The following is a 43816-nucleotide window of genomic DNA, read 5'->3' as shown; positions in this document are numbered from 1 at the left end:
AGCCTTGCTAGCGCTTGTAGGGGCCGTTTGGAGGTACAGGAGCGCTTTAGGTTTTTATCAGTTGGCCAACACCTGTCGGCACTACGTGCCGACGATGTTTATATCGGTTTTTACACACTCTGGGCCCTGCGCGGCTATCCCGGCATCCATGCCGGGATGCCCACTGCGCAATGCCTGCGTTCGGCCAGCGTGGTTAACGGGGCTCTAAGATCAGGATCAAGAGCAAGGTCCAAAGCAAGATCAAGATCCAAAGCAAGAGCAAGAGCGGGGCATCAGCCAGGATTTATTTGGCTGAACCACCGCTTTCGCGAGCAAGCTCGCTCCCACATTGGATTTTCGCCAGCCCTCCAATGTACATACGCCGCAAAACCCTGTGGGAGCGAGCCTGCTCGCGAAGAGGCCGGTACACCCAACATCACCGCAAACTGACACACCGCCTTCGCGAGCAGGCTCGCTCCCACAGGAAAAACGCGATCCACCAGAATCCAGGTCGGCCCTAAGGCCGGAGTGAAGGCATGCCGAGCCTAGGCGAGGCACCGAGTGGTGGGGCAAAAGCGTTTTGGTTACTTTTGACTGGGCCGGCTTCCGGGCTGTCAAAAGTGACCCGCTGTAAGAGCGGAACCATAAGCCGCCGTGACCGAAGAAACGGATGTTCACACAGAACACATATCCAGGTCAGATAACCGACCCCCCATCCGTAGCCTTAAGATTCTGCCGCCCATCAACCGCCCCAGCCACGGTCAGGGCATCGACCTCCGCTTCAGTCAGATAAACCCGCCCGCCATTGAGCTCCACGGCCGACATGGCCTTGTCCGGGTCGGTGATGATGGTCAGCTCGCTGGCCGGGCGCTGTTCCGAACCGTTGGGCGTGTCGAAATGACAGGTCCGGTTGTCGTCGATACGTACAGTCATGGTACTGCTCCTTCCTGTATGCCTGAACGTTAGTCGCCACTCGATCCGCAGGGTTCTTCGTGGCTGATCAGCGGTCGCACGTCTCGCATCGCTTGCGGTCCATCGTTTATCGAGCGAAGAGAGGAAGGTCCATGGAATCGTGGTGGGATGAAGTCTGGGTAACCCTGCAAGCGGAGTTCGCCGACATCACCGATGCCCAGCAAATGACCCGGGTGACGGTGCGCCTGGTGATGGCTGCACTGTTGGGGGGCATCCTGGGGTTCGAGCGTGAGCACAAGGGCAAGGCCGCCGGTGTGCGCACCCATATGCTGGTGGCGCTGGGCGCCGCGCTGTTCGTGCTGGTACCGCAGATGTCCGGGTCCCAGGCTGACGCCATGAGCCGGGTGATACAGGGCGTGGTGGCCGGGATCGGTTTCCTTGGCGCCGGCACCATCTTGAAAAATACCGATGGCGATATGAGCCATGTGAAGGGACTGACTACCGCCGCCGGCCTGTGGATGACCGCCGCCATCGGCGTCGCCGCCGGGCTCGGTCGGGAGGCGACGGCGGTGCTCAGTACGGTGCTGGCGCTGGCGATTTTCAGTGTGATGCCGGTGATTGTCCGGGCGTTGGAGAGGGATGAGAAGCGGTAGCCCGTCCACCGGGCAGGGCACGAATCCTGTGGGAGCGGGCTTGCTCGCGAAGGCGGTATGCCTGTGAAGCAAGTATCGCCTGGCATGGCGCCTTCGCGAGCAAGCTCGCTCCCACAAGTCCAGTGTTGTTCCTGGTCATTGGCGGCTAGGCTCTTTCAAACCCGCTCCGGCGGCGCCTCGCTCGGTGGATCGCCATGGGGCGGCTGAGGATCCAGTGGCGGGTCTTTTTCCGGAATCGGCTCTGGATCGGGGCTGGGTGGCGGCAGGTTGGGGTCGTCGATGTTCGGATCGGGTGTTTCGGCCGGGATAGGGATGTTCATCGGGTCGGGCCTCCTGGACGCAAGTGGCTTGAGTCGTGCTTGTCTGGTTGACCACCGCTTGACGGGTTTGATTCCCCGGCGCCGGCCAGCAAATCGTGCTGAACTTTTGGTCGCCGGTCCGGTTCGGAGCTTAAGTGAGTTTAATCAGGGACCCGTTGGGCCTTTACCGCCACAAGCGCGTCCATGGGGCGTAAAAGGAGCGATGCTCGATGACTGCCGAACACCCGACCGACTTGGAATACAACCCGCATCTGCCGTTGTCCCAGGCTTTGTTGTTGCCGCGTATTGCGATTGAAAACACCATGCCGGTGATCGACGGTGGGCAGTTCGCCGCAAAGGCCCTGGCCGGGCGGGACGTGACGGTGACCAGCAAAGTGTTCGCCGATGGCCACGACAAGTTGGCCGTGCGAATCCGCTGGCGTGCGCTGGAAGACGACATCTGGAACAGCGAGGTCATGACCGAGCTGGGCAACAACGGCTGGCGCGGCCAGTTCACTGTGCCGGCCGTGGGACGCTATGTGTTCTGCATCGAGGCGTGGTTCGACCAGTTCGCCAGCTTCCGCTATGAGCTGGAAAAGAAATACGCTGCCGGGGTGCCCATCAGCCTGGAACTGCAGGAAGGCCGCAATCATGTGCAACAGGCCGCCGAGCGCAGCGACGGCGAATTGAGTGAACAGCTGGCTGCGTTGCACCATGAGCTTTCAAGCCTGCTGCCGCAGGAACAGGTGACCTTGTTCCTCGCGCCGCGCAGCGCCGACCTGATGTCCCTGGCCGATCATCGGCCCTACCTGAGCATCAGCCCGGAATATCCGTTGGACGTGGAGCGCGAACGTGCCGAGTTCGCCAGTTGGTACGAGCTGTTTCCCCGTTCGATCACCGATGATCCCAAGCGCCATGGCACCTTCAACGACGTGCACTCGCGTTTGTCGGTGATCCAGGACATGGGCTTCGACGTGCTGTATTTCCCGCCGATCCATCCGATCGGCCGCAGTTTCCGCAAAGGTCCGAACAATTCCCTGACCGCCGGTCCGGACGATCCGGGCAGCCCTTATGCCATTGGTAGCGAGGAGGGCGGACACGAGGCGATCCATCCACAGTTGGGCACTCGCGAAGATTTTCGTCGCCTGGTAGCTGCAGCCGCCGACCACGGCCTGGAGATCGCCCTCGACTTCGCCATCCAGTGTTCCCAGGACCACCCTTGGCTCAAGCAGCATCCGGGCTGGTTTAGCTGGCGGCCGGACGGCACGATCAAATACGCGGAGAACCCGCCGAAAAAATACCAGGACATCGTCAACGTCGATTTCTACGCCGCCGATGCCATCCCCAGTCTGTGGATGGAGCTGCGGGACATCGTCGTCGGTTGGGTCAACGAAGGGGTGAAGATATTCCGTGTCGATAATCCTCACACCAAGCCGTTGCCGTTCTGGCAGTGGCTGATCGCCGACGTTCGCGCGCAACACCCGGACGTCATCTTCCTCGCGGAGGCGTTCACCACGCCGGCGATGATGGCGCGGCTGGGCAAGGTCGGTTATTCCCAGAGCTACACCTATTTCACCTGGCGCAACACCAAGGCCGAGCTGGCGACGTACTTCACCGAGCTCAACGAATCGCCCTGGCGTGAATGCTATCGGCCGAATTTCTTCGTCAATACGCCGGACATCAACCCGGCGTTCCTCCATGCGTCGGGGCGCGCGGGTTTCCTGATCCGTGCGGCGCTCGCGACCATGGGCTCGGGGCTGTGGGGCATGTATTCCGGTTTTGAACTATGCGAATCGGCGCCGGTGCCGGGCAAGGAGGAGTACCTCGATTCGGAGAAATACGAAATCCGCCCGCGGGATTTCACCGCGCCGGGCAACATCATCGCCGAGATCGCCCAGCTCAATCGCATTCGCCGGCAGAACCCGGCGCTGCATACGCACCTGGGCCTGAAGATCTACAACGCCTGGAACGACAACATCCTGTATTTCGGCAAGCGCACGCCGGACGGCAGCAACTTCATCCTGGTGGCCGTGAGCCTCGATCCGCATAACGTCCAGGAAGCCAATTTCGAATTGCCGCTGTGGGAGATGGGCCTGCCGGACGACGCCCAGACCCAGGGCGAGGATTTGATGAACGGTCACCGCTGGACCTGGTATGGCAAGTATCAGTTCATGCGCATCGACCCGGCGTACCAGCCGTTCGGGATCTGGCGGATCAGCGTCGCGTAAAACAAAAGCGAGTGGATGAAATGCTTTTGTGGCGAGGGAGCTTGCTCCCGCTGGGTCGCGCAGCGGCCCTCTAAAAGCGATGAGCGCTTCGCACTCAAGCGGGAGCAAGCTCCCTCGCCACGTACGTCTCGCCAGCCAGCTCAACGGCTTTATAGAATCAGCAGGAGTTGCAAATGGCCAAGAAACCCCGGTCTGCCACGTTCATCAAGGACCCGCTCTGGTACAAGGACGCGGTGATCTATCAGGTCCACGTCAAATCCTATTTCGACTCCAACAACGACGGAATCGGCGATTTCCCTGGCTTGATCGAGAAGCTCGACTACATCGCCGACCTAGGCGTCAACACCATCTGGCTGCTGCCGTTCTATCCTTCACCGCGGCGCGATGACGGCTACGACATCGCCGAATACCGGGGCGTCAGCCCCGACTACGGCACCATGGCCGACGCGCGGCGTTTCATCGCCGAAGCCCACAAGCGCAACCTGCGGGTGATCACTGAGCTGGTCATCAACCACACCTCCGACCAGCACCCCTGGTTCCAGCGCGCGCGCAAGGCCAAGAAAGGCTCCAGTGCGCGGGATTTCTACGTCTGGTCCGATGACGACCACAAATATGACGGCACCCGGATCATCTTCCTCGACACCGAGAAATCCAACTGGACCTGGGACCCAGTGGCCGGCCAGTACTTCTGGCACCGTTTCTATTCCCACCAGCCGGACCTTAATTTTGACAATCCGCAGGTGATCAAGGCCGTGCTCTCGGTGATGCGCTACTGGCTCGACATGGGCATCGATGGCCTGCGCCTGGATGCGATCCCGTACTTGATCGAGCGCGACGGCACCAACAACGAGAACCTGCCCGAGACCCACGACGTCCTCAAGCTGATCCGCGCCGAGATCGACGCCAATTACCCCGACCGCATGCTGCTGGCCGAGGCCAACCAGTGGCCGGAGGATACCCAGCTCTATTTTGGCGACGTCGATGCGCAGGGCCTCAATGGCGACGAGTGCCACATGGCGTTCCACTTCCCGTTGATGCCGCGCATGTACATGGCGCTGGCCCAGGAAGACCGTTTTCCCATCACCGATATCCTGCGCCAGACCCCGGAGATCCCGGCCAATTGCCAATGGGCGATTTTCCTGCGCAACCACGATGAGTTGACCCTGGAAATGGTCACCGACAAAGAGCGCGACTACCTGTGGAATTACTACGCCGCCGACCGTCGGGCGCGGATCAACCTCGGCATTCGTCGACGCCTGGCGCCGCTGATGGAGCGCGACCGCCGCCGTGTGGAGTTGCTCAACAGCCTGTTGCTGTCGATGCCCGGCACGCCGACCTTGTATTACGGCGATGAGATCGGCATGGGCGACAACATCTATCTGGGCGATCGCGATGGCGTGCGCACGCCGATGCAGTGGTCCATCGACCGCAACGGCGGGTTCTCCCGCGCCGACCCGGCCAGCCTGGTGTTGCCACCGATCATGGACCCGCTGTACGGCTACCTGTCGGTCAACGTCGAGACCCAATCCGGCGATCCTCATTCGCTGCTCAACTGGACCCGCCGCATGCTCGCCGTGCGCAAGCAATCCAAGGCTTTTGGCCGGGGCACGTTGAAGATGCTGTCGCCGAGCAACCGGCGGATCCTGGCCTACACCCGCGAATACACCGGCCCGGACGGCAAGCATGAAATCATCCTGTGCGTGGCCAACGTGTCGCGCAGTGCCCAGGCTGCCGAGCTGGACTTGTCGGCCTACGCCGGCATGGTCCCGGTGGAAATGCTTGGCGGCAATGCGTTCCCGCCCATCGGCCAGTTGAATTTCCTCCTGACGCTGGCGCCGTACGGTTTCTACTGGTTCGCCCTGGCGGCGGAAAACCAGATGCCGAGCTGGCATGTGGAGCCGGCGCAGAGCCTGCCGGATTTCACCACGCTGGTCTTGAAAAAGCGCTTGGAAGAACTCCTCGAGGCGCCATCGCGCACCACATTGGAACAGGGCATCCTGCCGAACTGGCTGCAGAACCGCCGCTGGTTTGCCGGCAAGGACAGCGCCATCGAGAAAGTCGACATCGTCTACGGCGTGCGCTTCGGCGATCCGCAACACCCCGTGTTGCTGAGCGAGATAGACGTGACCAGCGCTGGCCAGACCCTGCGCTATCAACTGCCGTTCGGCCTGCTTGCCGAGGATCAGGTCGGCGCCGCGCTGCCCCAGCAATTGGCCTTGTCGCGGGTCCGCCGGGGTCGCCAGGTCGGCTTGATCACCGATGCGTTCACCCTGGAAAATTTCATTCGGGCCGTGCTCCAAGGCATCCAGGCCAACACGGTGCTGCCGTGCGCCGATGGCGAGTTGCGCTTCGAACCCACCGAGGGCCTGGCGGCGCTGAACCTGGGGGCCGAGCCCGAGGTGCGCTACCTGTCCGCCGAGCAGTCCAACAGTTCGGTGGTGGTGGGCGGCAGCCTGGTGCTCAAGTTGATCCGCAAGGTTGCGTCTGGCGTGCACCCGGAACTGGAGATGAGCGCTTACCTGACCGCGGCAGGCTTCAGCAATATCTCGCCGCTGCTGGGTTCGGTGATCCGCCGCGACGCCCAGGGCGAAGATGCCTTGCTGATGATCGCCCAGGGTTACCTGAGCAATCAGGGCGACGCCTGGGAGTGGACCCAGAACAACCTCGAACGGGCCTTGCGCGACGAGCTGGCGGACGCCATGTCCGAGCAGGAGCAGCACTACAACGCCCTGGGCGAACTGAAGGATTTTGCCGGCATGCTCGGCCAGCGCCTCGGGGAAATGCACCAAGTGCTTGCCCAGCCCACCGACAATCCGGACTTCGCGCCGCAGCTCACCAGTGCCAAGGAAGCCCAGGCCATCGGCAAGGATGTCGCCGCCCAGGTGGAAAATGCCTTGCGCCTGCTCAAGCAGAACCAGGACCAATTGAACCCTGCGGACCAGGCGATGGTCGCACGCTTGTTGGAACACAGGAAAACCGTGCTGGCCCACGTCCAGGAACTGGCCGGCAAGGCAGTGGGTGGCTTGCGTATCCGGGTTCATGGCGACTTGCACTTGGGGCAGGTGTTGGTGATCAAGGGCGACGCCTACCTGATCGATTTTGAAGGCGAGCCCGCGCGGCCGCTGCATGAGCGACGTGGCAAGCACAGCCCGTACAAGGACGTCAGCGGTGTGCTGCGCTCCTTCGACTACGCGGCGGCGATGGCCGTCCAGTTGCACACCGTCGACAGCACGGCGGATGCCGATGCGGCGCGCAAACGGGTCGCCGACCGCTATCTGATGGAGGCGCGCCAGGCATTTGTCCAGGCGTATCGGCTGGCGGCAGCTAGTCTTGCCCATGAGTGGAAGGATGCTGAAGGCGAAGACGCCGCGCTGGCGTTGTTCGGCCTGGAGAAGGCGGCCTATGAAGTGGCTTATGAAGCCGAGAATCGCCCTGCCTGGCTGCCCGTGCCGTTGCACGGGCTGTACGGGCTATTGAGTGGGCTGCAACCCTTTTCCGATTTAGCCGGACCGATTTAGTGGAGAGAATCATGAGCGTCTCGAACAAGGAATCACAGGGGCAGGCCAAAGAGTCGTTGCTGCCAGCCCCCCACGACATCGACGCGCTGGTGCGCGCCGAACACCACGATCCGTTTTCGATCCTCGGCCCCCATGGAGACGGGGCGGGCGGACAATTCATCCGGGCCTACCTGCCCGGCGCGTTGAGCGTGCATGTGCTCGCCCGTGACAGCGGCGAAGAGCTTGGCGAGTTGCAGATCACCGAAACTCCGGGACTGTTTGTCGGCCATTTCGACCGCGCCCAGCCCTACCTGTTGCGCACGCGGTGGGCCGGCGGCGAACAAGTTGCCGAAGATCCCTACAGCTTCGGTCCGCTGCTCGGGGAAATGGATCTCTACCTGTTTGCGGAAGGTAACCATCGCGACCTCAGCGCCTGCCTCGGTGCGCAATTGAAGACGGTGGATGGCGTCGAGGGCGTGCGTTTTGCGGTCTGGGCGCCGAATGCGCGCCGGGTTTCGGTGGTCGGGGATTTCAACGTCTGGGACGGGCGCCGGCATCCGATGCGCATCCGTTATCCGTCCGGCGTGTGGGAAATATTCATTCCGAGGCTCGGGCCGGGCGAGGGGTATAAATATGAAATCCTCGGCGCCCACGGCATCTTGCCGCTGAAGGCCGACCCGGTGGCCCTGGCCACGCAGATGCCGCCGGATACGGCGTCCAAGGTCGCCTCGCCACTGAAGATCGAATGGCACGATGACGAGTGGATGCAAAGCCGTCGCGAACGCCAGCTACCGGGCGCGCCGCTGTCGATCTACGAACTGCACGCCGGTTCCTGGCAATGCGAGATCGACGAGGCGGGCGAGGTCTCCCGGCAATACAACTGGCATGAACTGGCTGATCGGCTGATCCCCTACGTCAAGGACCTGGGCTTCACGCACATCGAGCTGATGCCCATCATGGAGCACCCGTTCGGTGGCTCATGGGGCTATCAACCGCTGTCGCAATTCGCTCCGACTGCGCGTTTCGGTTCACCCGATGATTTCGCCGCGTTCGTCAACGCCTGTCATAAGGCTGACATTGGCGTGATCCTGGACTGGGTGCCCGCGCACTTTCCGACTGATACCCATGGCCTGGCCCAGTTCGACGGCACCGCGTTGTACGAATACGGTAACCCGCTGGAAGGTTTCCACCAGGATTGGGACACGCTGATCTATAACCTGGGGCGCACCGAAGTCCACGGTTTCATGCTGGCGTCGGCGTTGCACTGGCTCAAGCATTTCCACGTTGACGGCCTGCGGGTGGATGCCGTGGCCTCGATGCTGTATCGCGACTATTCGCGCAAGGCCGGCGAATGGGTGCCTAACCGCCACGGCGGACGGGAGAACCTGGAGGCGATCGATTTCCTGCGGCATCTCAACGATGTGGTCGCGCTGGAAACCCCGGGCGCGCTGGTCATCGCCGAGGAATCCACCGCCTGGCCCGGCGTCAGCCAGAGCACGCAGCAGGGCGGCCTGGGTTTCGCCTACAAGTGGAACATGGGCTGGATGCACGATTCGCTGCATTACATCCAGCAGGATCCGGTGTACCGCGCCCATCACCATAACGAGTTGAGCTTTGGCCTGGTGTACGCCTGGTCCGAGCGGTTTGTCCTACCGATTTCCCATGACGAAGTGGTCCATGGCAAGCGCTCGCTGATCGATAAGATGCCCGGTGACCGCTGGCAGAAATTTGCCAACCTGCGGGCCTATCTGAGTTTCATGTGGGGCCATCCGGGCAAGAAGCTGCTGTTCATGGGCTGTGAGTTCGGCCAATGGCGCGAGTGGAACCATGACCAGCAACTGGATTGGTACCTGCTGCAATATCCCGAGCACCGGGGTGTGCAGAAACTGGTGAGCGATCTCAATCGTTTGTATCGCGAAGAGCCGGCGCTGCACGATCAGGATGACGCGCCCCAAGGCTTCCAATGGCTGATTGGCGACGATGCGCTTAACAGCGTCTATGCATGGCTGCGTTGGAGCAAGGACGGTCGACCAGTGCTGGTGGTCGCCAACTTCACGCCGGTGCCGCGCGAGGCGTATCGGGTCGGCGTGCCGTTTGGCGGGCGTTGGGTGGAATTGCTCAACAGCGATGCCGACACTTACGCCGGCTCGAATTATGGCAATGGCGGTGGCGCTTCCACTGAGGCGATCCCGAGCCATGGCCAGGCGTTGTCGCTGGAACTGAACCTGCCGCCGTTGGCGGTGCTGATCCTGCGGCCGGAAGGGTAGGCCCAGACTCAGATCCAATGTGGGAGCGAGCTTGCTCGCGATGGCGGTCAGTCGGTCACAAAAGTGCTGACAGACACTCCGCTATCGCGAGCAAGCTCACTCCCACAGGGTCAAAGTTTTGGTGGTCAGCGAACCAGGCACGGCTGCTTGTTATTGAACTTCCAGCCCGGGATCAGGTACTGCATCGCCACCGAGTCGTCCCGCGCCCCGAGCCCCATGCCTTTGTACAATTCATGAGCCTTGGCCAACTGGTCCATGTCCAGCTCGATCCCCAGCCCAGGTTTCTTCGGCACTTGCACGCAACCGCCCTTGATCTGCAATGGCGCCTTGGTCAACCGTTGGCCGTCCTGCCAGATCCAGTGGGTGTCGATGGCGGTGATGTCGCCCGGTGCGGCGGCCGCGACGTGGGTGAACATCGCCAGGGAGATGTCGAAGTGGTTGTTGGAGTGCGAGCCCCAGGTCAGGCCCCATTCGTTGCACATCTGCGCCACGCGCACCGAACCCTGCATCGTCCAGAAGTGCGGGTCGGCCAGGGGAATGTCCACGGATTGCAGCGTGATCGCATGACCCATTTCGCGCCAATCGGTGGCAATCATGTTGGTAGCGGTCTTGAGGCCCGTGGCGCGCCGGAACTCGGCCATGACCTCGCGGCCCGAATAGCCATTCTCAGCCCCGCAAGGGTCCTCGGCATACGCCAGCACCTTGTGTTGGTCGCGGCACAAGCGAATCGCTTCCTTGAGTGACCAGGCTCCGTTCGGGTCCAGGGTGATACGCGCCTGGGGAAAGCGTTCGGCCAATGCCGTCACGGCTTCGATTTCCTCGTCGCCCTTGAGCACGCCGCCCTTGAGCTTGAAATCCTGAAAACCGTAGTGCGCGTGGGCCGCTTCGGCCAGGCGCACCACTGCGTCGGCATCCAGGGCTTTTTCGTGGCGCACGCGGAACCAGTCGTTATCGGCGTCCGGTTCGCTGCGGTAGGGCAGGTCGGTCTGCTGGCGATCACCGACATAAAACAGATAGCCGAGCATCTTCACTTCGTCGCGTTGCTGGCCTTCGCCGAGCAGGGCGGCGACCGGGACATCCAGGTGCTGGCCGAGCAGGTCCAGCAGCGCCGCTTCCAGGCCGGTGACAGCGTGAATAGTGATGCGCAGATCGAAGGTCTGCAATCCACGGCCACCGGCATCGCGGTCGGCGAAGGCCTGGCGCACGCTGTTGAGAATCTTCTGATAGGTGCCGATGGGGCTGCCGACCACCAGCGAACGGGCGTCTTCCAGCGTCTGGCGAATGCGCTCGCCGCCGGGCACCTCGCCCACGCCGGTGTGCCCGGCGTTGTCCTTGAGGATGACGATGTTGCGGGTGAAGAACGGGCCATGGGCGCCGCTGAGGTTCAGCAGCATGCCATCGTGGCCGGCCACGGGCACGACCTGCATGCTGGTGATGATCGGGGCTTTGTGGGTGTCTGGCGTAGTCATCGTGTATGGGAATCCTTGAGTTATTGTTTTTATACGGGGCATCGCGCAGGCGCTGATGTTGATAGACATCATACAAGTTGATTTTTTTGTCTGACAAGCAGTTTTTGAGCACGATTGGATTGGGTATTGAGGCTTTTTATGCCGTATTAATGGGGGCTTGAGCCGTCACTGAGAAGGTTTTACAAGGTTTCGCCGTTTGACGAAAATGTCTTATTTGCCCCGCTTCAGTCGGTGGATTGCGATCTTTGTTGCGTGTTGTCATACAAGATGGTGGGGTATCGAGGAGCACTTTCAGCGCCGCCAGTGATAGGATCGACGAGCCTGTTTTCAAGGAACCCCGGCACATGCAGCAAGACATTGAAGCGCCCCTGCGCAAGCGCACCCACAACCTGGCCCATGACCTGGTGGCGAAGTTGAGCCAGAGCATTCTGCTCGGGCAGTTGAAGCCGGGGGAAAAGCTGCCGTCCGAAGGCGCCATCGTGCGCGAGCATGGGGTCAGCCGCACGGTGGTGCGCGAGGCGATTTCCAAGTTGCAGGCGTCGGGGCTGGTGGAGACTCGCCACGGCATCGGCACCTTTGTGCTGGAGCCGAATGGCGAGCAGGGGTTGCGGCTCAATGTCGATACCGCGGCGGGCGTCCGGGGCATTCTGGAACTGCGCCTGGGCCTGGAGACCCAGGCGGCCGCATTGGCGGCCCAGCGCCGCAGCGAACAGCAACTGCAGCAGATGCGCCAGGCGCTGGATGACTACCAGCGCCTGCTCAGCAACAACGACAGCTGCGTCGAGGCTGACCGGCGTTTCCACCTGCTGATTGCCGAAGCCACGTCCAACAGCTGTTTTGTCGAGATCATGCAGCACCTGGGCAACGCCATGATTCCTCGCACGAGGGTGAACATGGCCGAGCGCGGCCAGGCGGACCTGGGCAGGCTGGCGCAGTTTGCCAACCTGGAACACGAAGCGATCTTCAACGCCATCAAGCGCCAGGACCCCGACGCCGCCCGCGCAGCCATGTGGCTGCACCTGACCAACAGCCGCGATCGGTTTGGCGCGGGGGTCTGAAGAATTACACAACGCCATGCCATTACAAAAACTTGTGGCGAGGGGATTTATCCCCGCTGGGCTGCGAAGCGGCCCCCAAACTGGCAACTCGGTATGCCAGGACGATCGAACGCATTACTTTAGGACTGCTACGCAGCCCAGCGGGGATAAATCCCCTCGCCACGGGGCCTGGCTGTTCAAGGCTGACGCTGTCGCGAGCAAACTCAAGGCATAAAAAAACCGGCGCAACCAAGGTCGCGCCGGTGGTGGTGCCAGTGGTCGCGCGGATGTCGTGGGTCCACGCGACCACCGTTGTGCCTGTTGTCGGTTACGCGCGTTCCAGCGCGAGGGCCACGCCCTGGCCGCCACCGATGCAGAGTGTCGCGAGGCCTTTCTTGGCGTCGCGCTTGATCATTTCATGCAGCAGCGTCACCAGCACCCGGCAGCCCGAAGCCCCGATCGGGTGGCCCAAGGCGATGGCGCCACCATTGACGTTGACCTTGTCCATGTCCCATTCCAGCTCCTTGGCGACGGCCAGGGACTGGGCGGCAAAAGCCTCGTTGGCTTCGATCAGGTCCAGTTGATCCAATGACCAACCGGCCTTGTCCAGGCAGCGGCGAGTGGCCGATACCGGGCCGATGCCCATGATCGCCGGGTCGACACCCGCATTGGCGTAGGCACTGATTTTTGCCAGCACTGGCAAACCCAATGCCTTGGCTTTTTCCGCACTCATCAGGATCACGGCGGCGGCGCCATCATTGAGCGACGAGGCATTGCCCGCGGTGACGCTGCCGTCTTTCTTGAACGCCGGCTTCAGCTTGCCCAGGGATTCGGCGGTGGTACCGGCGCGCGGTTGTTCGTCGGTGGCGAAGGCCACGGGGTCGCCCTTGCGCTGGGGAATCAGGATCGGCGTGATCTCATCGGCAAACCGACCGCCCTCGATCGCGGCAACGGCTTTTTGCTGGGACGCGGCGGCAAAGGCATCCTGCGCCTCGCGGCTGATGCCGTACTTGTCCACCAGGTTTTCGGCGGTGATGCCCATGTGGTAATCGTTGAACGCATCCCACAAGCCGTCGGTGATCATGCTGTCGATGATCTTCGCGTGGCCCATGCGCAGGCCGGTACGAGCGGCTGGCAACACATACGGGGCGAGGCTCATGTTCTCCATGCCGCCGGCGATGATCACGTCGGCGTCGCCACAGCGAATCGCCTGGGCGCCCAGGTGCAACGCCTTGAGGCCCGAGCCGCAGACCTTGTTCAAGGTCAGTGCCGGCACCGCGTGGGGCAGGCCGGCGAGGATCGACGCCTGGCGCGCCGGGTTCTGCCCGGAGCCTGCGGTCAGCACTTGGCCAAGGATCACTTCATCGACTTGCTCGCCGGCCAGGCCGGTCTGTTCCAGCAGGCGACGAATCACTGCGGCACCGAGTTCCGGCGCGGGAATGGACGCCAGCGAACCCTGGAAACTGCCGATGGCGGTGCGGGTGGCGGCGACAATCACGACTTCTTGCATCGAATCTCTCCTCACTGGGCAGCGAACTGCATTTCAGGGACGTGGTCCGGCACGATCAGTTTGCCGGCGGTCTTGGCGACGATTTCCTCGACGCTGACGCCCGGGGCGCGTTCCTTGAGAATAAAGGCGCCGTCCTGGATTTCCAGGTAGGCCAGGTCGGTCAGCACGCGCTTGATGCAACCGGCGCCGGTCAGCGGCAGGCTGCAACGGGGCAGCAGTTTCGACTCGCCGTCCTTGGACGCGTGGGTCATGGTGACGATGATGTTCTCGGCGCCGGCCACCAGGTCCATCGCGCCGCCCATGCCCTTGACGAGCTTGCCGGGAATCATCCACGAGGCAATGTTGCCTTCGACGTCCACCTCGAACGCACCGAGCACGGTCAGGTCGATATGGCCGCCGCGGATCATCGCGAACGATTCGGCCGAGGAAAAAATCGACGCGCCGATGCGCGCGGTGACGGTCTGCTTGCCGGCGTTGATCATGTCGGCGTCGACTTCGGCTTCGGTGGGAAACGCGCCCATGCCGAGCAGGCCGTTTTCCGATTGCAGCATGACTTCCATGCCTTCGGGAATGTAGTTGGCGACCAGGGTCGGGATGCCGATGCCGAGGTTCACGTAGTAGCCGTCTTGCATTTCGCGGGCGACGCGCTGAGCCATTTGTTCGCGGGAAAGTGCCATGGTGTCATTCCTTCATTCGGGCCGGGGGCAGGGGATCACTTACGGACGGTGCGCTGTTCGATGCGCTTTTCGAACGTGCCGCAAATGACCCGGTCGACGTAGATGCCGGGGGTGTGGATCTGCGTCGGGTCCAACTCGCCGGGCTCGACGATTTCTTCGACTTCCACCACGGTGATCTTGCCCGCCGTGGCGGCCAGGGGATTGAAGTTCTGGGCGGTGTGACGATAGACGACGTTGCCGAAATGGTCGGCTTTCCAGCCTTTGACGATGGCGAAGTCGCCGGTGATGGATTCTTCCATCAGGTACTGGCGGCCATGGAACTCACGCACTTCCTTGCCTTCGGCCACGGGCGTGCCGACGCCGGTGGCGGTGAAGAACGCCGGAATGCCCGCGCCGCCTGCACGCATTTTTTCCGCGAGGGTGCCTTGGGGGGTGAGTACGACTTCGATTTCGCCGCTCAGCAATTGCTTCTCGAAGAGGGCGTTTTCGCCGACGTAGGAGGCGACCACTTTGCGAATCTGCCGGTCCTCCAACAGTACGCCGAGGCCGAAACCGTCAACGCCACAGTTGTTGGAGACCACGGTGAGATCGCGGATGCCCTTGCGCTTGATCTCGGCGATCAGGTTTTCCGGGATACCGCACAAGCCAAAGCCGCCGGCGATGACGGTCATGCCGTCCTTCAAGCCTTCCAGCGCTTCTTCGTAGGAACTCACGCGTTTGTCGAAACCTGCCATAGACACCTCTTTTATTCTTGAGTGGAGTCGCAATGAGATGCAGTGTTGCGCCAAGCCATATATTTGTTAAGTTGATTTTTGCATTGGATTGATTGATAAAACTCAACAATGTCTTACCTGTAGGAGCCACGACATGACCCTCAAGCAAATCCGCGCGTTTCTGGCCGTGGCCCAAAGCCTGAGCTTCGCCGTGGCCTGCGAGCGGCTGCACCTGTCCCAGTCGGCCCTGAGCTTGACGATCAAGGCGCTGGAGGAGGGGCTGGGAGGCCGCCTGTTCAGCCGTAACACACGCAATGTCGCGCTGACACCGGAAGGCGAGTCCCTGCTGCCGCTGGCCCGTCGACTGGTCGCCGATTGGGAAAACGCCGAAGACGAAATGCGCCAGCGCTTCACCTTGCAGCGCGGTCGCGTGACGTTGGCGGCGATGCCGTCGTTCGCCGGCAACCTGCTGCCACCGATCCTCAAGACCTTCCGCGCACGGTTTCCGAATGTCAATGTCACCGTCAACGACGTGATCAACGAGCAGGTGCTGGAAATGGTCCGCGATCGTCATGTGGAGCTGGGCGTGGCGTTCGAGCCGATGCAGGGCTCGTCGCTGGCATTCACGCCGTTGTACCGCGATCGTTTCGTTGCGGTGGTGCCTTTGGATTCACCGCTGGCCCAGCGCGACGCCATTCAGTGGGAGACCTTGCTGGAGCAACCGTTCATCACCTTGCAACGGCCCTCTACCGTGCGGGTCATGCTGGAAGAACATCTGCAGGCCCGAGGCTGGAAGCTGCCGGTGGAGTTCGAGAGCCACCAGTTGGCGACCGTCGGGCGGATGGTTGCCAGCGGCCTCGGCGTGAGCGCGGTGCCGGCCCTGTGCGTTGGCCAGATGCATGAGCTGGGCGCTCGCTGCATCACCCTCAGCGATCCAGTGATAGAACGGGCCATCGGCGTGCTGACCAAGCCGGGCTACGAACTGTCGGCGGCGGCCCAGGCGTTGTTCGATACGTTGAAGGATCAGGACCTTGGTGTGCGGTCGCCATGAGTTCAGGTGCCATGAGTTGTCCCCTGTGGGAGCGAGCTTGTTCGATAGCGGTGTATCAGTCAGCGTCTATGTAACTGACCCATTGCTATCGCGAGCAAGCTCGCTCCCACAGTGGAGTGGGGTGCGCTTCAGATCATCAGCGGCAACAGTTCTTCGCACGGTATTCCGATCTTCAGATCCAACAATTCATCAGCCCGGGTCTTGCCCTGGTTGATCGCCAGCAGCGGCTTGCCCTGGTGCTTGATCGCGCGGCACAGGCGAAACGCCGAATAGGCCATCAATGACGAGCCCACCACCAGCAAACCATCCGCTTGCTCGACGGCGTGCATGGCGCACGCCGCGGTGGGTGCCGCGACGTTTTCACCGAAAAAAACCACATCCGGCTTCAGGCGTTCGCCCGCGCAATGCGGGCAACGCGGCACCTTGAAGCGCGCCTCGAACGCCGGATCCAGCAGCGTGTCGCCATCGGGCGCCTGCACGGCATCGACACCGCTCAGGTAGGGGTTGTCGGTTTCCATCAATGACTGGATCTGCTGCCGCTCGCTGCGCTGGCCGCAATCGAGGCACAGCACGCGGTGCAGGCTGCCGTGCAGTTCGACGACATGCCGGCTGCCGGCCTGGTCATGCAAGGCGTCGACGTTCTGCGTGATCAGGCCACTGATGCGGTCCTGGTCCTGCAACGCGGCCAGGGCCTGGTGGGCCTGGTTCGGGCGGGCCTGGCGCATGCGTGGCCAGCCCAGCATCGCCCGCGCCCAATAGCGCCGTCGGGCTTCGGGCTGGGCGAGGAACTCCTGGTACATCATCGGCTGCCGGCCCCGTCGCACGCCGTCGTTGTCCCGGTAGTCGGGAATGCCCGATGGGGTGCTGATGCCCGCACCCGTCAGCACCAGGAAGCGGCGCCCGGTCATATAGGCCTGCAATTGGTCGATCGGATCACGGTGTAGATCGTCGGGCATTGGGGTTCTCCGCTGGCCTTGAGTCGTTGAGGGTAGCACCGGGGCCGTCCCACGCCTTTCGTCGCCCTCGCGTGGTGTTTGTTCAAACTTTCCCAGCGCCGGTGAAATCCACCTTATGTGCGGTACTTCAGCGCTCTTGCGCCGCGCTGCGCTAATGAACACGGATAAGGAGAACGCAATGGCAACCCCTAAAGAGAACCTGCTGGATTGGCTCAACGACGCTCACGCCATGGAACAGCAAGCGGAGAAAATGCTCAAGGCCCAGGCCGAGCGCCTCGAGCATTATCCGGTGCTCAAGGCTCGGATCGAACAGCACATCGAAGAGACGCTCGGGCAGCAGAAGCTGGTCGAAGGGTGCATCCAGCGGCTGGGCGGCAGCCCGTCGATGCTCAAGGACATGGCCGGCAAGCTGATGGCGTTCGGTCAGGCCATGGGCGGCATGGCGATGAGTGACGAAGTGGTCAAGGGCGCCATGAGTGGCTACGTCTTCGAGAACCTGGAGATCGCTTCCTACACCGTGCTGATCGCGGCGGCGAAAGCGGCCGGCGATGTCGATACCCAGAAGGCCTGCGAGCAGATCCTGCCCCAGGAAATCGCCATGGCCGATTGGCTGCGCGATCATCTGCCGGAAATTACCCAGGCGTTTCTCGAGCGTTCGGCCAACCCGCATACCGAAGCCAAGCGCTGATGCAAAAGCGCGGCCGCGGGCATCGCGGCCGCGCCAAACCTGCCGTCAAACGCAAAGAGGACAGGCATGAAGCAGAGCACCGGTGAGGTAAGAGCCATCAATCGACAGAGTGCGAGAGTGGGTGTCTACGTGGCCGAAGAAGACGGCCACACAGTACTCGAGCTGGGCCCCGCCAACGACGTGGACATCGGCGATGTCATGGAGTGGGACAGCGGCGCGGCCCTCGGCACCCAGACGTATCGCAACCTGACCAAAGGTTGGACCGACGAGGTGTATGTGGCGAAGCATGGCGTTGCGGCAGCGAACCTTGAGGTCCAACTGCTGGTGGGATCCTGATAGTTGCAATGCAGGAGAAGGATCATGAGCGAATTGAAGTGTGGCTGCCCCGGCTGCCACTGCGATGTCGATCCCGATAGGGTGTTCAACCATGACGGCGAGGCTTATTGCAGTCAGGCCTGCGCCGAGCAACACCCCAATGGAGAACCGTGCCCGGCGCCGGATTGCCATTGCGAGCACAGTGGCAAGGTCGGCGAAAGGGACATCACTAACAACCAGCTGGATGAAGCGCTGGAGGAAACGTTCCCGGCCAGCGACCCGATTTCACCGTGAACATCGCTTTATCCGGGCATCGGCGACAGGGTGTCCGGACACCGCAAGCCGGTCAGTGCGGTGGTGCAAGACAACACCGGCAGCCCGCGAGTTTTGGCTTCCTGGAACGGCGCGAGGCCGGGGTGACGAGACCGGTGCAGTGGGGTGCCGGCGCCACTCGGCCCTTGGCGGACAGCGTGGAAAGACACGCACTGTTTTTCACTGTATGTAAGAGACAAGTGTGGGAGCGAGCCTGCTCGCGAAAGCAGTTGGAAGTTATCAATATCCTACTGACTGGTAACTTGCCTTCGCGAGCAGGCTCGCTCCCACATATTAACCGCCGCTTGGGTGATAGTTAATTTCAATTCATCGCGAGCGCAGCGGTATATAAATAGAGGTCGCTACCGTTCGTCGCCGTTTGAAGAACTTTCTTCAAACCTTGAATGCGTCATGTTTTCCGAATAAATACGAGCCAACAGGGTTCGCAAATAGCAACTAACGAGGTGAATGAAATGGCAAATACAGGTAATAACAACCCTGGCAATTTCGCTAACGATCGTGAGAAAGCATCTGAAGCCGGCAAGAAAGGCGGCCAGGCATCGGGCGGCAACTTCGCCAATGATCCGGAACGCGCAGCCGAGGCTGGCCGTAAGGGTGGCCACATGTCCGGTGGCAATTTTGCCAACGATCCGGAACGTGCCGCAGAGGCCGGGCGCAAGGGCGGGCAAGCCTCGGGTGGCAATTTTGCCAATGACCCTGAACGGGCCTCGGAAGCGGGCCGCAAAGGTGGCCAGGCCTCCGGTGGCAACTTTGCCAATGACCGGGAAAAGGCTTCCGAAGCCGGTAAGAAAGGCGGGGAAAACAGCCACGGCGGCGGTCGTAATTCGTAATGTCCCGTGGTCCGCAGGCCCCATGTCATTGACATGGGGCCTGTAACGTCGAATGCATGTAAGTGTATATAAAGTCGGGCATGTCATGCCCGGCTTCGCTTGACTATTCACAACTAAGGCGTGTGTTGGTTATGCAGCGATGCAACGACCATTCGTCTTGCGCCGTGAATAAAAAATAAATTTTATTTCATTAACTTCTTCTGACTGTCATGGGCCTGTCGTCGGCAGGGTTCCCATGAACTGTGTCCTGACCGAGGAGTTCAATCATGTTTATTCACAATAAGCGATTGCAATATACCGTGCGTGTCGCCGAGCCCAATCCAGGCCTTGCAAACCTGTTGCTGGAACAGTTTGGTGGCGCCCAGGGTGAATTGGCGGCCGCATCGCGTTATTTCACCCAGGCCCTGTCCGAAGATGATCCGGGCCGCAAGGATCTGCTGATGGACATCGCCACCGAGGAGCTCAGTCACTTGGAGGTGATCGGCTCGATCATCGTCATGCTGAACAAGGGCGCCAAGGGCAAGATGGCCGAAGGCGTCGAGCAGGAAGGCCAGCTGTATCGCGAGATCAATGGTGCGGGCAACGACTCCCATATCACCAGCGTGCTGTATGGGGCCGGTTCGCCGCTGACCAACTCGGCGGGCGTGCCGTGGACCGCGGCCTACATCGACACGATTGGCGAACCGACCGCAGACATGCGTTCGAACATCGCTGCGGAGGCCCGGGCGAAAATCGTCTATGAGCGGTTGATGAACGTCACCGACGACCCCGGTGTGAAAGAAGCCCTGGGCTTCTTGATGACGCGCGAAATCGCGCACCAGTTGTCGTTCGAGAAAGCCCTGCACGCTATCCAGCCCAACTTCCCCCAAGGCAAATTGCCTGGCATGCCGGAGTTCACCAACGTGTACTTCAACATGTCCCAGGGCGAGCCTTCGGTGCGCGGTCCCTGGAACCAGGGCGATGATTGGGAGTTTGTCGAGAACCCGACGCCGGCGGTCGATGGCGGCGATGGCCTGGCCAGTGTGCAGTTGAGCGAAAAGGACGAAGCGTTGCTGATGGACATGAAGGCGCGGACGATGTCCAACCCGGAAAGCAACCCCACGACGGGCGCGGACCTGGGCGCGGGGATGCAGAACGAGAAGCTGTGAGGCACTGGCGAGGGGGCCTGGCTCCCTCGCCCGAACATATTGCTTGATCGTTCCTTTGGTTGCGGGTGACGATCAGGCACCGTGCGGTTAAATCAACAAGGACATTCGATGGACCAGCCCACCTCCCGGATCCGATCGCCCTGGCGTACCTGGCTCGATCCCGTGCAAAACAACCTGCTGCTGGGGCTGACCTTCTGGCTCGGATTGGCGCTGGTCGCCGCGCTGCTGCTCTACAGCGGCTACAACGCGCTGGTGGGGGCCAACCGCCAGAACCTGGGTTATGCGGTGCTCGGCGGTACCTCCGGTTTCGCCGCTACGGCATTGGGCGCGGTGATGGCGGTGGTGTTGCGCGATATCTCGTCGCGCACCCAGGACATCATGTTGGGGTTCGCTGCCGGGATGATGCTGGCGGCCAGTTCGTTCTCGTTGATCCTGCCGGGCATCGATGCCGCGCAGGTCATCTGCGGTAACCAGTTGCTCGCCGCCCTTGTCGTGGTCATCGGTTTGGGGCTGGGCGTCCTGCTGATGATCGGTCTCGACCGTTTCGTGCCCCATGAGCATGAGCTGAGTGGCCGACGCGGTCCCGAGGCCAAGCGTATCAACCGGGTCTGGTTGTTTGTCCTGGCGATCACGCTACACAACCTGCCGGAAGGCATGGCCATCGGCGTCAGTTTCGCCAATGGCGACTTCAAGGTCGGCCTGCCCCTGACCACCGCCATCGCCATCCAGGACATCCCCGAAGGCCTCGCCATTGCCATGGCGTTGCGCGTCACCGGCATCAGTACCTTGCGCGCTGCGTTGATTGCGGTCGGCTCGGGATTGATGGAGCCCCTGGGCGCGGTGATCGGCCTGGGCATGTCCTCTGGCGTGGCCGTGGCTTACCCCATCAGCCTGGGGCTGGCGGCGGGGGCGATGATTTTCGTGGTGTCCCACGAGGTGATTCCGGAAACCCACCGCAACGGCCACGAAACGCCGGCGACCCTGGGGTTGATGATGGGGTTCGCGGTGATGATGTTCCTGGACACGGCGCTGGGTTGAATCACTCGGCCTGCCCTCTGTCCAGGCGTTCGCAGATTTCTTGAACATCCGCAAAACCCTCCGAGTCAGTGATTGAACAGGTGAAGCGCGGCTTCACCGTTCATTGATCGGAGGATATCCAGATGGCCAGAAAAACCGTGACGGACCTGTTCATTCACGAACTGTCCGATGTCTACAGCGCTGAAAAACAGATCACCCGCGCCTTGCCGCGCATGGCCCGGGCCACCACCAACCCGTTATTGGCGCAGGCCTTCAATGATCACCTTGAAGAAACCCAAGGACAGATCGAACGCATCGACACCCTGGTGGAAGTGGCAGGCATCAAGCTCAAGCGCATGAAGTGCATCGCCATGGAAGGGCTGGTGGAAGAGTCCAAGGAGTTGATCGAGGAAATAGACAAAGGCGCGGTGCTCGATGCGGGGCTGATCGGCGCGGCGCAAAAAGTCGAGCATTATGAAATCGCCAGCTACGGCACGCTGATCGCCATGGCCAAGCATTTGAACCTGGGCGATGAGGTTGTTGGACTCCTGCTAGCGACCCTCAAGGAAGAAAAAGCCACTGACGAGAAGCTGTCGAAGATTGCCGAGCAGGGTGGCAACCAGGCGGCGACGATGGAATCCTGATGGCGACATAACCGCTTTTGTGGCGAGGGAGCTTGCTCCCGTTGGACTGCGCAGCAGGCCTTAGGTTTTCGGACCTGGCGCGATCATAGGGGCTGCTGCGCACCCCAGCGGGAGCAAGCTCCCTCGCCACGGGTTCGGTGTAGAAAAATTCTTCAAACCACTCCCAACGACCACCCAGCGTCCAGCTTTCAAACTCGTTTGAACTCAGCTCCCGCGCGTCCCGTCATTTGTTCTGAGAGGCACTTGATCGGGCATCGCACAGCGATTGCCTGTTGTTGAGTTTTTCATCACGGAGGCGATGGACAGACATGACTATCCCGGACAATAACCCCGAGCGACAAAGCGACACTTCAGGCCATGGGCGACCAGAAGAGTCGTTGCATAACATCAAGGATGACGTGAACGAAGCCATCGGCAGCGCCCGCGAACGGGCCGATGCGCATTTCGGCCAATACCGCGATACCGCGGCGGACCAGATCGATGCGCTGGCGCGCGGCGCCAAGTCCGCCATGTCGGAACTCGAAGCCAACGACACGCTTGGCGTGTCCCATTACCTGGCGGACATGGCCGATAGCATGAGCGGCCTGGCCAGCAAGCTGCGCAACAAGAGTGCCGAACAGTTGCTGCACGACGGGTCTCGCCTGGCGCGGGAAAATCCTGGCTTGTTCCTCGCCGGCAGCATCGCGGTGGGGTTCGGACTGTCGCGGTTTCTCAAGGCCGGCACCTCGCCGGTTGCCACCGAAGTCGACGACCCCGCCGCCGGGCATTCGACGCCCCCCGCCGGCGGGTTCGGCGCCCAGTCGTTCGACCCGGTGCCTGACCCGATCGGTCCTGGCGCCGCCACGAGCAGCGGGCTGGCCACTGGCGTCACCCCGACTTCACCCAGCGTCCAGGACCATCCCAGTGATTTCGCCACCGGTTCGTTGCCGGACTCGGCCAATACCAGAGGAGAATTGTGATGAACCGACCAGACCCAGATATCCAGCGTTCCACCGGGACCTCGGCGCCCGAAAACGATGCTTCGGTCGTGGGGCTGCTTCGGCAACTGACCCACGAAGTCCCCTCGCTGTTTACCAAGGAACTGGCACTGGCCAAGGCGGAGTTCCAGGCCAGCCTCAACACGTTGAAAGCGGGCATCGCCGGGGTCGCTGGTGGCGCGATGGTGCTGATGGCCGGTTTCATCATCCTGCTGATGGCGGTGGTGTACGGCCTGAGCACGATGATGGCGCCGTGGCTGGCCGCGCTGATCGTCGGCGTCGTGGTGATGATCATCGGTTTTGTCATGGTGCAATCCGGCAAGAAACAATTCGAACCGTCCCATTTCAAGCCTGACCGAACGCTCGACGCCTTGAACAAAGATCAGGAAGCCCTGCGGAGGAAAGCCTCATGAAGGATGAATTCAAAACCGAATCGCAAAAGAGCCCGGAGACCATCGAGCGCGAGATCGATGAGCAGCGCGCCCATATCAGCGACATCGTCGATGCCCTGGGCAGCAAATTCACACCGGGGCAGATGCTCGACCAGGCGCTGGGCCTGGTGAAGGGCAATGGCGCGGAATTCTTCGGCAACCTGGGCACGACGGTGCGCAACAACCCGGTGCCGACTGTGCTTACGACGGTTGGCCTGTGTTGGTTGATGCTCGGCCAGAACCACCCGCCCCGGGTCGGTTATCGCGTCGGCCCAGACCAGGACGGCAGCGGATGGAGCGAGGGGCTTGCGAGTGGCTTGGGCAGTGCCAGGAATCATCTGCACGACACCACCGACTCCTTGCGCGAAGGCTTCCATCACCTCAAGGACAAGGCCTCGCACCTGGCCGATGATTTGAGCGCTGGTGCTCGCCATGCCCGCAGCCGTGCGCATGAAACGGGAGACCGCATGACCCAGGGTTCCCATGACCTGGGCGATCAGTTCAGCCGCTTGCTCAAGGAACAACCGTTGATGATGGCGGCAGCGGGCATCGCCCTTGGGGCGATGCTGGGCGCGGCCTTGCCGAGCACCTCCACCGAGCAACGCGTGATGGGCAAGACCAGCGCCGGGTTGACCGACAAGGCCAGGCAAAAGGCTCGCGAGGGCTATGAAACGGTGCGCGACACGGTGAGCAAGACCACCGAGCATCGAGACGAGCCAACCGTCACGCCGGCCCACGAACGGGCGCACTCCGGTGCAGACTTGTCCGGCGGGCTGGGTACTTCGTAGACGGGCAGGGCGCGGCGCGGGATGGACCTTGCGTCGCGCCTGTCAGTATTGGCAAGTAGCATCGATCGTCGTTCGGTTATTTCATGCGCGGTACACCGTTCCCAAGGAGGCGGCACATGAAACGTCAGGTCCCGTTCACCGGTCATCTGGTCTTCATCGGCTTCGGCTCCATCGCCCGGGCCACGTTGCCCCTGCTACTGGGACAGGATCACATCAAGGTCGAGCAGATCACGGTGATCGCCCCGGTGATCGAGCAAAACATCTGGTTCAAGGAACGGGGCATCCGTTTTGTTCGCAAGGCGCTGACCGAGCACACCTTCGTGCAAATCCTCGACCGCTTCGTCAAGCCCGGTGATTTCATCGTCAACTTGTCGGTGGAAGTCAGTTCCCTGGCTGTCATCGCCTATGCGTTCGACAAAGGTGCCTTGTACCTGGACACCTGCGTCGAGCCGTGGGCCGGCGGCTACAACGACCCACGGTTGGACTCGTCCCATCGCACCAATTACGCATTGCGCTACCAGGTGCTGGGGTTGCGCAAGAAATTAGGCAGAGGGCCGACAGCGGTGGTCGCCCACGGCGCCAACCCTGGCCTGATCACGCATTTGCTCAAGGCCGGCCTGATGGAACTGGCCTTGCAGCTGGGCCATCCGTTACCCGAGACCCGTGATGGTGTCGACTGGGCCGGGTTGTGCATGGAACTGGGGATCAAGGTGATTCATTTTGCCGAGCGTGACACCCAGCGATCCCACCGTCCCAAGGAGGACGATGAGTTCGTCAACACCTGGTCGGTGGAAGGTTTCATCAGCGAAGGCAGCCAGCCGGCGGAGCTAGGGTGGGGCAGCCATGAACGTACGTGGCCGGCGTCCGCCCGACGTCATCGTTTTGGCAGCCGCAACGCGATCTATCTGGAGCGGCCGAGTGCCGGCGTGCTGGTAAAAACCTGGACACCCCTGGGCGGCCCATGCGTGGGCCTGATGATCACCCACCATGAAACCGCTTCGACGGCCGATTTGCTGACCGTCAAGGAGCAGCGCAAATTGGTCTATCGGCCGACCCTGCATTACGCCTATCACCCTTGCAATGACGCGTTGCTGTCGGTCCACGAACTCATCGGTCGAGGCTGGCAGACGCAAACCCGGCAGCGCATCCTCAACGGTGAGATCGACAGCGGTGGGATCGATGCCCTGGGCGTGTTGTTCATGGGGCATGACTTGAATGCCTACTGGTTCGGCTCGCTGTTGAGCATCGACGAAGCCCGCGCCTTGGTGCCCTTCAACAACGCCACCAGCCTGCAAGTGGCGGCGGGGGTGCTGTCGGGGATCGTCTGGGCGATCGAGCATCCGGATCGCGGCATCGTCGAGCCCGAACAGATGGACCATGAGCGCGTGCTGGAAATCGCCCGGCCATACCTGGGCACGCTGGTGGGCCAGCGCACCGACTGGACACCCAGTGGCGCCAGCCCCAAGCCTACGGTGGAGGGCGCGGCGGAGGACTGGCAATTCGCGCATTTCACGCGGTTCTAACTGCTGCGACCCTCGCCACCGGGCACCGACTCGATTCCAGCGCCTATACTCAAATCCATGAATCCCTTGGTGCCCGGGTGGCGCAATCGTGCTGCGTTCGCTGATGCTGGCCGTGATGCTCGTTCTGGCGGGGTGCGCCACGTCACAGCGCGGCCAGCAAGTCGCCATGGCAGCGATTTCCCAGGATACCTGGCGGCAGGTCGACCAACTTATCCTCGCCGCGTCGAAAAGCGCTACCGAACAGGCCCAGGTTTATGCCCGCGGCTCGATGGAGCATTGGCGGGTGCTGGTGTATGAGCGCACCGAGGCTGCATTCATTCCGTGGTTCAGCAGCTACTGGACCCAGGAATGGATGGCCGTGAAGGTCAGTTGGTATTCAGCCAGCGCCAAGGGCGAGACGGATTCCCCGGCCAGGCGCCTGGCGGTGTACCTGCAGGAACAGTATCGCGAGCAAGTGCTGGAGCCGGTGGCGCTGGAAATCGATCCGGAAGCGATCAGGGCAAACGCCACACGTTATTACCTGCAACTGCTCAATCAACAGGTCCAGGTGATTGCCCAGCGCCATCGCATCCCGGCGCAATTGATGAACCGACGCTTGCATGGCATCCGGGCCATCAACCTCGGCCCGCCAGCGGCGCGCAATGCGTCGTTGTACGAAATGGTCCACACCGAACCGCTCGATACATTGCCGGCCTATGCGGCGCTGATCGACCATGTCGACAAGGCCGCCGACACCGGTTCAGGTCCGTCGGACGCGGTGATCGCCACGGTGGCGCAACGCACCAGTGAAAAAATCGAAGCGCAATTTGCCACGCGAGGGGCTACCGGCGCGGCGGCGGCGGTGGCCGGGAAAGCGGCTGGGGCGCTGATTTCGGTGGGCGTGGCGGGCATTCGCGCAATGATCCATGAGGGCGAACGGCCGGAAATGGAAGCGCAAATCCGCAAGAGCCTGAGCACGGCGTTTGACGAAGCCTGGTTCAAATCCCTCAAGCATCCCCTCAGCGGGGTGATGGCCGCGGTGTATTACCTGGCAGGGGAAATCGACAGCAACCTGGTGGAAGCGGACCTCGACAATCGGCCGGCGGAGCTGCCTGTCATTGCGCCTTGATGTTCCTAGGGTCTGTATGAAATGTGTTCGCGCGAAAGCCAGACAAGGCGAAACGCGGCGAGGAAGCGGAGTGTACTGGAGTACATGAGCATTCCGAGCGCCGTTTCAACGCAGTATGGGTGAGTGCGGATACATTTCGTACAGAGCCTAGTCAGACCCCAGCGTGACGCGGCAGCCCTTGCGCTGGCGGATCTGTTCGTCCGAAGGGCGTTCCTTGATGAATTCGAAGCGCGGTTCGCCTTCGCTGTAGATCACCAGCCACCCCCATTCCAATTCGCTTTCATCCTGCCCGGGCTGGGGCGGCGCGGCCCACCAGGGTTCTTTTTGCATGATCTGGCGCATCGTGTACCTCCTGCCGGTTGATCATTGACTATAGACCGCCGGATTTCGCGACTAGCGCCCGCATCACTTCCTAATGGGGCCGGACGCTGCTTTTGTGGCGAGGGGATTTATCCCCGTTGGGCTGCGAAGCGGCCCCCGCTGTCCAGAGTCTTGCCCGATACACCGAGGTTGCTGGTTTGGGCCGCTTCGCGACCCAGCGGGGATAAATCCCCTCGCCACAGATGTATTTAGGCGATTTCATGAAGCAGTGTGCTCTGATTCGCCTGACCAGCGTCTAGCGTCTGTATCCCCGCACTCGAACGGGGAATGACGGGACCCCTGCGCATGCAAGCACTGTTGAACGAGATCCTCGATGCGGTTCGCCCCCTGATCGGTCAGGGCAAGGTGGCCAACTACATTCCCGCCCTCGGCACCGTGGCGGCCAATCAGTTGGGCATTGCCGTGTACAGCAATGACGGCGAGATGTATTGCGCGGGCGACGCCGCAACGCCGTTCTCGGTGCAGAGTATTTCCAAGGTGTTCAGCCTGGTGCAGGCGATCGAGCATTCCGGCGAGGCCATCTGGGAACGCCTGGGCCATGAGCCGTCCGGCCAGCCCTTCAACTCCCTGGTGCAACTGGAATTCGAGCGCGGTCGGCCGCGTAATCCGTTCATCAACGCTGGCGCGCTGGTGATCTGTGACATCAACCAATCGCGCTTCGCCGCTCCGGCATTGTCGATGCGCGATTTCGTCCGACGGCTGTCGGGCAATCCCCAGGTGATGGTCGACGGCAAGGTCGCCGAGTCGGAATACCAACACCGGGCCCGCAATGCGGCGATGGCCTACCTGATGCAGTCCTTCGGCAACTTCCATAACGATGTGGAAGCGGTGCTGCGCAGTTACTTCAGCCATTGCGCGCTGCGAATGAACTGCATCGACCTGGCCCGGGCGTTCTGTTTCCTCGCCAATGACGGTTTCTGCAAGCACAGCGGCGAGCAGATCCTCAGCGCTCGTCAGACCCAGCAAGTCAACTCCATCATGGCCACCAGCGGGCTGTACGACGAGGCGGGCAACTTCGCCTACCGTGTCGGCCTGCCGGGCAAGAGCGGTGTGGGCGGCGGGATCGTCGCCGTGGTGCCTGGGCAGTTCACGGTCTGCGTCTGGTCGCCGGAGCTCAACGCGGCAGGCAACTCCCTAGCCGGCATGGCCGCGCTGGAATTGCTCAGCCAGCGGATCGGCTGGTCGGTGTTCTAGTTTCCCGTAGCACAAAAAAAGGGCCCGCTCCTGACTCAGGAACGGGCCCTTTTTGTTTGTGGGGTATCAGCAGAGGCGGTCGATGACCCGGACCTCAGACGAGTGCTGAACCGATTGCCAGGCCTGGGTCAGCGTTTGCAGCACGCGGCCCATGAAGTCTTTGTCGGCGGCGGCTTTCTTGCCGACGTAGCCTTGGCCACGACGGTACATCTTCAGCCGGGCACACAAGTCTTGCTGGTGCTTTTCGAATTCGTCTTCCTGGGTGAAAGGCGAGAGGCAGTCCATATGGACCTGGCCGGTCTTGCTAATCCACAGGATATGGCTATCCAGGCTGTCCTTGTGTGCTGCGAACATGCGAGCCAGTTCATCAATAGATGGTTGATTGTTCAGATTCATGTGTAAGCCCCTTGACCATTTGGTTGATCTGTCTGGTGGTTCGCAAAACTTCGCTGTTCGGTAAGTGCCTGCCTGATACCGAAATCAGGCCGTCAGCGTTCGTCCGCTGGACTTCAGCGGGTTCGTGCATCGGTTGTGTAGTGTTAATCGAAGGGCTGCTACGCAAATGCGCTACAACGAGGAGAAACAGCGAAGAATCTTCAGGCCAGTGTCGACTTTAGAGGAGTCGAGCCCATGCGTCATGAGGATTGATCGCCAGCGTTTCTCGTCCTTGTCACCGGACGGTCATGCCAGGTCAGCACCTTCAATCTGCCTTGTGGGCAGTCCCTTATCGAAAAAAACAGCTCGGCGGTCAGACGAGCTTGCTCAAACATTTGCCTGTACTCCCGATCGGGGAGACGTCTGCATCATGCAAGGCGAAATCGGAGGCGTCAACGGTTTTGTAGTGATTATTTTTGGTCACTACATATTGTCGGACAAAATGGTTTGGGTATGAAAAAGTGGCTGTGGTTGGGTGGCCTATTCCTTCAATGAGGGATCTCTTTGTGGCGAGGGGATTTATCCCCGCTGGGGTGCGAAGCGCCCCCAAAAATTACTGCCACCACAATGCGTGCGTTGAAGTGCAGGGGGCCGCTTCGCGACCCAGCGGGGATAAATCCCCTCGCCACAGAGGAACTCTCCAGCTCAGGTGGCCTTGGCCTTGGCCTTGCGCGGTGCACCGCCAGCCTTGCGCTTGGCCGGCTTGCGTTTTTTCTTCCATGGCGCCGCCCCGCGCCCGGCGGGGCTGGCGGGGCCATTGATGGTCAGGCTCATGCCTTGGCAGCGGGCCACATGCTTGCTCATCCAGGCGGCTTGCCGCGTGACGAATTCTTCCAGGCTCATCTCGCCGCTTTGCACCATGTCCAGGGCCTGTTCCCAGATGGCGGTGGTGCCGGGATCGGCGATCGCCCGCGGCACCGCATCGATCAGGCTGAAGGCCGCCGGGGTGGCGGACAGGGCCTTGCCGTTTTTCACCAGGTAGCCACGGTCGAGCAAGCCCTGGATGATCGAGGCCCGGGTCGCTTCGGTGCCGATGCCGGTGGTGTCCTTGAGTTTCTGCTTGAGCAGCGGATCCTCCACCAGCTTGGCGACGTTTTTCATCGCCTTGATCAGGTCGCCTTCGGTGAATGGCTTGGGCGGTTGGGTCCAGAGGTCCTTGGGTTTCACCTCGTCCACCGCGCAATCTTGACCTTCGGCCAGTGCGGGCAGGGTTTGCGGTGCCGGTGCTTCGCGACCTCGTGCGGGCGCCAGGGCTTCGGGCAGGGCGCGTTTCCAGCCGGGTTCGATGATCTGCTTGCCCACGGCCCGCAGGTCTTGGCCGGCGCAATCGAAATCGGCCTGGGTCCGGTCGTATTCATGGTTGGGCAGGAACTGCGCCAGGTAACGCGCGCGAATCAGCGTGTAGACGGCACGTTGCTTGCCAACGAGCTTGTCGAGGTTCTTCGCCGCCGCCGTGGGAATGATGCCGTGGTGCGCACTGACCTTGGCGTCGTTCCAGGCCCGGGACTTGCGCTGCGGCTGCAGGTGATCACGCAGCGGGGCGAGCCCCGGGTCGGCCTGGGCGAGGGCGGCCAGGATGGCGGGCGCCTCGCTGTGCTGGCTCAAGGGCAGGAAACCGCAGTCACTGCGCGGATAGGTGATGAGCTTGTAGGTTTCGTAGAGCGATTGGGCGATGTCCAAGGTCTCCTGGGCGCCAAGGCCGAGCTTCTTCGAACAGACTTCCTGCAGGGTGCCCAGGTCGAACGGCAACGGTGCCGCCTCGCGCAGGCGTTCGGTGCGCACCTTGACCACCCGGGCGGTGGCGGCGTTGGTCATGGCCTGGGCGGCCTCTCGGGCCAGGGCCTGGTTCAGGCAGCGTTCCTGGTCGTCGCAGGCATCCGGGTCGGCGCGCCACTGGGCGATGAACGCCGTGCCGGCGTGGCTCAGCTGGACGTCGATGGCCCAGTAGGCGACCGGTACGAAATCGGCGATGCTGCGGTCGCGATCCACCACCAGCCGCAGGGTCGGTGTCTGCACACGGCCCACCGGCAGGACGCCCTGATAGCCGGACTGGCGTCCCAGCAATGTGAACAGGCGACTCATGTTCATGCCGATCAGCCAGTCGGCCCGGGAGCGACCGAGGGCCGAATGGTACAGGTTGAAGGTTTCCGCTCCCGGCTTGAGGGCGGCGAGGGCCTTGCGGATCGACGCTTCGTCCAGGGCCGACAGCCACAATCGTTGGATGGGCCCGCGATAGCGGCAATGCTCCACCAGCTCCCGGGCGATCATTTCGCCCTCGCGGTCGGCATCCGTGGCGATCACCAGTTCCTTGGCTTCACCCAACAGGCGCTTGACCGCTTTGTACTGGCTGGCGGTCTTCGGCTTGACTGTCATCTTCCATTGGACCGGCACGATGGGCAGGTCGGCCAGCACCCAGCGCTTGTAGCGGGCGTCGTAGGCGTCGGGCGGGGCGGTTTCCAGCAGATGGCCGATGCACCAGGTGACCGTGACGTTCGCGCCCAGCCAGCAGCCATCGCCGCGCCGGGTGGCGCCCAGCACGGCGGCGATGTCCTTGGCCTGGGACGGTTTTTCACACAGGTACAACCGCATAACGCCTCTTCCTGAGCAGGTTTCATGGGGCGCTAGCATGGTCAGGGATCAGCGCCGGGGCAAGCTTTATCTGTATGGATATACAGATAAAACGTTGCGCTGCGTTGCAGCCCCCGCTTGGCGAGGCAGCCCGGCGCCTGCATGGGCAAGCAGAATGAATTTATCGCCAGGGCATCGCTCATAACTTGCAGAGCGGGTGAAACCGCAAGGCAAGTTAATGGAATCAGGGAGAGTCACTTCATGAATTCGATGCCGAAGGGCAACGGACAGGCGACCACACGTTTGATTCTCGTTGTTGAGGATGACCCGACCATCCTGGAGTTTCTCTGTGAAATCCTGGAGGACGAAGGTTTTGTCGTCGAGCCTCGGGAAAGCGCCGATTCGGCGTTGACCTTTCTTGAGGAAAGCGCCGACTACGTGGACCTGCTACTCACCGACATCACCATGCCCGGGGCAATGGACGGAGCGGACCTGGCGAACCTGACCGGGGATCGCTGGCCGCAGATTCCGCTGCTGATCATGTCCGGCTACGAGACCCCGGAAAGCGCCGGGATCAAGCATCACGCCTCGTTCATCGCCAAGCCGTGGGCGCTGGGGCAGATGCTGGATCTGGTGGAGAGCACGGTGAAAAGCCATTCAGTGCACTGACTCAGGGCGACAGGGCAGGAACCGTCCGCGCAGGTTTGGGTTGCCAAGCGGCGGTTGCTGCGATGACAATGCGATTCATTATCAGTCGCGAATTATTCCATTGTCATGTCCGCCAACGATCTGTTCTTACGCAGTGCCGTCAACGATTTGTATTGCGACCATCACGGCTGGCTTCAAGGCTGGTTGCGCAAGCGCCTTGGTAACACGTTCGATGCGGCTGATCTGGCCCAGGATACGTTCGTTCGCGTGATCAAGGCGCGCTCGGCCCTGGATATACGCGAGCCGCGGCCCTATCTGTCGATGATCGCCAAAGGCTTGCTGGTTGATCTTTTTCGCCGCCGCTCCCTTGAGCAATCGTACCTGGATGCGCTGGCCGCCATGCCTGAACGGCAGCAGCCGTCGCTGGAGGAGCAGGCGATTCTGTTCCAGGCCCTCATGGAAATCGATCGACTGCTTCAAGGGCTGGGACCGCGGGTCAAGCAGGTGTTCATCCTGTCGCAATTCAACGGCCTGACGTACCCGCAGATCGCCGAGCGCCTGGGTGTCAGCGTGCGCACGGTCAATAACCATATGGCCAAGGCCATGGAACACTGCTGCCTGATGCAGATCCAGTTGCAGCTTGCATGAGCCTGTCGCCCGAGCAACTACAAGCCATTCGTGCCGCGGCGCAATGGTACGCCCGGCTGCACTCCGGTATCGCGGCGGACGCGGATCGGGCCGGATGGCGGGCCTGGTTGGCCGCGGATCCGTTGCATGATCAGGCGTGGCAACGCATGGCGGCGGTGTCTGAACAAATGGCCAGCGTGCCGGGCGCATTGGCCGCTCCCACCTTGAGCGAACCTCTTGGCCGTTCGCGACGGCAAGTGTTGCGAAGCGCCTTGCTGCTCACGACCACCGGTTGCCTGGGGTGGTGGGGCTGGCGAAGCGAGACCGCGCAGAACTTGCGTTGCGATTACCGGACCGGCATCGGCGAGCGGCGGGCGTACCAATTGGCGGACGGCAGCACCGTACTGCTCAACACCGACACGTCGATCGACGTTCGTTTCGATGGCAAACAACGCGTTATACGGCTGCTGTGGGGCGAGATTATCGTCACGACTGCAGTCGATCCTTCGCAGCGCCCCTTCAAGGTCGTCACAGAGCAAGTCGAAGTGTTGGCCTTGGGAACCCGTTTTATCGTCCGCGCCCAGGCCCAGCATGGCGAGGTGGCAGTGCTTGAAAAGGCCGTCGAGGTCAGTTTGCGCAGTGGCGGACCCGCGATGCGGGTCGATGCCGGCAACCAGCTGGATTTCAGCGACCAGGCGCTGGGCAGGCCAAGGGCCAACGACGTGTCGGTCGGCGCCTGGCAACAAGGCAGCATCATTGCCATCGACCGTCGATTGGATGCCTTGTTGGCAGAGCTGTCGCGCTATCGCGTGGGGATACTGCGTTGCGACCCGGCTATCGGCGATTCGAAAGTTTCAGGCGTTTTTCCCATCGACAATACCGACCTTGCCCTTGCGGCGCTGGAAAGCGGTTTCTCATTGCGGGTGACTCGATACAGCCGGTTCTGGGTTCAGGTGTCACATAGCGGATAGCCCCGATCCCCCCGCATCATTCAATAAAAAATGTTTTGCACTTTTTGTCTGCATCGTTCGGCTCATCCCTCAGTGAATTTCTTGACTGTGGGGAGGGGACGCATGTCTCGCGTGAACGCGCCAGGTCGTCTGGCGATTGCAATGAAAATCGGATTGTTGGCTGTTACGTCCTCCAGTGCCTGGATGGTGCAGGCGAGCACTACTCCAGGAGCTTCGGGCCAGCAACGCTCGGTGCAGGCTTACACTATTGGCGCTGGCACCCTCATGGATGTGTTGACGCGCTTCGCCAGCCAGGCTGGTGTTGCAATCTCGTTCGATGCCGCTCAACTCCAGGGCTTACAGTCGCCAGGCTTGAACGGTTCCTTTGGCGTGGCCGACGGCTTCGCTCGCATCCTGGGCGATAGCGGCCTGCAAGCCGAGCCCCAGGCCAGCGGGACCTATCGGCTTCGGGCTGCGCCTTCTCGCGGTTCGGCCATGGAATTGGGCACCACCACCATCGACGGACAACTGCTCACGGCGACCACCGAAGATAGCGGCTCCTACACCACCGGAGCGGTCACCATCGGCAAAGGCGAACACACGCTGCGCGAGACGCCGCAATCGGTCACGGTAATCACCCGCAAGATGCTCGACGACCAGAACCTGAACACCATCGATCAGGTCATGGAAAAAACGCCCGGCATCACCGTCTACGATTCGACCATGGGCGGCAAGTATTTCTATTCCCGCGGGTTCCGGATGTCGGGCCAATACCAGTACGACGGTGTTCCGCTGGACATGGGCAACAGCTATGTCCAGGCCGACAGCTTCAGCAGTGACATGGCCTATTACGACCGGGTCGAAGTCCTGCGCGGCGCCGCCGGGATGATGAAGGGTTCCGGTGGTACTTCAGGTGGCGTCAATTTCGTTCGCAAGCGCGGCCAGGCCACGCCCCAGACTGAACTCAGCCTCTCGGGTGGCACTTGGGACAACTACCGCGGGCAAGTCGATACAGGCGGCCCCCTGAACGACGCCGGCACTGTGCGGGGCAGGGCGGTGATCGCCGAGCAGAGCCGGCATTACTTCTACGACGATGCCCAGCGCAAGGATCAGGTCTACTACGGCGCCCTGGACGTTGACCTGACGCCCGACACGACGCTCGGCCTGGGCGTGGCCTATGAGGACGTCGATGCGAGCCCGTGCTGGGGTGGGCTTCCACGCTACCGGGATGGCAGCGATTTGAAACTCAGTCGTTCCACGTGCCTGGACCCGTCGTGGAATGCCTGGCGCAGCCAGCGGACCACAGTGTTCGGCGACCTGCGGCATCAGCTCAACGACGACTGGGCCGTGAAGGTCGCGGGGGTCTATACGAAAAATACCCAGGACATCAAATACGCGTTTGCATCAGGCTCGGTGGCACCCGGTTCCTCGACCACCAATCTGCTCGGCAGCATGTACGACTATGATCAGGTCGATTACGGTCTCGACGCCTACCTGGACGGCAAGTTCGACGCCTTCGGCCAGCGTCATGAGCTGATCTTCGGCGTCAATGCCAGTCGTTCGGACAAAGACGACTTCTACTCGGTCGCCTTGTTGCCACAGAAGCAGGATGTGTTCGATCCGGACCGGCACATTCCCGAGCCGGACGACAGCTACTTCATCGAAAACTCGACGCGAGGTGGTCCGGTCAAGACAGTCACCGAGCAGCACGGCGTGTATTCGACGCTGCGCCTGAAGTTGGCGGACCCGTTGACCTTCGTAGTGGGAAGCCGGGTGAGCTGGTACAGCTCCAAGAGTGACTCGGTATTTCTCACGGGCGGTACGGAACACGCCAGGAGCACCGAGACCGGCCAGGTCACGCCGTTTGCCGGCGTGTTGCTGGACCTCAACGAACACCTGACCGCGTACGCCAGTTACTCGGACATCTTCACGCCCCAAGGCAATTACCGTTCGCAAAGCGGTTCGGCGCTCAAGCCGTTGATGGGCGAGAGTTATGAATTGGGGATCAAGGGCGAATGGTTCGAGGGCCGCTTGAACACCGCTTTCAACCTGTTCCGCACGGTGCAGAAAGACCAGGCCCAGACCGACTACAACTCAAGCTGTGCGTCGTCGGATGGCTACTGCTACGAGAACGCCGGCAAGGTCCGCGCCCAGGGTTTCGAAGCCGAGATCAGCGGTGAGGTTATCGAGCGCCTGCAACTGCTGGCCGGCTACACCTACACCCAGACCAAGACGCTCGACGATATTGACGCCAGCCTCAACGGTGGTTCGTTCAACAGCTACGTGCCGCGCCATGTGCTACGCCTGTGGGGCGACTACGCCCTCGGCGGGGCATTGGAACGGTTCAGTGTCGGCGCCGGGGTCAATGCCCAAAGCGATAACTTCCGCGTATCGCCGGTCAGCGGCGAGAAGATCACCCAGGCCGGTTATGCCGTGTGGAACGGTCGCGTTGGCTACCGCATCGATGACACCTGGTCAGTGGCGCTCAACGGCAACAACCTGTTCGACAAGCGTTACTACACCACCATCGGGACGGAGAGCTTCGGTAACTATTACGGTGAACCCCGCAACTTCACCGCGACGGTAAAGGCACGCTTTTGAAGCCTGTGGCGAGGGACGTTCATTCCCTCGCCACACTCGGGTTCAGTTAGTGTCCAGATCCACGTTCCGCGTTTCCCGCAGGCAGATCATCCCGACCACCAGGCTCACGCCGGTAATCACCACCGGGTACCACAGCCCGTAGAAGATATCCCCGGTGTAGACCACCAGGGCAAACGATACCGTGGGCAGGAAACCGCCGAACCAGCCATTGCCGATGTGGTAGGGCAGGGACATGGAGGTGTAGCGGATCCGGGTCGGGAACAGCTCGACCATCAGCGCCGCCAGCGGGCCGTAGCACATGGCCGAGATGATGATCAGCGCGACGATGAGTGCGACGATCATCGGCCGATTGATCTGCTGGGCATCGGCTTTTTGCGGATAGCCCGCCAAGGTCACTGCGCCGCGCAGGGCGGCCTCGTCGTAGCCTTCGAGTTTCACGTCGCCGACATTCACTTGCACCGGGCTGCCGGCCGGTGCGGCGACGCTGCTGTAGGGCAGGCCTTGCTTGACCAGGAAAGTCTTGACCTTGTCGCACGGGCTGTCGAAACGCGCCTTGCCCACCGGATCGAACTGGAAGGTGCAGGTGGCCGGGTCGGCGATCACGCTGATCGGCGCCTGGCGGCTGGCCTGGTCGATGGCCGGGTTGGCGTAGTGGGCGAGGGTCTTGAAGATCGGGAAGTACAGGGCGGTCGCCAGCAGCAGGCCGATCATCAATACCGGTTTGCGCCCCACTTTATCCGACAGCCAGCCGAAGAAAATGAAGAACGGTGCGCCGATCACCACGCTGACAATCAGCAGGCTGTTGGCCAGGGCCGGGTCCATCTTGAGGAATTGGGTGAGAAAGAACAGCACGTAGAACTGCGCGGCGTAGAACGTCACCGCTTGCCCGGCGTTGATGCTGAACAGGGCGATCAGCACCACCTTCAGGTTTTCCCATTTGCCGAACGATTCGCGGATCGGTGCCTTGCAGCACTTGCCTTCTTCTTTCATTTTCAGGAAGGCCGGCGACTCATGCAGGCTCAGGCGAATCCAGGTGGAAATGCCCAGCAGCAGGATCGACAGCAGGAACGGAATGCGCCAGCCCCAGACCTCGAATTGATCGCCGGTGAAGTAGCGGCAACCGAGGACCACCAGCAGCGACAGCAACAGCCCGAGGGTCGCGGTGGACTGAATCCAACTGGTGTGGAAACCGCGCTTGCCGATGGGTGCGTGCTCGGCGACGTAGGTTGCCGCGCCGCCGTATTCGCCGCCCAGGGCCAGGCCCTGGAGCATGCGCAGCACCACTAGGATGATCGGCGCGGCGATACCGATGCTGGCGTAGTTGGGCAGCAGGCCGACGCAGAAGGTGGCCAGGCCCATGAGCACGATGGTCGCGAGGAAGGTGTACTTGCGGCCGATCATGTCACCCAGCCGCCCGAACACCAGCGCACCGAACGGCCGCACGATGAAGCCGGCGGCGAAGGCCATCAGGGCGAAGATGAACGCGGTGGTGTCGTTCACCCCGGCAAAGAACTGTTTGCTGATCACCGCCGCGAGGGCGCCGTAGAGGAAAAAGTCGTACCACTCGAACACCGTCCCGAGGGACGAGGCGAAGATGACTTTCTGGGTTTCCTGGCTGGTGCCGGCGCTGCGCGTGGCTTCCAGGGGCTGAACATGTTCAGACATAGCGGTATCCCTCACAGTGATTGTTTTTGTTGTTCCACTGCGACGCCGGGTGGGGCGTCTCCTGGTTTGATACGTTCCTTTTGCTTACGCATTTCTCCTTGTGGGAGCGGGCTTGCTCGCGAAGGCGGTGTGCCAGTCGACATCATCGTTGGCTGATACACCACCTTCGCGAGCAAGCCCGCTCCCACAGGGGGCACTGCTGTTTTCAGACCGTGGCCGGCTCCTTTTGGCTCGTGATGCTTACGGTGACCGGTTCGAGCATCATCCGCGCCGCCTTCTCGGCAATCATCAACGTTGGCGAGCAGGTGTTGCCCGAGGTGATTCGCGGCATGATCGAGGCGTCGGCGATGCGCAGGCCCTTGATGCCGTGCACGCGCAGTTGCGCATCCACCACTGCGTCGCCGTCCTGGCCCATGCGACACGTGCCCACCGGATGGAAAATCGTCGTGCCGATGCGGGCGGCGGCCTGGTGCAGTTCCTCTTCGGTTTGCAGGCTCGCGCCCGGCAGGTATTCCACCGGCTTGAAGGCGCCGAGGGCCGGGGAGGCGACGATCCGTCGGGTCAGGCGGATGGCGTCGGCGGCGACCCGCAGGTCTTCGGGATGGTCCAGGTAATTGGGTTGGATCAGCGGCGCTTCACTCGGATCGGCCGAACGAATGTCCACCCGCCCGCGACTCATCGGGCGCAAATCACACACCGACGCGGTGAACGCCGGGAAGCTGTGCAACGGTTCGCCGAAGCGTTCCAGGGACAACGGTTGCACGTGGTATTCGAGGTTGGCCGAGGTCTGTTCCGGCCCCGAGCGGGCGAACGCGCCGAGTTGGCTGGGGGCCATGGACAGCGGGCCGCTGCGGTCATACAGGTAACGCAGGCCCATGCCCATCTTGCCCCACAGCGTGCCGGCGATCTGGTTCAGGGTGCGGGCGTTTTCCAGTTGATAGATCAGCCGCAGTTGCAGGTGATCCTGCAGGTTGCCGCCCACGCCAGGCAATTCGTGCACGACGCCGATCCCCAGGCGTTGCAGCAGGCTGCGCGGGCCGATCCCGGAGCGCTGCAAGATGCCCGGCGAACCGACCGCCCCGGCGCACAGGACGATTTCCTTGCGGGCCTTGAAGGTCATGTTCTTGCTTTGCCAACGAGCGCTCACGGCTTGGGCGCGGTCATCGCGCAACAAAACGCGGTCGACTTCGACCTCGGTCAATACCGTCAGGTTGGGGCGATTGCGAATCGGCTTGAGGAAGGCCTTGGCCGCATTCCAGCGCACCCCGGCCTTCTGGTTGACCTGGAAGTAGCCACACCCTTCGTTGTCACCGCCATTGAAATCCTCAACGTTGCGGATGCCGCTCTGTTCGGCGGCGGTGCGGAACGCGTCGAGAATCGGCCATGACAGGCGCTGGCGTTCGACTCGCCATTCGCCGGCCGCGCCGTGGAATTCGGAATCGCCCGCGAAGTGGTTTTCGCTTTGCCTGAACAATGGCAGCACGTCTTTCCAGGCCCAGCCAGGATTGCCTTCGGCAGCCCAGCCATCGTAGTCCCCGGCCTGGCCACGCATGTAGATCATGCCGTTGATTGATGAACAGCCGCCCAGGACCTTACCGCGCGGATAGCTCAGGGCGCGTCCTTGTAGGCCCGGTTGGGCTTCGGTCTTGAAGCACCAGTCGGTGCGTGGGTTGCCGATGCAGAACAGGTAGCCGACCGGAATGTGAATCCACGGATAGTTATCGCGCCCGCCGGCTTCGAGCAACAGCACCCGGTGTTGCGGGTTGGCCGAAAGCCGATTGGCCAGCAAGCACCCGGCAGGGCCGGCACCCACGATCACGTAATCGTATTCATCGACGACAGGTTGCATTCGCGACCTCGTTTATTGTTTTTGTGGCATTCATCCTAGTTGTTAGTTTTCGTCAAAAGAATGTTAGTTTTTGCGCAGCCGCTGTGCGTTTATAAACAGTCCTGCCTTCAGGCCCATCCAAGGATCGCCCCATGTTCGACTGGAATGACTTGCGTTATTTCCTGGAGCTGCAACGCAGCGGGCGTTTGTTGACGGCTGCACGGCGCCTGAATACCACTCACGCCACGGTGGCCCGGCACATCGAGGCCATCGAAAAAAGCCTCGGCACCGCGTTGTTTGTCCAGCATGCCCAGGGCTACGAGCTGACTCCGGCCGGCGAGACGTTGCTCAAGCATGCCGAAGCCATGGAGAACGTGGCGTTGCTGGCCCAGGAGGACATCACCCAGTCCAGCGCGCCGCTGGGCAAGATCCGCCTGGGGGTGACGGAAGGGCTTGGCATCATGTTCCTGGCCAGTCGCATGGACGGGTTGTTCCAGCGTTATCCGGGGCTGGAGGTGGAACTGGTGGCGGTGCCGCGCTTCGTCAGCATCCTCAACCGCGAGGCGGAAATCAGCATCCACCTCGAACGCCCGGCGGCCGACCTGTTGGTGACGCGCAAGCTCACCGACTACAGCCTGGCGCTCTATGCGAGCCAGGCCTACCTGGATCGCTCGCCGCCCTTGCGCAGCCGCGAGGACCTGGCCCGACACGCCTGGATCGGCTACGTCGACGACCTGTTGTTCAGCCAGGAACTGATGTTTCTCAACAGCTTTTGCCGCAAGCCTCGGGTGGTGTTCCACAGCACCAGCGTGATCGCCCAGCAACAGGCTGCGCGCTCGGGCCTGGGGATTGCTGTGTTGCCGTGCTACATGGCCAGCGGCGACCCGACGCTGGTGCCGCTGTTGCCGGACGAAACCATCTGCCGCAGCTACTGGATCAGCACCCGCCGCGAACTGCACAAGTCCGTACGGTTGCGCGTGCTGTGGGATTACGTGGTGCAGTTGTGCGAGCGCGAGCAGAGGTTGCTGTTGCCCTGAGCATTGCCCGGCGGCGAGGGTGTCCGCTCAAGTCCGATTTATGGCCCGCAATGACCTCAAGCCAAAACGCTGGGGTGCCTTAGTGTGGAAGCTGTCAGACCCACAATAAGAAAGCGCCGCGAGAGGGCCCTATGCGGTTACCTAGGTTTTCGCTGCACCCTGCCATTTCCATCGTGTTACTCACCCTGTTGGCAGGTTGCGATGACGCACCCACGCCACCCACGCCCACCGCGATCACGGCCATGCCCAGCGATGCGTCGCTGGCTCGGATCTACGACAGCAGTTGCAAGCTCTGTCACGCCAATCCCGCCGCCGGAGCGCCGTTGACCGGCGATACCAATGCCTGGGCCCCGCGCCTGGCACAGGGCGCCGAGACTCTGCTCGATCATGCGATCAACGGCTACAACGGCATGCCGCCGATGGGCCTGTGCATGCACTGTTCCGAGGAGCAGTTCCTGGCCCTGATTGCCTTCATGTCCGGACAACGATTCCAATAATCCAACAAGGGGTTTTCCGGCATGACCATGGATTACTCGCGACGTCGATTGCTGCAACAGGCCGGCGTTGTCGCGGCCCTCACTGCGCTGGGCAGCCAGGGCGCCCTGGCCGAACTGATGCGCGCCCCGCGACTGATTCCATGGCGCAATTGGTCGGGCGCGCAAAGTTGCCTGCCTGCCGCGCGCCTCGCCCCTCAGGATATGGATGAACTGGTGCAGGTGGTGCGCCGCGCCGAAGGCCGGATCCGCCCGGTGGGTTCCGGCCATTCCTTCAGCGCCTTGGTGCCCACGGATGGGACCTTGCTCTCCTTGAGTTTTTTCAGCGGCTTGCTGAGTCACGACGCGGCCACCCTGCAGGCCGAATTCGGCGGTGGCACGCCGATGTCGCGCATGGGCACGGCGCTTCAAGCCATTGGCCAGGCGCTGCCGAACATGGCCGATGTCGACTACCAGACGCTGGCCGGTGCCATCGCCACCTCGACCCATGGCACGGGCAAGGCGTTCGGTTCCTATTCGTCCCAAGTCGTCGGCCTGCAACTGGTCACGGCCAATGGCGAGGTGCTCGATTGCGATGCCCGGCAGCATCCCGAAGTGCTCAGTGCCGGCCGGGTCTCCCTGGGCGCCTTGGGACTGATAACCCGCGTGCGCCTGCAAAACCGCGCGGCCTATCGATTGCGCGAGCACCAATGGGTGGCGAAAACCGAGGAGTTGCTCGAGGACGTGGACACCAACACCCGGGACAACCAGCATTGGGAAATGCAGGTCGTCACCCATTCCGACTATGCGCTGTCGATCACTCTGAACGAAACCACCGACTCCGCCACGCCGCCGATCAGTCCCGAGGAGGAGGGCGGCAACGAGTTCGTCAGCGTGATTGAAAACCTCGACAAGTACGGCAGCGATTTCCCGGCGACCCGCCGAGCCTTGCTCAACAGCCTGCGCTGGGTGGCCGATTTCGATGATCGGGTCGGCGACTCCCATGACATCTACGCCAACGCCCGCACCGTGCGCTTCAACGAAATGGAGTACTCGGTGCCGGCTGACCAGGGCCCAGCATGCCTGCGGGAAATCCTCGCGCTGATCCGCGACAAGAACCTGCGCACCTGGTTTCCCATCGAGTACCGCTACGTGAAGGCCGATGACATTCCCTTGAGCATGTTCGAAGGTCGGGACAGCTGCGCCATCTCCGTGCACCAGCATTACCAGATGGATCACCACAACTTCTTCGCGGCCATCGAACCGATTTTCTGGAAATACCAGGGGCGCCCGCATTGGGGCAAGTTGCACTCGCTCAACGCCAGGACGCTACAAGCGTTGTATCCCCGCTGGGAGGAGTTCGCCCGAGTGCGCCAGGCCCTGGACCCGGGCGGCAAGTTTCTCAATGGGCATCTTTCGACGATCCTGGGGGTGAGCTGATGGGTTTCAATCGTCGTCGCTTCCTGGCGGGAACGCTGGGCGCCGGGGTGTTGTTGGCGGGTGTCGGTGCTTGGCTGCGACCGCAGGACCGAGGTGCGCCGTACAGCGAATATTTTCGCCAGCTCAACCGTGAGCTCAAGGCCCATGGCCCGATGCGCCCGGTGATGCTCATCGACCTGGATCGACTCGACCACAACATCGACGTGGTGAAGGCCTCCGTGCAACGCGCCGGCAAGCAGTTGAGGCTGGTGGAGAAGTCCTTGCCAGCCCCCGGCCTGCTGAATTACATCGCCCAGCGTGCCGAGACCCGGCGCTTGATGTCGTTCCATCAGCCGTTTCTCAACCATGACGCAATGCAGTTTCCCCAGGCCGACATCCTGCTGGGCAAACCCCTGCCGGTGCGTTCCGCCGAGCTGTTCTACACGCAGCACAAAGGTCCTTTCGACCCGGCGCGCCAGTTGCAATGGCTGCTCGACACGCCTGAGCGACTGGAGCAATACCGGGCATTGGCCCAGGCGCTGGGCATTCGCATACGGGTCAACCTGGAGCTGGACGTCGGCCTGCACCGGGGCGGGATCGTTGACGAGGCGAGCCTGGACGCGATGCTCAGATTGATCCGCGCCCACCCGGCCCAACTGGAGTTTGCCGGGTTCATGGGTTACGACCCGTTCGTGGGCATGGGCGTGCCGGAGATCGTCGCAACGCCGCAGACACTGCTGGCGCGGGTCATGGCGATCTACCGCGCGCGCGTGGATTTCGTGCGCCTGCGCTATCCCGATCTTTGGCGCCCCGGCCTGACGCTCAACACCGCCGGCAGCCCCAGCTACCGCATCCACGAACTGGAAAACCTGAGCACCGAGGTGTCGGTGGGCACGGCCATGCTCAAGCCCAGCCACTACGATTTACCTTCGTTGAGCGA

General features: G+C 61.9%; 40 protein-coding genes (1 of these 40 running past the window's edge). 27 read left to right on the top strand and 13 right to left on the bottom strand.

The annotated features are described in order from the left end of the window. Positions 1 to 675 precede the first annotated feature (675 nt). Entirely contained in the window at positions 676 to 912 is a 237-nt protein-coding gene (locus tag Q7C33_RS23980) for a DUF3203 family protein (protein WP_039589213.1), read from the bottom strand. Between the two features lie 131 nt (positions 913 to 1043). Here Q7C33_RS23980 and Q7C33_RS23975 point away from each other — a divergent pair, with 131 nt between their 5' ends. Continuing rightward, complete coding sequence (locus Q7C33_RS23975) at positions 1044 to 1544, top strand: MgtC/SapB family protein (protein ID WP_030137825.1); 501 nt, start codon at positions 1044 to 1046, stop codon at positions 1542 to 1544. 155 nt (positions 1545 to 1699) lie between these two features. Here the strand turns inward: Q7C33_RS23975 and Q7C33_RS23970 are convergent, their stop codons facing one another. After that, positions 1700 to 1864, bottom strand: a complete 165-nt coding sequence (locus Q7C33_RS23970) for a hypothetical protein (RefSeq protein ID WP_181286771.1) — start codon at positions 1862 to 1864, stop codon at positions 1700 to 1702. A 209-nt stretch (positions 1865 to 2073) separates the two neighbouring features. Between Q7C33_RS23970 and Q7C33_RS23965 the strand changes: the two genes are divergently transcribed. The 3 genes from Q7C33_RS23965 to glgB all read left to right on the top strand — a co-directional run bounded on the left by Q7C33_RS23965 (position 2074) and on the right by glgB (position 9835). After that, a complete protein-coding gene (locus tag Q7C33_RS23965; protein WP_030139691.1) occupies positions 2074 to 4071 on the top strand; it encodes an alpha-1,4-glucan--maltose-1-phosphate maltosyltransferase in 1998 nt (665 codons plus the stop codon). Between the two features lie 173 nt (positions 4072 to 4244). Next, positions 4245 to 7589 (top strand): maltose alpha-D-glucosyltransferase, encoded by a 3345-nt coding sequence (gene treS, locus Q7C33_RS23960; protein WP_030139692.1) that lies wholly within the window; start codon positions 4245 to 4247, stop codon positions 7587 to 7589. Positions 7590 to 7600: 11 nt separating this feature from the next. Further along, positions 7601 to 9835 (top strand): 1,4-alpha-glucan branching protein GlgB, encoded by a 2235-nt coding sequence (gene glgB, locus Q7C33_RS23955; RefSeq protein WP_030139693.1) that lies wholly within the window; start codon positions 7601 to 7603, stop codon positions 9833 to 9835. Positions 9836 to 9960: 125 nt separating this feature from the next. Here glgB and gudD read toward each other — a convergent pair whose 3' ends face one another. Beyond that, positions 9961 to 11304 carry a glucarate dehydratase gene (gene gudD, locus Q7C33_RS23950; RefSeq protein WP_217861620.1) on the bottom strand — a complete coding sequence of 448 codons (1344 nt, stop codon included), beginning with the start codon at positions 11302 to 11304 and terminating at the stop codon, positions 9961 to 9963. A 344-nt stretch (positions 11305 to 11648) separates the two neighbouring features. Between gudD and Q7C33_RS23945 the strand changes: the two genes are divergently transcribed. Beyond that, the gene (locus tag Q7C33_RS23945) at positions 11649 to 12362 is read left to right on the top strand and encodes a FadR/GntR family transcriptional regulator (RefSeq protein WP_323155495.1); all 714 of its coding nucleotides are present in this window, start codon (positions 11649 to 11651) and stop codon (positions 12360 to 12362) included. A gap of 307 nt (positions 12363 to 12669) precedes the next feature. Here Q7C33_RS23945 and Q7C33_RS23940 read toward each other — a convergent pair whose 3' ends face one another. From Q7C33_RS23940 to Q7C33_RS23930, 3 genes are read right to left on the bottom strand one after another with little or no spacing between them, the layout of a single operon-like run. After that, positions 12670 to 13851, bottom strand: a complete 1182-nt coding sequence (locus Q7C33_RS23940; protein ID WP_407684266.1) for an acetyl-CoA C-acetyltransferase — start codon at positions 13849 to 13851, stop codon at positions 12670 to 12672. An 11-nt stretch (positions 13852 to 13862) separates the two neighbouring features. Further along, entirely contained in the window at positions 13863 to 14528 is a 666-nt protein-coding gene (locus Q7C33_RS23935; RefSeq protein ID WP_003180355.1) for a CoA transferase subunit B, read from the bottom strand. Positions 14529 to 14563: 35 nt separating this feature from the next. Beyond that, positions 14564 to 15262 carry a CoA transferase subunit A gene (locus tag Q7C33_RS23930; RefSeq protein WP_003180356.1) on the bottom strand — a complete coding sequence of 233 codons (699 nt, stop codon included), beginning with the start codon at positions 15260 to 15262 and terminating at the stop codon, positions 14564 to 14566. A 133-nt stretch (positions 15263 to 15395) separates the two neighbouring features. On the opposite strand from Q7C33_RS23930, the gene Q7C33_RS23925 reads away from it, so the two are divergent. Next, on the top strand, positions 15396 to 16292 hold the full coding sequence (locus Q7C33_RS23925) for a LysR family transcriptional regulator (protein ID WP_334597348.1): 897 nt from the start codon (positions 15396 to 15398) through the stop codon (positions 16290 to 16292). A gap of 128 nt (positions 16293 to 16420) precedes the next feature. Here the strand turns inward: Q7C33_RS23925 and Q7C33_RS23920 are convergent, their stop codons facing one another. Next, positions 16421 to 17248, bottom strand: a complete 828-nt coding sequence (locus tag Q7C33_RS23920; protein WP_407684265.1) for an NAD-dependent protein deacetylase — start codon at positions 17246 to 17248, stop codon at positions 16421 to 16423. Between the two features lie 178 nt (positions 17249 to 17426). Here Q7C33_RS23920 and Q7C33_RS23915 point away from each other — a divergent pair, with 178 nt between their 5' ends. From Q7C33_RS23915 to Q7C33_RS23905, 3 genes are all read left to right on the top strand, one after another. Then, on the top strand, positions 17427 to 17936 hold the full coding sequence (locus tag Q7C33_RS23915) for a ferritin-like domain-containing protein (RefSeq protein WP_407684264.1): 510 nt from the start codon (positions 17427 to 17429) through the stop codon (positions 17934 to 17936). A gap of 66 nt (positions 17937 to 18002) precedes the next feature. Then, the gene (locus Q7C33_RS23910; RefSeq protein ID WP_407684263.1) at positions 18003 to 18272 is read left to right on the top strand and encodes a hypothetical protein; all 270 of its coding nucleotides are present in this window, start codon (positions 18003 to 18005) and stop codon (positions 18270 to 18272) included. A 24-nt stretch (positions 18273 to 18296) separates the two neighbouring features. Beyond that, positions 18297 to 18545, top strand: coding sequence for a metallothionein (locus Q7C33_RS23905; protein ID WP_030139702.1), 249 nt, complete (start codon positions 18297 to 18299; stop codon positions 18543 to 18545). Positions 18546 to 18553: 8 nt separating this feature from the next. On the opposite strand, the gene Q7C33_RS23900 is transcribed toward Q7C33_RS23905, so the two are convergent. Further along, positions 18554 to 18733, bottom strand: coding sequence for a hypothetical protein (locus Q7C33_RS23900; protein ID WP_148289956.1), 180 nt, complete (start codon positions 18731 to 18733; stop codon positions 18554 to 18556). 303 nt (positions 18734 to 19036) lie between these two features. On the opposite strand from Q7C33_RS23900, the gene Q7C33_RS23895 reads away from it, so the two are divergent. The 9 genes from Q7C33_RS23895 (at position 19037) to Q7C33_RS23855 (ending at position 27050) form a co-directional block, all read left to right on the top strand. Then, complete coding sequence (locus Q7C33_RS23895; RefSeq protein ID WP_033864476.1) at positions 19037 to 19414, top strand: general stress protein; 378 nt, start codon at positions 19037 to 19039, stop codon at positions 19412 to 19414. A gap of 266 nt (positions 19415 to 19680) precedes the next feature. Further along, entirely contained in the window at positions 19681 to 20562 is an 882-nt protein-coding gene (locus tag Q7C33_RS23890; protein WP_030139704.1) for a manganese catalase family protein, read from the top strand. A gap of 108 nt (positions 20563 to 20670) precedes the next feature. After that, entirely contained in the window at positions 20671 to 21600 is a 930-nt protein-coding gene (locus Q7C33_RS23885) for a ZIP family metal transporter (RefSeq protein ID WP_198798154.1), read from the top strand. Positions 21601 to 21722: 122 nt separating this feature from the next. Beyond that, positions 21723 to 22223, top strand: a complete 501-nt coding sequence (locus Q7C33_RS23880; protein ID WP_030139706.1) for a YciE/YciF ferroxidase family protein — start codon at positions 21723 to 21725, stop codon at positions 22221 to 22223. A gap of 308 nt (positions 22224 to 22531) precedes the next feature. Continuing rightward, positions 22532 to 23182 (top strand): hypothetical protein, encoded by a 651-nt coding sequence (locus Q7C33_RS23875; protein ID WP_030140937.1) that lies wholly within the window; start codon positions 22532 to 22534, stop codon positions 23180 to 23182. Continuing rightward, complete coding sequence (locus tag Q7C33_RS23870) at positions 23182 to 23613, top strand: phage holin family protein (protein ID WP_198798153.1); 432 nt, start codon at positions 23182 to 23184, stop codon at positions 23611 to 23613. The genes Q7C33_RS23875 and Q7C33_RS23870 overlap by 1 nt, the downstream gene beginning before the upstream one ends. Next, complete coding sequence (locus Q7C33_RS23865) at positions 23610 to 24419, top strand: DUF3618 domain-containing protein (protein WP_030139708.1); 810 nt, start codon at positions 23610 to 23612, stop codon at positions 24417 to 24419. Before Q7C33_RS23870 ends, Q7C33_RS23865 begins: the two co-directional genes overlap by 4 nt. A 116-nt stretch (positions 24420 to 24535) precedes the next feature. Further along, positions 24536 to 25942: a saccharopine dehydrogenase C-terminal domain-containing protein gene (locus Q7C33_RS23860; RefSeq protein WP_407684262.1), complete on the top strand. Its 1407-nt coding sequence runs from the start codon at positions 24536 to 24538 to the stop codon at positions 25940 to 25942. A gap of 88 nt (positions 25943 to 26030) precedes the next feature. Continuing rightward, positions 26031 to 27050 carry a hypothetical protein gene (locus Q7C33_RS23855; RefSeq protein WP_198798151.1) on the top strand — a complete coding sequence of 340 codons (1020 nt, stop codon included), beginning with the start codon at positions 26031 to 26033 and terminating at the stop codon, positions 27048 to 27050. A 147-nt stretch (positions 27051 to 27197) separates the two neighbouring features. On the opposite strand, the gene Q7C33_RS23850 is transcribed toward Q7C33_RS23855, so the two are convergent. After that, a complete protein-coding gene (locus Q7C33_RS23850) occupies positions 27198 to 27392 on the bottom strand; it encodes a hypothetical protein (protein ID WP_198798150.1) in 195 nt (64 codons plus the stop codon). 324 nt (positions 27393 to 27716) lie between these two features. Between Q7C33_RS23850 and glsB the strand changes: the two genes are divergently transcribed. After that, positions 27717 to 28625, top strand: coding sequence for a glutaminase B (gene glsB / locus Q7C33_RS23845; RefSeq protein WP_030137932.1), 909 nt, complete (start codon positions 27717 to 27719; stop codon positions 28623 to 28625). 66 nt (positions 28626 to 28691) lie between these two features. Here the strand turns inward: glsB and Q7C33_RS23840 are convergent, their stop codons facing one another. Continuing rightward, positions 28692 to 29021 carry a hypothetical protein gene (locus Q7C33_RS23840; RefSeq protein WP_030137933.1) on the bottom strand — a complete coding sequence of 110 codons (330 nt, stop codon included), beginning with the start codon at positions 29019 to 29021 and terminating at the stop codon, positions 28692 to 28694. 684 nt (positions 29022 to 29705) lie between these two features. Continuing rightward, the gene (locus Q7C33_RS23835; protein WP_407684261.1) at positions 29706 to 31649 is read right to left on the bottom strand and encodes a DNA topoisomerase III; all 1944 of its coding nucleotides are present in this window, start codon (positions 31647 to 31649) and stop codon (positions 29706 to 29708) included. Between the two features lie 240 nt (positions 31650 to 31889). Between Q7C33_RS23835 and Q7C33_RS23830 the strand changes: the two genes are divergently transcribed. The 4 genes from Q7C33_RS23830 (at position 31890) to Q7C33_RS23815 (ending at position 36454) form a co-directional block, all read left to right on the top strand. Next, entirely contained in the window at positions 31890 to 32297 is a 408-nt protein-coding gene (locus tag Q7C33_RS23830; RefSeq protein WP_030137935.1) for a response regulator, read from the top strand. Positions 32298 to 32402: 105 nt separating this feature from the next. Further along, positions 32403 to 32924, top strand: a complete 522-nt coding sequence (locus Q7C33_RS23825; protein ID WP_030137936.1) for a sigma-70 family RNA polymerase sigma factor — start codon at positions 32403 to 32405, stop codon at positions 32922 to 32924. Continuing rightward, positions 32921 to 33874, top strand: coding sequence for a FecR domain-containing protein (locus Q7C33_RS23820; protein WP_334597357.1), 954 nt, complete (start codon positions 32921 to 32923; stop codon positions 33872 to 33874). The genes Q7C33_RS23825 and Q7C33_RS23820 overlap by 4 nt, the downstream gene beginning before the upstream one ends. 102 nt (positions 33875 to 33976) lie before the next feature. After that, complete coding sequence (locus Q7C33_RS23815; protein WP_407684260.1) at positions 33977 to 36454, top strand: TonB-dependent siderophore receptor; 2478 nt, start codon at positions 33977 to 33979, stop codon at positions 36452 to 36454. 42 nt (positions 36455 to 36496) lie between these two features. On the opposite strand, the gene Q7C33_RS23810 is transcribed toward Q7C33_RS23815, so the two are convergent. Next, on the bottom strand, positions 36497 to 38119 hold the full coding sequence (locus Q7C33_RS23810; RefSeq protein ID WP_030137939.1) for an MFS transporter: 1623 nt from the start codon (positions 38117 to 38119) through the stop codon (positions 36497 to 36499). Between the two features lie 205 nt (positions 38120 to 38324). Continuing rightward, on the bottom strand, positions 38325 to 39968 hold the full coding sequence (locus tag Q7C33_RS23805; RefSeq protein WP_407684259.1) for a GMC family oxidoreductase: 1644 nt from the start codon (positions 39966 to 39968) through the stop codon (positions 38325 to 38327). 131 nt (positions 39969 to 40099) lie between these two features. On the opposite strand from Q7C33_RS23805, the gene Q7C33_RS23800 reads away from it, so the two are divergent. The 4 genes from Q7C33_RS23800 to Q7C33_RS23785 all read left to right on the top strand — a co-directional run. Beyond that, on the top strand, positions 40100 to 40984 hold the full coding sequence (locus tag Q7C33_RS23800) for a LysR family transcriptional regulator (RefSeq protein WP_198798145.1): 885 nt from the start codon (positions 40100 to 40102) through the stop codon (positions 40982 to 40984). 131 nt (positions 40985 to 41115) lie between these two features. After that, a complete protein-coding gene (locus tag Q7C33_RS23795; protein WP_198798144.1) occupies positions 41116 to 41481 on the top strand; it encodes a c-type cytochrome in 366 nt (121 codons plus the stop codon). Between the two features lie 117 nt (positions 41482 to 41598). Beyond that, positions 41599 to 42897, top strand: coding sequence for a D-arabinono-1,4-lactone oxidase (locus Q7C33_RS23790; protein ID WP_258650970.1), 1299 nt, complete (start codon positions 41599 to 41601; stop codon positions 42895 to 42897). 74 nt (positions 42898 to 42971) lie between these two features. After that, a protein-coding gene (locus tag Q7C33_RS23785; RefSeq protein WP_407684267.1) for a DSD1 family PLP-dependent enzyme crosses the window boundary here: on the top strand, positions 42972 to 43816 show its 5' portion. The gene runs 364 nt beyond the window's last position; 845 of the gene's 1209 nt are visible here — the first part of the coding sequence; it begins with the start codon at positions 42972 to 42974; the stop codon falls past the right edge of the window.

The organism is Pseudomonas sp. BP11-1-1 (assembly GCF_052112105.1).
Classification (GTDB): Bacteria; Pseudomonadota; Gammaproteobacteria; order Pseudomonadales; family Pseudomonadaceae; genus Aquipseudomonas; species Aquipseudomonas alvandae.
The sequence above is the reverse complement of the archived record's forward strand: the minus strand, read 5'-3'. Positions and strand labels throughout refer to the sequence as shown.

What these genes read in the sequence shown, in the direction of transcription:
- Q7C33_RS23975 (WP_030137825.1), top strand. Translation starts at nt 1,044, where the DNA reads ATGGAATCGTGGTGGGATGAAGTCTGGGTAACCCTGCAAGCGGAGTTC.
- Q7C33_RS23935 (WP_003180355.1), bottom strand. Translation starts at nt 14,528, where the DNA reads ATGGCACTTTCCCGCGAACAAATGGCTCAGCGCGTCGCCCGCGAAATG.
- Q7C33_RS23945 (WP_323155495.1), top strand. Translation starts at nt 11,649, where the DNA reads ATGCAGCAAGACATTGAAGCGCCCCTGCGCAAGCGCACCCACAACCTG.
- Q7C33_RS23880 (WP_030139706.1), top strand. Translation starts at nt 21,723, where the DNA reads ATGGCCAGAAAAACCGTGACGGACCTGTTCATTCACGAACTGTCCGAT.
- glgB (WP_030139693.1), top strand. Translation starts at nt 7,601, where the DNA reads ATGAGCGTCTCGAACAAGGAATCACAGGGGCAGGCCAAAGAGTCGTTG.
- Q7C33_RS23895 (WP_033864476.1), top strand. Translation starts at nt 19,037, where the DNA reads ATGGCAAATACAGGTAATAACAACCCTGGCAATTTCGCTAACGATCGT.
- Q7C33_RS23820 (WP_334597357.1), top strand. Translation starts at nt 32,921, where the DNA reads ATGAGCCTGTCGCCCGAGCAACTACAAGCCATTCGTGCCGCGGCGCAA.
- Q7C33_RS23815 (WP_407684260.1), top strand. Translation starts at nt 33,977, where the DNA reads ATGTCTCGCGTGAACGCGCCAGGTCGTCTGGCGATTGCAATGAAAATC.
- Q7C33_RS23870 (WP_198798153.1), top strand. Translation starts at nt 23,182, where the DNA reads ATGAACCGACCAGACCCAGATATCCAGCGTTCCACCGGGACCTCGGCG.
- Q7C33_RS23940 (WP_407684266.1), bottom strand. Translation starts at nt 13,851, where the DNA reads ATGCAAGAAGTCGTGATTGTCGCCGCCACCCGCACCGCCATCGGCAGT.
- Q7C33_RS23905 (WP_030139702.1), top strand. Translation starts at nt 18,297, where the DNA reads ATGAGCGAATTGAAGTGTGGCTGCCCCGGCTGCCACTGCGATGTCGAT.
- Q7C33_RS23790 (WP_258650970.1), top strand. Translation starts at nt 41,599, where the DNA reads ATGCGCGCCCCGCGACTGATTCCATGGCGCAATTGGTCGGGCGCGCAA.
- glsB (WP_030137932.1), top strand. Translation starts at nt 27,717, where the DNA reads ATGCAAGCACTGTTGAACGAGATCCTCGATGCGGTTCGCCCCCTGATC.
- Q7C33_RS23965 (WP_030139691.1), top strand. Translation starts at nt 2,074, where the DNA reads ATGACTGCCGAACACCCGACCGACTTGGAATACAACCCGCATCTGCCG.
- Q7C33_RS23885 (WP_198798154.1), top strand. Translation starts at nt 20,671, where the DNA reads ATGGACCAGCCCACCTCCCGGATCCGATCGCCCTGGCGTACCTGGCTC.
- Q7C33_RS23910 (WP_407684263.1), top strand. Translation starts at nt 18,003, where the DNA reads ATGAAGCAGAGCACCGGTGAGGTAAGAGCCATCAATCGACAGAGTGCG.
- treS (WP_030139692.1), top strand. Translation starts at nt 4,245, where the DNA reads ATGGCCAAGAAACCCCGGTCTGCCACGTTCATCAAGGACCCGCTCTGG.
- gudD (WP_217861620.1), bottom strand. Translation starts at nt 11,304, where the DNA reads ATGACTACGCCAGACACCCACAAAGCCCCGATCATCACCAGCATGCAG.
- Q7C33_RS23830 (WP_030137935.1), top strand. Translation starts at nt 31,890, where the DNA reads ATGAATTCGATGCCGAAGGGCAACGGACAGGCGACCACACGTTTGATT.
- Q7C33_RS23850 (WP_198798150.1), bottom strand. Translation starts at nt 27,392, where the DNA reads ATGCGCCAGATCATGCAAAAAGAACCCTGGTGGGCCGCGCCGCCCCAG.
- Q7C33_RS23930 (WP_003180356.1), bottom strand. Translation starts at nt 15,262, where the DNA reads ATGGCAGGTTTCGACAAACGCGTGAGTTCCTACGAAGAAGCGCTGGAA.
- Q7C33_RS23825 (WP_030137936.1), top strand. Translation starts at nt 32,403, where the DNA reads ATGTCCGCCAACGATCTGTTCTTACGCAGTGCCGTCAACGATTTGTAT.
- Q7C33_RS23800 (WP_198798145.1), top strand. Translation starts at nt 40,100, where the DNA reads ATGTTCGACTGGAATGACTTGCGTTATTTCCTGGAGCTGCAACGCAGC.
- Q7C33_RS23840 (WP_030137933.1), bottom strand. Translation starts at nt 29,021, where the DNA reads ATGAATCTGAACAATCAACCATCTATTGATGAACTGGCTCGCATGTTC.
- Q7C33_RS23920 (WP_407684265.1), bottom strand. Translation starts at nt 17,248, where the DNA reads ATGCCCGACGATCTACACCGTGATCCGATCGACCAATTGCAGGCCTAT.
- Q7C33_RS23860 (WP_407684262.1), top strand. Translation starts at nt 24,536, where the DNA reads ATGAAACGTCAGGTCCCGTTCACCGGTCATCTGGTCTTCATCGGCTTC.
- Q7C33_RS23795 (WP_198798144.1), top strand. Translation starts at nt 41,116, where the DNA reads ATGCGGTTACCTAGGTTTTCGCTGCACCCTGCCATTTCCATCGTGTTA.
- Q7C33_RS23875 (WP_030140937.1), top strand. Translation starts at nt 22,532, where the DNA reads ATGACTATCCCGGACAATAACCCCGAGCGACAAAGCGACACTTCAGGC.
- Q7C33_RS23915 (WP_407684264.1), top strand. Translation starts at nt 17,427, where the DNA reads ATGGCAACCCCTAAAGAGAACCTGCTGGATTGGCTCAACGACGCTCAC.
- Q7C33_RS23980 (WP_039589213.1), bottom strand. Translation starts at nt 912, where the DNA reads ATGACTGTACGTATCGACGACAACCGGACCTGTCATTTCGACACGCCC.
- Q7C33_RS23970 (WP_181286771.1), bottom strand. Translation starts at nt 1,864, where the DNA reads ATGAACATCCCTATCCCGGCCGAAACACCCGATCCGAACATCGACGAC.
- Q7C33_RS23805 (WP_407684259.1), bottom strand. Translation starts at nt 39,968, where the DNA reads ATGCAACCTGTCGTCGATGAATACGATTACGTGATCGTGGGTGCCGGC.
- Q7C33_RS23835 (WP_407684261.1), bottom strand. Translation starts at nt 31,649, where the DNA reads ATGCGGTTGTACCTGTGTGAAAAACCGTCCCAGGCCAAGGACATCGCC.
- Q7C33_RS23810 (WP_030137939.1), bottom strand. Translation starts at nt 38,119, where the DNA reads ATGTCTGAACATGTTCAGCCCCTGGAAGCCACGCGCAGCGCCGGCACC.
- Q7C33_RS23865 (WP_030139708.1), top strand. Translation starts at nt 23,610, where the DNA reads ATGAAGGATGAATTCAAAACCGAATCGCAAAAGAGCCCGGAGACCATC.
- Q7C33_RS23925 (WP_334597348.1), top strand. Translation starts at nt 15,396, where the DNA reads ATGACCCTCAAGCAAATCCGCGCGTTTCTGGCCGTGGCCCAAAGCCTG.
- Q7C33_RS23890 (WP_030139704.1), top strand. Translation starts at nt 19,681, where the DNA reads ATGTTTATTCACAATAAGCGATTGCAATATACCGTGCGTGTCGCCGAG.